This window comes from Phenylobacterium sp., from assembly GCF_036677185.1.
Taxonomy (GTDB): domain Bacteria; phylum Pseudomonadota; class Alphaproteobacteria; order Caulobacterales; family Caulobacteraceae; genus Phenylobacterium.
The window spans coordinates 1-56340 of sequence record NZ_JAKFEN010000021.1 but is presented as its reverse complement, the minus strand read 5'-3'; the positions used below and the strand labels follow the sequence as shown (position 1 = coordinate 56340).

Below are 56340 nucleotides of genomic sequence, written 5' to 3'. Positions count from 1 at the left end.
CGCTGGTGGACCTGATGGCGGCCGACGACATCCTGCTGACCCCGCACCTGGTCGATCCCAACACCACCCGCGAGTCGATCCTCGACAACGATCTCTCGGCCTCGAAGACCGGCATCTTCAACCTGGGCTTCGTGGCCGTCCGCGCCCGGGGGGAGGGGCTGCGTTTCGGCCAGTGGTGGAACGATCGCCTGCTGGAGTTCTGCTACGACGACATGCCAGCCGGCCTGTTCGTCGACCAGCGCTGGTGCGACCACGTCCCGGCCCTGTTCGACAAGGTCAAGGTGGTCCGCGATCCAGGCTACAATGTCGCCAGTTGGAACCTCAGTCAGCGAACCGTGGCCATCGGCAAGGACGGGGCGATCACCGTCAACGGCGCGCCGCTGCGGTTCTGGCACTTCACCAAGCTCGGCCCCACCGGCGACGCGATGACACGCCGCTACGCCGGAGAGAACCACGCGGTCTACGAGATTTGGCGCTGGTATAAGGAGCAGGTGGAGGCCGCCACCGAGCCTGGCATTCCAGACCGCTACTGGGCATACGAGACCTTTGATGACGGAACGCCAATCCTGCGCGATCACCGCCTGATCTGGCGCGACCGCGAGGATCTGCGCGACCGTTTCGCCGATCCCTTCGACACAGGGGGCGGGGGTTTCCGCGGTTGGCTCGAGGCCGAGGGTTTGCTGGGGCCGGCGACGGCTTGACAGCGACAGGCCCGCGCCCGACAGGACAGGGTGCGACAGGAGGGGCCGCCTACCGGCGGCGGTGTTTTTGGCCGACTCCAAATCTAGTTTGACATCTCAAGGCAGCGGAGAGCTGAGCGGCAAGGTCGCCGATCTCGCCGTCCGCTTTGCGGCTCTGCGCGAGGAGGCGCAACGCGCCGCCTTGGCCGAGGGGCTTTGGCGTGCACGCCTGGGCTCAGCCCTTGAGGCGGTCGCCGCGGCGGAGCGGGCGGCTCGGGCCTCGGCGCTGTCCGCCTATAGAACGCTCGCTCGGCGGACGATCCGACCGCGCCGCCGAAACCGCGCCGCGAAGATGATAGACTTGGTACTCGCCCGATCAGGACCGATTGGCCAGACCGTGACGATCGCCCGATCAGGCGTGTGGGGCGGCGAGATATATTCATTCTCCGGGCGATTGCGGCAAATGCTGGCCATCATCGCCTACGTCCGGCGTGGCGCCGATCCGGCGGCCAAGCCCGAAACGCTGTTCGACCAGGCTTGGTACTTGCGCCAGGCGCCGGAGGTCGCGGCTGGGCGGGTCAGCCCGCTAGTCCACTATCTGACTTCCGAGGCTGCTTGCCGGCGCAGCCCCCACCCCCTGCTTCATTCCACCTTCTACGCGCAGGCCAACGCCGAGGCCCTTGCCGCAAGCGGCCTGACACCCCTGGAGCACTTCATGCGGGTCGGAGCGGCAGAAGGGCGCGATCCGCATCCGCTCTTCAGCATCGAGCACTATGTTGGCCAGGCCTGGGACCTGGTGGGGTCGGGCGCTAACCCGGTGATGCACTATCTGCAGCGCGGCTGGCGCGACCGGCTCACGCCCCACCCCCTCTTCGCGCCCGACTACTACGAGTCACAAATGGGAGAGCCGCCAGCCGGACCGCCCCTCGTCCACTACCTGAAGCAGGAGGGTCCGAAACGACACCGGCCCCACCCCTTGTTCGATCCCGACGCCTATCTTGGCCTCTATCCCGACGTGGCCTCGGGGGGCGATGAGCCATTGACTCATTATGTGATGGCCGGCGGGACCGAAGGGCGTAGTCCGAGCGTCTGGTTCGACGCCCATGCATATATGCGCCAGAGGGGTTCGGCGCGGCCCGATGAGCGCAACCCGTTGATTGACTATCTGCAGGGCGGAGCCTGGACTCTCGGAGAGCCCTGGTTGGATCCAGCCACCATTGAGGTCTGCGGGATGACGCCCCTGGAACGCTGGGCGCGACAGGGGCTCTTACCCGCCTAGGCGCCGGCGGCCCGAAGCTGGCGCCAAACGTCCCGGTAGTAGTCAGTCACGTAGTGGAACGGGCTAAGGCCCCATCGATGGCCGACGTCGGCCACACAAAACTCTTCCGCCGCACGGACACGGACCGCCCGCGGCACGGCGCGTGCGAAGGTCGTCTGGTAGGCCTCGAGACGGGCGTTCTGGGCCTCGATGCTGCTTACTCGCCCTTCCAGGATCTCAACGTCGGCGGGGAAGGGCCGCAGCGCCGCGTCCGCGTCGCGGTACTGTGTGGCCCATTGTGTCTCGTGCAGGATGACGGTCGCATCGCGCAGCGGCGTGAGCGAGAGGAGGGCGGCCATTTCGTCGGCTCCCTGCCGCCACAGAAGGTCGCAGGCGCGAGAGGCCCGTGCAATCGTCTGGGCGGAGGCGAACGGAGGTTGATCCAGCAGCCCGCTGACGTCCATTTCCCACGTATGGGAGACCAGGCCTCCGCCGACGGAGATCAGGTCGAAGCGTTCGTCTATGAAATCAAAGATGATGTGTGTCGGTCGATGCGCCACAAGGGCGGCAAGCGCAGTCTTCCGTACATCGGCGACCAGGGCGGCATACGGCTGGGGGCGCAGATCGCCGGGCGGCGCATCGGGCGTGATCAGGCCCGACGGCGTCGGTGCGAACAGCGTGGGCAGGCTGGTGCGAGAGACATAGAGCAGGTTCTCAGGCGCTTCGCCTAGGATCGGCCACAAGTCGCGCGTTATGCAGCTGCCGATGATGGCGATCCTGGACAAGACGTTCCCCGAGACGTGCGGCGCGGCCCGCATGTGGTCTACTAGCACACGCCTCAGGAGAGTAGCGCGGCGGGTTGCGCCATTGACATCGTACGGAGCCCCAAGCATGTCTCGCGCGTTTTCGGCGCCTTGCGCCTTGGACTTGGTTCATCAGAATCGCCGAAGGTCGCGGCGTCCACCGACCGCGAGCATCCACGGAACAGTCCGGCGCGCATGAACATCCTCAACCCGTTGGCAGACCAGCCGGACAACCCGCTCACGCGTTCGATCAAGGAGGGCTACACCCCCCTATGGTTCGCGGCGGGATTCAGCGCGGTGTCCAACCTCCTCTACCTGGCCCTGCCGCTCTACACCTTTCAAATCTATGGGCGGGTGATGACGAGCTACAGCGTGCCGACCCTGGTGGTCATCACGGTCGCCGTGCTGGCCGCCTTCATCATCTCAGGTCTGATCGACGACTATCGCGCCAAGGTGTTGATCAATTTCGGCGTGGTCATGGACCAACGCGTTAGCGGCAAGGTATTTTCGGCCTTGTTCGATGGGGTGTTGCGCGGCAATCCATCCCTTCGCTCGCAGGCCCTGCGCGACCTGGACGCCTTCCGGCAGATGCTGACCGGCTCGGCCTTCGCCAGCCTCTTCGACCTGCCCTGGCTGCCAGTCTTCATCGGCGTCCTGTTCGTCATCGATCCCTTGATCGGGGTGGTGACCCTCATGGGCGCCGTCATTCTGGTCGGCATCACCATCGCCCAGGATCGCGCCACCCGTCCGGCCTTAAAGGAGGCCAACGACGCTGCCCTGCGCAGCTATGGATTCACTGACGCGGCGCTGCGCAACGGCGAAGTTGTTCGGGCCATGGGCATGGTCGAGCCGCTGGGTCAGCGCTGGGCCGGTTTCCGCTCGGTGACCATGGAACGCAGCGCTGCCGCTAGCGAACGCGCCAGCGTCCTATCCAACGTCAGCAAATTCGCGCGCCAGGCGATCCAGGTCCTGATCATCGGCATCGGCGCCTATCTGGTGGTCAAGGGCGAGATCCACTCGGGATTGCTCTTCGCCAACATGATCCTTGCGGCTCGCGCCCTGCAGCCGATCGACCGACTGGTCGGCTCGTGGGACGGCTTGAACAACGGTTACCGCGCCTATCTGCGACTGAACACGCTGTTCAAGGACTGGAAGCCTTCCACACCGTCGACCGCCCTGCCCACGCCGATGGGTCAACTCTCGGTCGAGGCTGTGAACTTCGCCCCACCCGGCGCCAACCGCTTCGTGCTGCAAGGTATCAATCTCAAGGTGGAGCCCGGCGAGATGCTGGGGATCATCGGCCCGTCCGGCGCGGGCAAGTCCTCGCTGGCGCGCCTGATCGTCGGCATCTGGCAGGCCAACAGCGGCGCGGTCCGTCTCGACGGCGCCGATGTCTACACCTGGGATCGGGCAGAGTTTGGCAAGCATGTCGGCTACCTGCCGCAGGACACCGAACTCTTCGGCGGCACCATTCGCGACAACATCGCTCGCTTCCGTTCCGACGTGGAAGACGCCGCCGTCGTGCATGCGGCCCAACTCGCGGGCGTCCATCAATTGATCCTACGACTGCCCAACGGCTACGACACCGAACTCGGCGAGGCAGGCCACGTGCTCTCCGCTGGCCAGCGCCAGCGCGTGGGTCTGGCCCGCGCCGTCATGGGCAACCCGCGCCTGTTGGTGTTGGACGAGCCTAACGCCGCCCTCGACGCCGAGGGCGAGGAGGCCCTGGTCAACGCGCTCGACGGACTCAAGGCCGGCGGCGCGACCATTGTCATTGTCTCCCACAAGCCCAGCGTGTTCCGCAGCGCCGACAAGATGCTGCTGCTGCGCGACGGTCGCGTGGAGCTTTTCGGTCCGCGTGACCAGGTCATGGCCCGGGTGGTCCAGCCGGCCGCGGTCCAGAAGATCGAGGCCAGCCGGTGAAGTTCGAACTCGGACCTGTCAAACCCTATGTGACCCCCGCCTTCAGCGGCAGCGATCTCGTACCCCTGGACCCGGAGCTGCAGCGCCGCGTGAAGCGGCCGATGATCATGGGCTCGATCGTGGTCGGGGTGTTCGTGGTGGGAGTGACCCTGTGGGCGGCGGTCTCGCCCCTGGACAGCGCCGTGGTCGCGCCCGGCGCGGTGCGGGTCGAGGACAACCGCAAGACCGTTCGCCACCTCCAGGGCGGCACCGTGCGCGCCATCCTGGCGCGCGAGGGCCAGCACGTGAAGCTGAACCAGGTGTTGCTCCGCTTCGATGACGTGCAGACCCGCGCAAGCGTCGACGTCCTGCAGAACCAGTACGATAGCCTGCTCGCCCAAATGGCGCGCCTTCAGGCCGAGGCCACAAACCAGCGGACCATCGTCTTTCCGCCGGAGCTGATGGCGCGGGCGAACGATCCGCGGGTGGCGGGTGTGATTCGCGACCAACAATTCCTGTTCGCCACCCGTCTCCAGTTCTTCGAGACCCAGGGCGATGTGCTGGGCCAGAGACTGCAGCAGGTCGAGACCCAGATCGGCGGGGTGAAGGCTCAGATCGACGCGCTCAACGAGAGCGACCGGCTGACCAAGGAAGAGCTGGCCGGCTACCAGACCCTCTACGAGAAGGGCTATGCGCCCAAGACCCTGATCCTGCGCTACCAGCGCACGCTGGCCGAGCAGGCCGGCCGGCGCGGCGCGCTGCTGGCCGAGACCACCCGGCTGCGCGAGCAGATTGGCGAGACCCGGCTGCAGATCAACACCCAGCGCGAGGAACGGATCAGCCAGGCCGCCGAAGGTCTGCGCCAGATGCAAACGGGGCTGTCTGACGCCGGACCGAAGCTGACAGCGGCGACGCAGATGTTGGAGGCGGCTACAGTGCGTTCTCCGGCCGACGGCTATGTGCTCGACCTTACCCAGTTCACGGTGGGCGGCGTGGTGGCGCCTGGCGAGCGGCTGATGAGCGTGGTTCCGGCCGATGCGCCCTTGATCGTGACGGTGCGAATCAAACCGCAGGACACGGACATCGTGAAGCCAGGGTTGAAGGCGCGCGTGCGGCTCAGCGCCTACAATTCGCAGCGCGTGTCCCCGGTGGAGGCGGTGGTCGTCAATGTGTCCGCCGACCAACTGACCGACGAGCGGAGCGGCGAAAGCTATTTCCGGGCAGATGTGCGCATTCCGCCACAGGAGCTGACCAAGCTGCCGAAAGGCGTGAAACTAACCCCCGGCATGCCTGCGGAGGCGATGATCGTGACCGGAAAACGGACGGTCCTGTCCTATATCGTAAGTCCGCTGACCGACACAATTCGCGACGCCCTTCGAGAAGATTAACGCGGGGTGAATTTCCCGCGCGCAAACCCCGTTGGTGCGACGGATTCATGCCTTTTTACCTGTTGCGCATTTTCAACGGTTCCGATACGTCTTCCTCGGGCTCGTTTAACCTTCGCCACGACCCTATTGTGGCAACGGAAAGGACCGCTGGGACCGCTCCATTTGGGAAAATGGTGGCCAGGCGTTTCAGGGTCCATGTGACACAGACTGGAGAGAACCATGGCTAACTTCTTCTTCGAGAGCATGACGCAGGCGGAAGCCACCGCGTTTGGCGCCTCGGACACGCTGCAATTTTCGACCGCGACGGCCTCCGCCTCTCAGGTGGTGGTGACTTTCACGAACACCGCCTTCCCGGATCCGGTGGTCAATACCGCCACCCTGACCTACAACGGCAAGACCTTGACGTTCAGCACGAACCTGCTGGGCGACACCGTCACCTTCACTGACGGCTCGAAGCTGCACGTCGGTGCGACCGGCGCCGACAACGTCGCTGGTTCCGCGTTCGCTGACGGCCTCTGGGGCAATCAGGGTAATGACACGTTCGGCGGCGACGCTGGCAATGACATCATCCAGGGCAACCAAGGCGATGACAGCATCGCGGGTGGTACGGGCGCCGATTCGCTGTTCGGCGGTCAAGGCGCCGACGCGATTGCCGGCGACGATGGCAACAACTTCGTCCAAGGCAATATCGGCAACGATACGCTGACGGCGGCTGGTGGCGCTGATACGCTGCTGGGTGGCCAGAACGACGATGTCATCACCTCGGGCGCCGGCGCTGACCTGGTCAGCGGCGATCTCGGCGCCGACAACCTCGACGGCGGCGCTGGCGCTGACAACCTTCAGGGCGGTGACGGCAACGACACCATCCAGAGCGGTGCGGACGCCGATACGGTCACCGGCGGCGCCGGCAACGACCAGCTGAACAACTCCGGCGGCGCCGACTCGATCGATGGCGGCGATGGCAATGACAGCGTCACCGGCTCGGCCGACGCGGAACTCGTCTTCGGCGGTGCTGGCAATGACACCGTGAGCGCCGGTAACGGCGCCAACACCGTGCAAGGCAACGCCGGCGACGACAGCATCGTTGGTGGCACGGGCAATGATACCCTCTACGGCGGTCAAGGCGTCGACACGATCAACACCGGCGACGGCACCAACTGGTCGAACGGCAACATCGGCAACGACTCGATTACCGGTGGTGCCGGCACCGACACCCTGCTGGGCGGTCAAGACTCCGACACCCTGCTGGGCGCCGCGGCCGCTGACTACCTGAGCGGCGATGCTGGGACCGACAGCCTCGACGGCGGCGCTGGCGCCGACCAACTGTTTGGCGCCGACGGCGCTGACACGATCGAGGCCGGTGCTGATGCCGATACGGTTTCCGGCGACGCCGGCGCCGACGCCATCACCAACGTCTCGGGTGCTGACGTCCTGAATGGCGGTGCGGGCAATGACACCATCACCGCCACGGCCGACAACAACACGCTGAACGGGGACGCCGACAACGACGTGCTCAACGGCGGCACCGGCAATGACACGCTGAATGGCGGCGAAGGCACCGACAGCCTCACCGGCAACGACGGCAACGATCAGCTGAACGGTGGCGCGGCCAACGACACCCTCGCGGCCGGCAATGGCAACGATGTTGGCTTCGGTGACGCGGGCGATGACTCCCTCGTTGGCGGCGACGGCAGCGACTCCATGAGCGGTGGTGACGGCGTCGACACGATCGACATCGGTACCGGTGACGACGCGGCCGACTCCAACGTCGGTGACGGTGGAGCTGGCGCCGACTCGATCACCGGCGGTCTGGGCGTCGACTTCGTCAACGGCGGAGCGGGTTCCGACACCCTCATCAGCGGTGGCGGTCTTGATACGCTCAACGGCGGTGACGACGGCGACTCCATCTCCAACGGCAGCGCCGACGCCGCCATCCTGAACGGCGATGCTGGCAACGACAGCATCACCGACGGGACGGGCGCCGACGTCGTCAACGGCGGTGACGGCAACGATACCATCACCTTTACCGGTGGTGGCGCTGGTTCCGCCAACGGCGGCGCCGGCACCGACAGCATCACCGGCGGTGCTACGGCGAACGTCATCAACGGCAACGCGGACAACGACAGCATCAATGGTGCTGCCGGGGCGGATACGATTACCGGCGGCGCCGGTGTCGATGCCCTCACGGGTGGCCTGGACGCTGACCGGTTCGTGTTCGCCAGCGGCGATACGGGCATCTCGGCCACGACCGATGGTGCTGATGTCATCTCCGACTTCCTGGTCGGAGCCGACAAGATCGCGGCCGGCGTCGCCGGCACCGGTCTGGCCGGCAACTACAACGAGCAAACCGCGCTCACCTACGCCGACGCCTACGCTGCAGCCAACGTCCTCGTTGGTAACGGCTCCAAGGACATCGTCGCGGTCGAGATCGGTGCTGACACCTACGTCTTCTTCGACGGCACCGGCAGCAACACGATTACGACTGTCGTGAAGTTGACGGGCGTGCTCAACGCGGCCCTGGCCGACGCGGGTACCGACTTCACCCTCTAAGACGACTAAGATCTAGGGATTGGGGCCGCCCTTCGGGGCGGCCCTTTTCTTTTGCGCGCGCGAGTCATGGTCTTCGCCTCGCCGCGCATGTCGATGACCTGCACCAGCCCTGCGCGCGGAGCGCACGCCGCAGCAACCAGAGCGGACGAACTACAGTTTCTGATGGGGATGCGAGAGGCCGGGCGGTAAAGCCGTGAGCTTACCGCCCGGCCAAAGCGACACAGTCCTGGAGAGCAAGACTGACGCCGGACTGTACCGCGTTCGGTCTCCGGGCGGAAGAGACTCAAGCGCTACAATAGGCTCTTAACGGATTTGTGAGGTGAAGCTGGAACGCGCTGACTTTGCTCCGAAAGTCACCGTAATTCGCCTAGAACGCGAGCTCGAAAGTCTGCCTCAGCACTGGCCTGCCGGCCCGGGTCACGACATAGGTCGCTGCATATTGCCCGCTTCGCCAACCGCCGGCCGGGGTCTTCTTCCCGACATAGAGAAGGTACTGCGCCTTGCTGCGCTCCAGAGGTTCGAGTGTGCTCTGCGCGAGCACGGAGCCGTCCGGATCCTGTACGCTCAGGCTCAGCACATCACCGGCCTGCAGGTTGATCGCCCGCACATAGGCGACCAGCGCCGGGCCGCCAGCAGAGGGCACCGTGACGTCACCAGCCTCCACCGCCTCCATGGTCGGCTGCCCGACGGCGAACCCGGCGTTCAGAACCGCGCCCGGCTGGTAGGCCACCGCCTTCGCCGCCGCAGGGTTCCAGAGGCCGACCCCGGGACTGGCGGCATTGCAGGTCCCGGGCGCCGCATCCGGTCGATACGGGTCAACGATCGTCCCGGCCTTGCGGACGCTCAGGTGCAGGTGCGGGTACTCGGTATTGCCGGACAGTCCAACCCGAGCGATCGGCTGGCCCGCCGCGACGGTGTCGCCCTGCTTCACCATCATGCCGCCCCTGGCCAGGTGGCAATACTGGGTCTCCCAGCCGCCGCCGTGATCGATGACCACCCCGTTGCCGCACTCCTGGCCCGCGACGGAGGCCGGGCCGGCGACCTTCACTGACACGTCGGCGACCCCGTCGCGCAGCCTGGTGACCCGCCCTGGGGCGGCGGCCAGGACATCGACGCCCCGGCGCTGCGCGGCCATGTCGAGCAGCCGAATGTCGACGCCGCCGTGCTTTTCATAGGTCTGCGGCCCGCAGCGATAGTCCTTCACCCCTGGTCCGGGATCGACGTCGACGTGGTTCTGCACCTCGCAGGTCTCGCCGACCACGCAGGCCAAGGGAAAAGACAGCTGGGGACCGTCGACGGGGGCCGCAGCCGTGGAGACGGAGGGAGCCGGCGGCGGCGCGGCGGCGGCAGCGTCCTGGGGTTCGCCGGCCGGTGAGCAGGCGGTCAGGACGCCCAGTAGCAAGGCAGGGAGGGCTGATCGGGTCATCGTGGCTGATCCTCGGCGCGCGTCTCGCCGGAAATGTGGCGTCACGGAAAGACGACGCCGGTCAGGGCCTCGAGCCGCGCCAGGTCGCGGGCGTAAAGGTTGCGCAGGAAAGCGGCGTCCTCGTCGGTCAGGTCGCCGCCATAGTCCATCTCCCGAGCCACATGCACGTCGCGCGGGGTCACTGGTTTGGGCGGCGGCGCGCGCAGGAAGGCGTTGACGGCGGCCAACGTGGCGTTGGGATCGCGCCGTAGATCGTCGGCCTTGGCGATCAGCACCTGATCGCGCGGGAAGAGGCTGAATAACCGCTCGACCTGCTCGCCGTAGAAGCCCCGCTCCACATAGGAGAATTCGCGATGCACGCCCCAGGGTTGGGCGTCCAGCAGCCGGCGGCGGCCCCGGCGTATGCACCAGGAGAAGGGCTCCGTCTCCGCGCCCCGGGCATATTCCATCTTCCAGTGCGACCAGGCCCGTTCGACCGGATCGCGCAGCATGACGATGATCCTGACCTTCGGATTGTAGGCGGCGATCCGCTCCAGGCTGCGCGGCCAGTAAAGGTAGATCGGCGTCGCCTCGCCGCGAATCAGCGGGCCGCCCGCATCGAACTGGGCGTGGTAGGGCCCGTAGTCGGGGGCGGCCCAGTCGATCGACTCGTCGTCGAAGAAATGGACCTCCTTGACCTTGGAGAGCCGGATATGCGGATCGTCGGCCAAGTAGTCGTAAAGCGCGGTCGTTCCGGCCTTCTGCACGCCGGCGACGATGAAATTGATCCGCCGATCGACCTCGTCCAAACCCGCCTCAGCCCCATTTTCGCGTCTTTGCGGCACGACGCCGCCATCCCCTCCTTCGATACGGCTTCATCGCGCGAAGGACACGCGATAATAGGGGATCCAATTCGTCGGCGGGGGCGGGCGATCCGCCAACCTGCCGGCAGCATTCCGAAGGCGAAGAGCTTTGATCACCATCATCGACGAAGAGCGCGGCGAAGTCGTCGTCAAGGACGGCGAGGCCGAAACCCGCCACAGCCTGGCGAGCGCCGAGGGCTTCGCCGCGGCGTCCAAGGCCTGGCTCCGCGCCACCTGGGATTCGAAATACGTCTATTCCTTCGCCTGGATGGGCCGCCCGGTCATCCAGCTACCCGAGGACATGATCCGCCTGCAGGAAGTGATCTACACACTGAAGCCCGACGTGCTGGTCGAGACCGGCGTCGCCCACGGCGGCTCGCTGATCTTCTACGCCTCGCTGTTCGAGGCCATGGGCAAGGGCCGGGTGATCGGCATCGATATCGAGATCCGGCCGCACAACCGCGCGGCCATCGAGGCCCACTCGATGAAGAAGCGTATCGAGCTGATCGAGGGCTCCTCCACCGCGCCGGAGACGCTGGACCAGGTGAAGGCGCTCATCAAGCCGGGCGAAAAGGTCCTAGTGGTGCTCGATTCGAACCACACCCGCGACCATGTGCTGGACGAACTGAAACTCTATGGCGAGCTGATCGAGGTCGGCTCCTATGTGGTGGCCACCGACGGGATCATGGCCCAGGTGAAAGGCGGCCCGCGCACCGGCGACGACTGGGACTGGAACAACCCCCAGCGCGCCGTCCACGACTTCGTGGCCCAGGACAAGCGCTTCATCGTCGAGGAGCCGGCCTTCCCGTTCAACGAGGGCACGGTGACCGAGCGGGTGACCTACTGGCCCGACGCCTTCGTCAAGCGGATCGCCTAGATGAAGGCCGTCCTGCTCTGCGGGGGTCTCGGCACCCGGATCTCCGAGGAAAGCCACCTCAAGCCCAAGCCGATGATCGAGGTCGGCGGCCGGCCGATCCTCTGGCACATCATGAAGCTGTTCTCGCACTACGGCTTCAACGAGTTCGTCGTGTGCCTCGGCTACAAGGGCTATGTGATCAAGGAGTACTTCGCCAACTACGTGCTCCATAACGCCGACCTGACCGTTGACCTGGCCAAGGGGGCGATGGAGTACCACGCCACCAATCATGAGCCCTGGAAGGTCACCCTGGTCGACACCGGGGCCGAGACCATGACCGGCGGCCGGCTGAAGCGGGTGGCCCAGTACCTCAATCCCGGCGAGCCGTTCTTCATGACCTATGGCGACGGGGTGGCGGACGTGGACCTCAAGGCCCTGGCCGAGTTCCACAAGCAGCATGGCCGCGACGCCACGGTGACGGCGGTGGCGCCTCCCGGCCGCTACGGCGCGCTGGACATCGTGGACGGCGCGGTTGAGCGCTTCATCGAGAAGCCGCCCGGCGACAACGGCCTGATCAATGGCGGCTTCTTCGTGCTGGATCCGGCGGTCATCGCCCGCATCGAGGATGACACCACCACCTGGGAAGTCGAACCCTTGCAGGGCCTGGCCGCCGACGGCCAGCTCATGGCCTACCGCCACGACGGCTTCTGGGCGGCCATGGACACCCTGCGCGACAAGAACAACCTCGAGGCGCTCTGGGCCTCGGGCCAGGCACCCTGGCAAGTCTGGAAATGAAGCGGCCCGACCCCGCCTTCTGGTCGGGCAAGCGCGTCCTGCTGACCGGGCACACCGGGTTCAAGGGCTCGTGGGCGGCGGTCTGGCTGTCTCGGATGGGGGCCAAGGTCACGGGCCTGGCCCTTGCGCCGGACCAGGAGCCCGCCCTGTTCATCCAGGCGGGCGTGGCCAGTCTCACCGACTCGCTGCTGGTCGACCTGCGCCGCCCGGCCGACGTGGAGCTGGCCCTGGTCGGACGTGAATTCGACCTGGTCCTGCACATGGCCGCCCAGCCGATCGTGCGGGCGTCCATCGAGGACCCCATCGCCACCTTCGCCTCCAACATCATGGGCACGGCGCATCTGCTGCAGACCCTGCGCGGACAGCCGGCTCTGAAGGCGGTGCTCGCGATCACGTCGGACAAGGTCTATGCCAACCACGAGACCGGCCGCGCCTTCGCCGAGGGCGACGCCCTGGGCGGCAAGGACCCCTATTCGGCTTCCAAGGCGGCCGCCGAAATCATCGTTCAAAGTTTCGCCAGGAGCTATTTCGACAAGGCCGGCGTGCCCGTGGCCACCGCGCGAGGCGGCAATGTCATCGGCGGGGGCGACTATTCCCGCGACCGGCTGGTGGCCGATATCGTCCGCGCCGGCCAAGCCCAGGGCGTCACCGTCCTGCGTCATCCCGAGGCCACGCGACCCTGGCAGCACGTGCTGGACTGCGTGGCGGGATACCTGGTCTTCCTGGAGCGCCTGGCCACCGATCCGACCGCGCCGCGCGCGCTGAACTTCGGCCCCCGCCCCGGCGGCCCAGAGGTGACCGTGGGCGACCTCGCCACCCGCGCCGTTCAGGCCCTCGGCGCAAAGCCCTGGCGCCACGAACCCGATCTCAACTCCCTGGAGGCCAAGTCCCTGGGCATCGACGCCAGCCTGGCGCGCCAGGTGCTGGGCTTCGAAAGCGCGCTCGACGCCCCGGCCGCGGTGGAGTGGACCATGGACTGGTATCGGGACCAGGCGAATGGCGGCGACGCGCTCGCCCTCGTCCAGGACCAGATCACCCGTTACGAAGGCCTTTGATGACCGTTCCCGCCTGCCGCTTCTGCCGCGCGCCCCTGACCCAGACCTTCGTGGACCTGGGCCTCCAGCCCCTGGCCAATTCCTATCTGACGAAGGCCCAGCTCGATGCGGGCGTCGAGGGGACCTATCCGCTGCGCACCCGAGTCTGCGGGACCTGTTTCCTGGTCCAGGCCGACGACCCGGTCGCCGCCGACGCCATCTTCGACGACGGCTACGCCTATTTCTCCGCCTATTCGGAAAGCTGGGTGGCCCACGCCAAGCGCTACGCCGAGGCCATGGCCGCGCGGTTCGGGCTGGGCGCGGATTCGCTGGTCATCGAGGTCGCCTCCAACGACGGTTACCTGCTGCAGCATTTCAAGGCCATGGGCGTGCCGGTCCTGGGCATCGAGCCCACCGCCAACACCGCCCAGGTGGCGATCGAGGAGCGGGGAATTCCTACCGAGGTCACGTTCTTCAACGAGGCCGCTGGCCGCGCGTTGAAGGACCGGGGCGTCGGCGCCGACCTGATGGCGGGCAACAACGTCCTGGCTCACGTTCCTGACATCGGCGACTTCGTGGCGGGTTTCCAGCATGTGCTGAAGCCCGGGGGCGTGCTGACCTTCGAGTTCCCGCATCTGCTGAACCTGATCGAGAAGGTGCAGTTCGACACCATCTATCACGAGCACTACTCCTACCTGTCCCTGCTGGCGGTGGAGCGGGTGCTGCGGGCCAACGGCCTGCGCCCGTTCGATGTCGAGCTCCTGCCCACCCACGGGGGCTCCTTGAGGCTGTTCTGCGCCCATGAGGCGTCGAGCCACGTCGAGACCCAGGCGCTGAAGGATCTGCGCGCTCGCGAGCACGCCGCAGGCCTGGACCGGCTGTCGGGCTATGAGGGCTTCACCGCCCGGGTCGAGGCGGTCCGCGAGGGTTTCCTGGCCTTCCTCGCCAAGGCCAGGTCCGAGGGCAAGGTCGTGGCGGCCTATGGCGCGGCGGCCAAGGGCAACACCTTCCTGAACTACGCCGGGGTTACGGCCGACGACATCGTCGCCTGTTTCGACGCCAACCCGCACAAGCAGGACCGCTACCTGCCGGGCAGTCATATCCCGGTCCACGCGCCGGCGCGGATCGCTGACTTCAAGCCGGACTACCTGGTCATCCTACCCTGGAACCTGAAGGACGAGATCATGGGCCAGCTTGCCTATGTGAAGGACTGGGGCGGTCGGTTCGTCACCGCCGCGCCCGACACCAAGGTCGTCGGCTGATGCGGTTCTCGGCGACCGGCATCGAGGGTGTCGTGATCGTCGACCTCGATCCCGTGTCCGATGAGCGCGGCTCGTTCGCCCGGCTGCATTGCCCGGAGGTGTTCGCCGCCGCCGGCCATCCCTTCACGCCGCTGCAGACCAGCCTGTCGCGCAACCTGAAAGCCGCCACCCTGCGCGGCCTGCACTATGAGGCGGCCCCGTACGAGGAGGCCAAGCTGGTCCGGGTGACCCGCGGCGCGATCTTCGACGTGGCGGTGGATCTGCGTCCAGGCAGCCCAACCTACCGCCAATGGACCGGAACCGAGCTTTCGGCGGAAAACGGCCGCGCCTTGCTGATCGGCCGGGGCCTGGCCCATGGCTTCGTCACGCTCGAGGACGACACCGACGTCCTCTATCAGATCGACCGCATCTTCGAGCCAGGCCACGGCCGCGGCGCGCGCTGGGACGACCCGGCCTTCGGCATCCAATGGCCGGTAACGCCGGTGATCATCTCGGATCGAGATGCGACCTATCCGGACCACGGAGAGGTTTGAAGTGGCGAGAATCCTTCTTACCGGGGCGAGCTCGTTCTCAGGTCTGTGGATCGCCGAGGCGTTGGTCGGCGCAGGTCATGATGTGACCGCGCCTCTACGCCGACGACGAGGTGACTATGAGGCTCTGCGCGCAGATCGGGTCACACGCCTGATGTCGACGTGCCGGGTCGTCTTCGAAGCCCCGTTCGCCTCCCAAGCCTTCGCAGATATCCTGGAAGAAGGCTTTGACCTGCTGGCGCACCATGCCGCGGACATCGCCGACTATCGTGCTGCAACCTACGATGTCGTCGAGGGTGTGGCTCGCAATGTCGCGGGCGCGGACGCGGCATTCTCAGCTCTGGTCCGTAGCGGCGGCGTCGGCGTCGTGGTGACGGGCACGACCTTCGAAGCTGGCGAAGGTCAATCCGCTCCTGGGGATGTGGCCGTCAGCCCCTACGGTCTGTCCAAGACCCTGACGAACGAGGCCTTGCGCAACTTCGCCAGGTGGCGAGGCCTACGGTTTGCGAAGTTTGTGATCGCCGCGCCCTTTGGTCCGTTGGAAGAAGGGCGCTTCGCCTGGTCGTTGTTTCAGCGCTGGTTTGCTGGGGAACCCGGCCTCGTCCGCACACCTCGCTACATCCGCGACAACATCCCATCGCCATGCCTTGGCGCGGCCTATGTGGCGCTTGTAGAGAGCGTCCTCAGTCCGTCCACACCGGACCAGCAGATCGCCAGGCCCTCGGGCATAATTGGGTCCCAGGAAGCATTTGCTCGCCTGCTCGCCGGGGAGATGAATCACCGGCTCGGCCTTGAGTGCGCCGTGGAGACGCTCCCGCAAACGGTCTTGGCCGAGCCGGAGGTGAGGGTCAATTCAGACCCCTGGATCAAGCCGGACTGGCCAGCGCAGCCGTTCTGGGACGCCTATGCCGCATACTACCAAAAGCTGGCCGCTAGCGGCCTTCTAGCCGCCCCCCCCTAGGTCATGAGGCGGCGTTCTCAAGAACAGCCTTTTCGATTGCAGCGTAGTAGTCGTCGGCGAACTGCTTGGTCTTGCCAAGCGGACTGGCTTTCATCCGGTCGCGCAATCCACGTCGCAACCCGCCGATCCGCGCGGGGTCGGCGGCAAGCTTCACAGCGATCTCTACGTATTCATCGATTGATCGGGCGCAGAGCTCGCCCAGTCCGATGTTCATCAGGACGGAATAGCTCAGGCGTTCAAAAACCGCGTCGCCGACCTGGCTGACGACCGGAACGCCCATCCAGAGCGATTCGCAGGTCGTCGTTCCACCCGTCTGGGGGAAGGTGTCGAGGGACACATCCATCTGATTGTAGAAGGGCAGGTGCCTGCCGCGGACGACTTCGAAAGTGATCCGATCAGCAGACACGCCCTCGGAAGCAAACACTTTGCAGATGTTGTCCCGGAACGTCGGTGATCCCCCTTCGGGGCGCACGAAGAGGAAGCGTGAGTTAGGTGTCTGGGCGACGATTCGAGCCCAAGCACTCACCACCTCGCGGCCGTACTTGTAGGGGTTGTTGGCCGTGCCGAATGTCACAAACCCGTTGCGCTCGACTGGCGCTGAGTCCTCGGGCCGCGGATCGTCGCGGAAGGCGTCCTCACCGAGTGCGTACCATCCATGGGGCAGCATCATCGGCTTCTCGATGATGAGGCCAGGCTTCTCCGGCGCCATGAATGGATCAAGGACGAGGTAGTCGATCTCCTTGAGGCCAGCCGAGTGAGGATAACCGACCCAGCTTGCCGACAGGCGCGCTGGCTTGAACCCCATGACGCCGAGCTTGTTCATGTGGGTTGATCCGCCGAGTTCGATCAGCATGTCGAGTTGATCATTGGCGATCATCTGCGCGGCGTCGCGGTCACCTATGTCCTTTTTCCACCGAAAGGCGTCGACGGCCTCGGTGATCGCCCGTTGAGCAGAATCTTCTTCTCCCTGATAAAAGGAGTAGCAGTAAACCTCAAATTTGCTGCGATCATAATGTTGGAACAGTGGGTTTGCAAAATAGGCAACGGGATGTCGCCTAAGATCTGACGACATGAAGCCGACACGTATCTTCCCGTTCGGTGTTCTTGGGGCCGGATGTGCAATTGGGTTACGCTTAACTACTTCTGTGACCTTGCGACCCCAGATTCTGTGTTGTTCAATCAACTCCAGGCGATCGTCCGGCGTCTTGACGCGGGCTAGGTGAGCCAAGAGGGCTGTATGCCGCCCGGCTTCAGCCCATATGCGGCCGACCTGCTTGAAATCTCCGAGCTTCTCAAGGTCATCGTATGCCGCCACGCGAACGAGAAGCTCGTAGGCGATTTTCAGGTTTGTGGCTGTCATAGGCAGTTGATCAAGGACGCCCTTCAGGATGCCATAAGCCTGCTCAATATTCGCAGCCTCGTCACCATGACGCGAGCGACCCAAGCTTTCTGCGAGCGCGACGTGAAACTTGGTATTGTCGGGTTCGAGTTCCACGGCGCGCTGGAAGTGAGTGTTGGCGCGGGGCTTGTCATAGTCGCTAATGTTGCTCGCGAGCTGAAAGTGCAGGCTGGCCCGCTCCGGGTGCCTTTCAAGCGCCTCAACAAGGAACTTCTCCGCGTCGCGTGTCGCCCCCGAGCCTCGGATCGTAATCGCCTTTGACTCCATCAGGCGCATGTCGTCGGGGTTCGCGGCCAGTCCACGGTCCAGCACGGCGAGGCTGTCGCTTGGCGCGGCGATTTCTCCGGTGACGGCGGCGAGATCGAGCCAAGCATCGACGTAGTTCGGCTTGAGCCGGGTGGCGAGGGCAAGGCGCATCTGGGCCTTGTCCAGTTCGGCCGAATACCAATGGGCTCGCCCAAGGCTGCGTTGGAGCTCGGACGATGTCGGCTGCTGGCGGACAAGCTTGGCGAAGACCTCGACAGCGGCTGGTCCGTTGCGCAAGTCGTTATATACGTTGCCCTTGTTCGTGAGGACGGACATGTTCTTCGGATTGAGTTTCTCGGCCTGCTTGAACGCCTTGAGCGCTTCCGCATGGCGATCCGTTCGGCGGTAAGCGACGCCTAGGACGTTCCACAGGTCCACTTCGCGAGGATAGAGTTCGAGCCCGGCGTTGGCCCATCGCTCGATCTGGTCGTAGCGCTTGTGACGAAACAGAATCCCCGTGAAGCTCCGATAGAGGGCAACTGGCGCCTTGGCGTCGGCTTCCAGCTCATCCTGGATCAGGCGAATTCCGAGTTCGGAGTTTCCCATCTTGAGCGCAGCTTCTGCTGCTGCGAATCTCTCAGTCGACATCCAGTAATCCTGTCACGCGCCGGGGCTCGGAGGTTCGAGGCGCCGGCGGCGGCGAGTTGGGGAGGCGCTTCGCCCGGGCGGGCGCGCGAATTCGCGCCAATCTAGTGGGCGAGGCGGCCGGCGCCAACCGGGGTGCGGCGAACATGCCCTAGGTCTTGGGTCCATCGCGGAACCGCCATTTCAAGGCCAGGATGACCGCCGACAGGGTCAGGCACACCGCATTGGCGCCGGCCACCGGCCAGCTGCGGGTGAGGACGCCATAGGCGGTCCACAGGATGAAGCCGGTCACCGTGACCACATACATCCGCAGCGACACCGAGCTGGCGTCGCGCTCGCGCCACATCTTGGCGATCTGCGGGGTGAAGCTGGCCATCGAGCAGACGGCGGCGGCGGTTCCGATCAGGTCGGGGGTGGAGAGGCTCATACCTGCTCAAACGGCCCCGCATGGCCCAGGTTGCGCGCATGAAAAGGGGCGCGGAGGGGGAGATCCGCGCCCCTTTTTTGTCGGGCCGACGCCGTCAGCGCGGCTTGTAGATCTTGTCGAACACGCCGCCGTCGGCGAAGTGGACCGCCTGGGCCTTCTTCCAGCCGCCGAAGCTGTCGTCGATGGTGACGAGCGGGATCTTCGGGAATTTGGAGGCGTATTTCGCCGCCGCCTCGGCGCCGCGCGGCCGGTAGTGGTTCTTGCCGATCAAGTCCTGGGCGATGGGGCTGTAGAGGAAGTTCAGATAGCCCTCGGCGACGGTGCGGGTCTTCTTGCGGTCGACCACCTTGTCGACCAGCGCCACCGGCGGTTCGGCCAGGATGGACAGCGATGGGATGACGATGTCGACCTTGCCCGGCCCCAGCTCCTCGATGGCCAGGTGCGCCTCGTTCTCCCAGGACAGCAGCACGTCGCCGATGCCCCGCTGGACGAAGGTGGTGGTGGCGCCGCGGGCGCCGGTGTCGAGCACGGGCACGTGCTTGAACAGCTCCTCGACAAAGGCCTGCGGATTGCGGCCGTTCTTCTGGGCCCAGGCCCAGGCGGCCAGGTAGTTCCACCGCGCTCCACCCGAGGTTTTCGGATTGGGAGTGACGACGTCGATGCCCGGCTTGATCAAATCGCTCCAGTCCCTGATCTTCCAGGGATTACCCTTGCGGACCAGGAACACGATGGTCGAGGTGTAGGGCGTGGAGTTGTTGGGCAGGCGCGACTGCCAGTTGGCCGGCAACAGCTTGGCCTTCTGGGCGATCTCGTCGATGTCGTAGGCGAGCGCGAGGGTCACCACATCGGCCTGCAGGCCGTCGATCACCGAGCGCGCCTGCTTGCCCGAGCCGCCATGGCTCTGGTTGATCTCCAGGTCCTGGCCGACCTTGTCCTTCCAGTACTTGGCGTAGGCGACGTTGATGTCCTTGTAGAGCTCGCGGGTCGGGTCGTAGCTGACATTCAGCAGGGTGACGGGCTTGGCCTTGCCCTGGGCGTTCGCGGCGCTCGCCAGCAGCGCCGGTCCGGCGGCGGTCGCCGCCACCGCGCCCGCGACCACGCTGCGGCGGGAGGGGAGCTTCAAGTCATGAGTCATCGAGCGAGATCCTTGTTCTGAGGCTCGGCGTGAAAGGTCGGGGCGACTGGGGGCGGCGCCGGGCGCCGCCCGTCGTCAGAACGCGTACTGGGTGCGCAGCGAGTAGATCGTCAGATCCTGACCGACCTGGGACCCCGCTGGAGGCGTGGAGCCCGTCACGAAGGCCGTCCCGCCGGGCGACAGGCGATCGACCGAGACGTCCTGATAGGCCGCCTGGAAGCGCAGCACGTTGTTGACGTACCAGTTGAGACCCAGGGTGAAGATCTCCTGTTCGCCGCCGCGGATCGCCCCCGCCACGGCGGCCGTGCCGGGGGCTCCCGCGAGGTAGTTCAGGTCCAGTTTCGAATAACGCAGACCAAGCTCCCAGGCTCCCCAGCCACCGGTCTTCAGGTCGAACGGTTTCGCCGGGCGAGGCGCGTCGAAGGTGGCGTTGCTGTAGCGGCGCGCCTCGCCGGTGAGGGTCCAGCCCGCCTGGGCGTACCAGCCGGCGAAGTCGGGGTCGCCGAGCGCGCCCTTCCGGTCCACGTCGATGTCGAAGTATTCCGACTGGAGGTAGAAATTCTTCCACTGAGCGCCGAACTCCGCGCCGATGGCGGTCAGGCCGTCGGCGTCGATATTGCCGGTGTCGACCAGGCGCGCGCCGTCGACGCGGATTTCCGGGCGGTCGCGCAGCCGGATCGCGGTGACCGCGGTTCCGGCCACGTCGGGCCCGCTGGCGGCCGGATTGATCACGATCGAGGTGTTGACCCCCAGGTGGATCAGGCTGTCGTCGCGACGGAAGGGCACGAAGGAGAGGCGGCCGACGAAGGCCGTCTGCTCGTCGAAGGTCTGGACTCCGATGATGTTGCCGGTGATGGCCGCGGTGGCCGCCCAGTTGTCGCCATTGGCCAGGAAGGCCACCGCCGTGCGGCCGTCGCCCGAGGCGATGCCGCGCACCAGTTCGGAGGGCGAGGCGCGCTCGGCGAACAGCGAGCCGTTGGTGGAGACCGCCTCCTCGAGCCCGCCGGGCGGGGAGAAGGCGCCGATGCGGATCTTGGCGTTGGCGAAGGGCAGGCCGCCATACTGCACCCAGGCGGCGCTGATCTTGCCGGCCTCTTCGTTCCCGGAGCCGCCGAAATCGTAGAGGAAGTTGTACTCGAAATCGCCGAAGGCCTTGCCCTCGATGCCGATTCGCGCGCGGCGGAAGTTGGCGCCGTCGTTCAGGTCGCGGGCGCGGTCGTTCTCGACGGCGTCTCCAAACGAGCCGCGGCGGAAATCCGTGCCCAGCGGGCCCGGCGCGCGCTGGTCGTAGTGGGCGGCGTCGAGTTGGAACACCCCGCGGAACGAGGCGGTGAACCGGCCGTCGGAGGTGGCGATGGTCGGACGGCCGTTGGCCAGCGACACCGTGGTCGTGGTCGCGTCGCTGCGCACCGCCGCGATGTTGTTGGTCGTCGACTGTTTCAGGTCGGCGATCTGGCCCTGCAGCAAGGCCAATTGCTCCTCCAGCGCCCTGATGCGCGCATCGGTCGCTTCGTCAGCGGCGGCCATGGCCGGCCAGGTGAGCGCGGCGGCCGCGACCCCCGCGATAAGCTTGGTCTTCCACGCCATGGCTCTAGCCCCCTCGGCTTGTTGGAGTTTTCTCGAAACTCGATTGGATACAGACCCGATAATTCCTATCGGGAAAATAGAGATAGATTTGAAACGCCCGCAGATTTCCTGACAAGCCGGTCTCGCGATCGTCATCCGCTTGGGTCGGTGTCATCGCGGTGACATAAGCTTGAGGCCAGGTCGGAGTTTGCTCCACGGGAGATTCGCTTGGCGCTGTTGTCGCCATCTTGGACGCCGGAGAAGCTGGTCAGATACGCGCCGTTGTGGCCGGTTCTGACCGCTGGCCTGGCCGGAATCCTCGGCGTCGTCGGACTGGCGATGGCCAGTGGGGCCGATCCGCGGCTGACCGCCTGGATGGTGCTGCTCGTCGCCGGCGCCACCGGCTTGGTGGCCTGGCATGTGGCCGAGCAGGTCCGCGCCATGGCCCCGGCGGCCGAGGCCGCCACCCGCCCGGCGCATGAGGACGCGCCGCCCTATGCGAGCCTCATCAACGCCTTGCCGGACCCGGTGCTGGTTATCGCCGCGCATGAACCCGATGACCTCACGGGTCGGCGTTTCGTCTTGGTTAACGCCGCTGCACGCGAGACCTTCAGGATACAATATGACGCAGGCCTGCTGGTCACCGCGATCCGCGACCCGGAGGTGCTTGAGGCGGTCGACGAGGCCCTGTTCGGCGGTCTGACCGCCGAGGCCGTCTACGAGATGCGCGGCGCCCAGGAGCGGGTCCTGCGGGCCATAGCCAAGCCGTTGGGGGTGGCGCCGGACGGGGCCAGGCTCGCTCTGCTGGTGCTGCGCGACGAGACCGACATCCGCCGCTCGGAGCGGATGCGGGCCGATTTCCTGGCCAACGCCAGCCATGAACTGCGGACCCCGCTCGCCTCGCTGTCGGGCTTCATCGAGACCCTGCGCGGCCATGCGCGCGCCGACGAGGGCGCGCGCGAGAAGTTCCTCGGCATCATGCAGGCCCAGGCCGAGCGCATGGCGCGGCTGATTGACGACCTGCTGTCCCTCAGCCGTATCGAGCTCAACGAACATATCGCGCCCGAAGGCGAGGCCGACCTCACCGCGGCGGTGATGGACGTGGTGGACGGGGTGGGGCCGCTGGCGCGCGAGCGGAACGTCAAGCTTGTCACGGACCTGCCCTGCCGGGGCGAGGCGATGGTCGCCGGCGACCGCGATCAGATCATCCAGGTGGTCCAGAATCTGGTCGACAACGCGATCAAGTACACACCGGCCGGCGCCACGGTGCGGATTTCCCTGCGCGCGGGCCTGTCGGCGGAGGCCGCGGCGGCGGCGCGCAACCCCTCCGCCTCCCGTATGTCGCTGCTCACCCCCGATCATGGGCCCGACATCTACGCCGCGCTGCAGGTGACCGATTCCGGAGTCGGCCTGGCGCGCGAGACCCTGCCGCGGCTCACAGAGCGCTTCTACAGGGTGGAAGGACAGAAGAGCGGCGAGCGCCAGGGCACCGGCCTGGGCCTGGCCATCGTCAAGCACATCATGAACCGCCATCGCGGCGGACTGGTCGTGGAAAGCGTGCAGGGGGAGGGGGCGACGTTCACCGCCTATTTCCCGATGCAGCGCGGCGCGCGCGGCGACGCCCGCCTGACGACCGAGGGCGCTGTTACAAAACTGTCTTGAATCCGTCGTACAGCGACAGCAATCCCCAGGCAGTTTCCGGCCGCGTGGACGGGGGATGGCTCCCGCGCGGACTCAGTGGCTGGGACTTCCGATGCTCACCTGGCTCGCCCTGGCGGCGCTGACCCTCTTCTCGATCGCCGCCTATATGGCCGCGCGGCGCCGCGCCGTGGCGACGGCCGGCGGCAAGACGGCGGGCCTGCATTCGCTTCCCGGCTACCACGGCGCCTACGCGGCCCTGTGGGCGGGCGTTCCCGCCGCCCTGCTGGTGCTGATGATCGCCATGTTCGGCGGACGGTTGGAGGCGGGCCTGCTGCGCCTCGACGCTCCGACCGCCGTCCAGGCCCTGACCGCGCCGCAGCAGGACATCTTCTATGACGACGCCCGCGCCCTGGCCCGCGGCGGCCAGCCCAGCGAGACCCCCTATGCCGGCGACCTGAAGACGGCCCTGGACACAAAGATCGCCCGTTCCAGCCAGCTCCAGCGGATGATCGACTACGGGGCCCTGTCCCTGGCGGCGGTCCTGGCGCTGGCCGGCGTCGCCCTGGCCTATCCGAGGATCGGCGTCCAGTTCCGCGCCCGCAACCGGGTCGAGGGCTGGATCGCGGCCGTGTTTATCGTCTGCTCGGTCACCGCCGTGCTCACCACGGTGGGCATCGTGGCCTCCCTGGTCTGGGAGAGCTGGCGCTTTTTCCAGGCCGTCCCCCCGCTCCAGTTCCTGTTCGGAACGGAATGGGATCCGCAAATCGCCATGCGCACGGACCAGTACGCCACGTCCGGCGCGTTCGGCGCGGTGCCGCTGTTCGTCGGCACCTTCCTGATCATGATCATCGCCATGGCGGTGGCGGCCCCCATCGGCCTCTTTTCGGCGATCTATCTTTCCGAATACGCCAGTCCCTGGACGCGCTCGGTGGTCAAGCCGATGCTCGAGATCCTCGCGGGCGTGCCGACGGTGGTCTACGGCTTCTTCGCCGCCCTGACGGTGGGACCGCTGTTCCGCGGCTTCTTCAATTGGATCGGCGGCATGCTGGTCGGCGGCCCGATGGACGGGCTCGGCCTCTACCTGATGCAGGTCCAGAACCAGATGGCCCTGGTCGCCGGCGCGGTGATGGGCATCATGCTGATCCCCTTCGTCTCCTCGCTGTCGGACGACATCATCAACGCGGTGCCGCAGTCCCTGCGCGACGGCAGCCTGGCCATGGGCGCAACACGCTCAGAGACGGTCAAGAAGGTGGTGCTGCCCGCCGCCCTGCCCGGGATCATGGCGGCCCTGCTGCTGGCGGTCTCGCGGGCCGTGGGCGAGACCATGATCGTCACCATGGCCGCCGGCCTGCAGGCCAAGACCACGCTCAATCCGCTCGACACGGTCACCACGGTCACCGTGCAGATCGTCACCCTGCTGACCGGGGACCAGGAGTTCGACAGTCCCAAGACCCTGGCGGCCTTCGGCCTGGGGCTGACGCTCTTCGTCGTGACCCTGATGCTCAACATCGTGGCCCTGCGCATCGTGCAGAAATATCGGGAACAGTATGACTGACGCGACCCTCCCGACCGCCGCGGCGACCGACCTGCGCCGGCTCGTCGAAGCCCGCCTGAAGCGACGCCACGCCCAGGAGAGGCGGTTCCGCCTCTATGGCCGCATCGCCATCATCGTGGCCTTGTCGTTCCTGGCTGTGTTGCTCGCCCGGATCGTCCACCAGGGCTACACGACCTTCATCGACAACCAGATCGCCGTCTCGGTCTATCTGGACCCGGCCAAGATCGACCGGACCGACATCGGCGGCGCCAATTACGACCAGATGGTCGCCGAATCCTTGCTGACCAAGCTTGGCGAGACCGACGACGAGTACGGCGAGAAATCCGGCAAGATCCTCGAGATCATGTCCAACGACCTGGGCTTCCAGCTCCTGAAGCAGGTCCGCGCCGACCCCTCGGTCATCGGCAAGCGGGTGACCGTCACCGGTCCCGTGAAGTCGGACGCCAGCCTCTACTACAAGGGCGAGATCAAGCGCTCGACGCCGCAGGACAGCCGCAAGCTGGACGACCAGCAGCTCGATTGGTTGGACAAGTTGAAGGCGGCCGGCGCGATCAAGTCGGGCTTCAATTTCGGCTTCCTGACCCGCTCGGACTCCACCGAGCCGGAACAGGCCGGGGTTCTTGGCGCCATCGTCGGGTCGCTGATGATGCTGTTCGTCACCGCCTTCCTGGCCGTGCCCATCGGGGTGCTGGCGGCGACCTACCTGGAAGAGTTCGCGCCGAAGAACCGCTGGACCGACATCATCGAGGTCAACATCAACAACCTCGCCGCGGTGCCCTCCATCGTCTACGGCCTGCTGGGCCTGGCGGTGTTCATCAACTGGCTGGCCGTGCCGCGCTCTTCGCCCCTGGTCGGCGGGCTGGTTCTGGCCCTGATGGCTCTGCCGACCGTGATCATCGCCACGCGCTCCGCGCTGAAGGCCGTGCCGCCCTCGATCCGCGAAGCGGCGCTGGGCGTGGGCGCCTCGCGCACCCAGACCGTCTTCCACCACGTCCTGCCGCTGGCCATGCCAGGCGTCATGACCGGCGCCATCCTCTCCCTGGCCCACGCGCTGGGCGAAACCGCGCCGCTGCTGATGATCGGCATGGTCTCCTTCGTGCCCGGCGTGCCCGAAAGTCTCACGGGCTCGGCCACCGTCCTGCCCGTCCAGGTGTTCATCTGGGAGACCGCGTCCGAGCGCGGTTTCCATGAACGCACGGCCGCGGCGATCATTGTCCTTCTGGTGTTCATGATCGTCATGAACCTCACCGCCATTCTCGTGAGGCGCCGCTTCGAGCGGCGGTGGTAGCGCCATGAACCCATCTTCGAGGTCCCCGATGCCCAGTCAGCGCGATGACGTCGCCGCCCATGCCGAAGCGCCCGTGCATATCGCCGTGGACCGCGTCCACGCCGCCGCCCCAGTCGGCGAGATCAAGATCCGCGCCCGCGACGTCAATGTCTTCTATGGCGAGAAGCAGGCCCTGTTCGACGTCGGGCTCGACGTGCCGGAAAGGGCCGTCACCGCCCTGATCGGCCCATCGGGCTGCGGGAAATCCACCTTCCTGCGCTCGATCAACCGGATGAACGACACCATCCCGGGCTGCAAGGTGAAGGGCCGGATCGAGCTGGACGGCGAAGACATCAACGACAGATCCATCGATCCGGTGGTGCTGCGCGCCCGCGTGGGCATGGTGTTCCAGAAGCCCAACCCGTTCCCCAAGACCATCTTCGAGAACGTCGCCTACGGCCCGCGCATCCACGGCACCGCCAGCGGCAAGGCCGAACTGGAGGCCATCGTCGAGAGCTCGCTGAAGCGCGCCGGCCTTTGGGCGGAGGTGGCCGACCGGCTGCACCAGCCCGGCACTGGCCTCTCCGGAGGTCAGCAGCAGCGTCTGGTTATCGCCCGCGCCATCGCCGTCTCGCCCGAGGTGATCCTGATGGACGAGCCCTGCTCGGCGCTGGACCCCATCGCCACGGCCCGGATCGAGGAACTGATCGACGAACTGCGCAACCAGTACTGCATCGTCATCGTCACCCACTCCATGGCCCAGGCCGCGCGGGTCTCGCAGAAGACCGCCTTCTTCCACCTGGGCAAGCTGGTGGAGGCCGGTCCGACCGGCGAGATCTTCACCAACCCCCGGGACAACCGCACCCAGGACTACATCACCGGCCGGTTCGGCTAGAGGGCGTCATGAACGAGCACATCGTCAAATCCTACGAAGACGAGCTGAACACCCTCACGGCCGAGTGCGCCCGCATGGGCGGCCTCTGCGAGGCTCAGGTCAGCGACGCCATCGACGCGGTGGTCAAGCGCGACCAGGCCGCCGCCGAGCTGGTGGTCGGGCGCGACGAGCGGCTGGACGTGCTGGAGGCCGATATCGAGCGAAAGGCCATCCGCCTGATCGCCCTGCGCCAGCCCATGGCCAACGATCTGCGCAAGACGGTGGCGGCGATGAAGATCGCCTCCAACCTGGAGCGCTGCGGCGACCTGGCCAAGAACATCGCCAAGCGCACCCTGGTGCTGACCGAGGCCGAGCCGATCACCCCGCTGACCCGATCCATCGAGCGCATGGGCAAGCTGGTCCTGGGCCGCCTGAAGGACGTGCTGGACGCCTATACGGGCTCCGACCTCGACCGGGCGCTCGCCGTCTGGACGCGGGACGACGAGGTGGACGAGCACTACAACAGCCTGTTCCGCGAGCTGCTGACCTACATGATGGGCGATCCGCGCACGATCACCGCCTGCGCCCACCTGCTGTTCGTGGCCAAGAACCTTGAGCGGATCGGTGACCACGCCACCAACATCGCCGAGATCATCCATTACGAGATCACCGGCGAGGAGATGATCTCCGCCGACCGGCCCAAGACCGACGCCCTGCGCGTCTAGGAGGCTTAGTTGACGCCGCATATCCTGGTGGTCGAGGACGAAGACGCCCTCTCGACCCTGCTGCAGTACAATCTCGACAAGGAAGGCTACGAGGTCGCCGTCGCCGCCGACGGCGAAGAGGCCCTGACCCTGGTCTCCGAGCGCCTGCCCGACATCATCGTCCTGGACTGGATGCTGCCGAAGGTCTCGGGCATCGAGGTCTGCCGCCGCCTGCGCCAGCGCCCGGAAAGCCGCAACGTGCCGATCATCATGCTGACGGCCCGGGGCGAGGAGAGCGACCGGATCCGCGGCCTGGACACCGGCGCCGACGATTACATCGTCAAGCCCTTCGCCATGAGTGAGCTGTCGGCCCGCATCCGTGCGGTGCTGCGCCGCATCCGGCCGGGCCTGGCAGAGGACCGCGTCCATATCGGCGACCTGGTCATCGACCGCGTCGCCCACCGGGTGAAGCGGGCCGGCAAGGAAATCCACCTGGGCCCCACCGAGTTCCGTCTGCTGGACTATCTGATGCAGCACCCCGGCCGAGTGTTCTCCCGCGAACAGCTGCTGGACGCGGTCTGGGGCTCGGACGTCTATGTCGAGGCCCGCACGGTGGATGTCCATGTGGGGCGCCTGCGCAAGGCGCTGAACCGCGAGGAAGCCGCTGATCCGATCCGCACGGTGCGCTCAGCGGGCTATTCCCTGGATATGGACGCGTAGCGCCTCTTTTCCCTCCCCTTTATGGGGAGGGCAGACCGCTTAGCGGTCGAGGGTGGGGCTTGCTGAAGCTTCCGCGCAGGCTGCCGGACTTCCCCACCCTGGTCGCTTCGCGACCGGTCCCTCCCCATAAAGAGGAGGGATGAAGGCGTGAACAATGTTACGTTTCGGCCCACCCATCAGGGAGGGCCGGATGCTGAAGCTGGACCACGTGGTGTTTCCCGTCCGCGACGCGGGCAAGAGCCTCGCCTTCTACCGCGACATCCTGGAGCTGCCGCTGGTCGACGCCCATGAGGGCGACGACTGGGGCTCCTATCCCTGGCTGATGATGATCTTCGCCCTGCCGGACGGCGGCGAGATCGTGCTGGTCGAGCTGAGGGACGCGCCGCGGCCCAGGTACAAGGACCTGCCCAAGGACGTGCGCCACTACGCCATGGCCGAGGGCTCGATCGCCGACCTGGTCAGGTGGCGCAAGAAGCTGCGCGCGGCCGATGTGCGCTATTGGGAAGAGGACCACGGCGCCCAGCAGTCGATCTATTTCGAGGATCCGGACGGCGTCGTCCTGGAAATCACCGCGCCGCCCAGCCAGCCCGGAGAGGCGGCCTCCGCGCGCGCCGCGCGCGCGGTCCAGCGGTGGCTCGGCGCCCAGCCCCAGGCTTGACCGGCGCGCTCCTGCGCGCCAAAGCGGCCCCATGAACATCCTCCTCGTCGGCTCGGGCGGGCGCGAACATGCCCTGGCCTGGAAGATCGCGGCGTCGCCGCTCACCAGCCGCCTGGTCATGGCGCCGGGCAATCCGGGCATGGCCGCGCTGGGCGAACTTCGCGCGATCAAGCCGACGGACGTTCCGGCCCTGGTCGACCTGGCCCGCGAGATCGCCGCCGACCTGGTGGTCATCGGTCCGGAGGTCACCGTGGAGGCGGGCCTCGCGGACGCGCTCAACCAGGCCGCCATCCCCTGTTTCGGCCCCGTGGCCCAGGCCGGCCAACTGGAGAGCTCCAAGGCCTTCACCAAGGCCTTCACCGATCGCCACGGCCTGCCGACCTCGGCCTATGCGGTCTGCGACACCGCCGACCAGGCCAAGGCGGCCCTGGCCGGCTTCCAGCCGCCCTATGTGATCAAGGCCGACGGCCTGGCGGCGGGCAAGGGCGTGGTGATCGCCGAGGATCTCGCCACCGCCCACGCCGCTATCGATGACGCCCTGGGCGGTCGGTTCGGCGCGGCCGGCGCGCGGGTGGTGATCGAGGAGTTCCTGCAGGGTGAGATCGGCTCGCTGTTCGCGCTCTGCGACGGCAAGGACTCCATCGTGTTCGGCGAGGCCCAGGATCACAAGCGCGCCTATGACGGCGAACTGGGCCCCAATACCGGCGGCATGGGCACCTATTCTCCAGCCCCGGTCTTCACGCCAGAGCTGATCGAGCAGACCCGCGTCCGGCTGGCCGAGCGGGCCTTCGCCGGGATCGCCGCGGAAGGCGCGCCGTACAAGGGGGTGCTGTTCGTCGAGCTGATGGCCACCGCCGATGGCCCCAAGCTGGTGGAGTTCAACACCCGGTTCGGCGATCCGGAATGCCAGGTGCTGATGCTGCGCCTGGAGAGCGACCTGGTCCCCTACCTGCGGGCCTGCGCCAATGGGACCCTCGCCACCTTGCCGGAGCCCAAATGGCGCGACGAGGCGGCGATCTGCGTGGTCCTGGCCGCCGACGGCTATCCCGACAGCCCGCTGGGCGGCTCGATCATCCGGGGGGCCGAACAGGACTTCGGCGAGCATGTCGTGGTCTTCCATGCCGGCACGTCGCGCGATCCCGACGGAACCCTGCGCGCGGCGGGCGGGCGGGTGCTCAATGTCTGCGCCCGCGGCGCGACCCTGCAGGAGGCCCGCGACAGGGCCTATGCCGCCATCGACCGGATCGACTGGCCGGGCGGCTTCCACCGCACCGACATCGGCTGGCGGGCGCTGGGGGCGCGGTAGTTGACCTGACGCCTTGCCCCGGTGCGGGGCAGGTCGATATGGTGGTTCAAACAAGCGTACGAACGATCAGGGGAGCGTCATGGCCGACACCGCGGAGCAGGAGCGCGAGGCGCTCAACAGCGGCACCAAGCCCGTGGCCGAGAGCCATCGGTTCGACGAGGCCGCCTTGCTCGGCTGGATGCAGGCCAATGTCGAAGGCTTCCAGGGTCCGCTGGAGGTGCGCCAGTTCAAGGGCGGCCAGTCCAACCCGACCTATCAGCTCATCACGCCGACCAAGAAGTACGTCATGCGGCGCAAGCCGCCGGGCAAGCTGCTGCCCTCGGCCCACGCGGTCGACCGGGAATACAAGGTGATCACCGCCCTCTATCCCACCGGCTTCCCGGTGGCGAAGTCCTACGGCCTTTGCACCGACGACAGCGTGGTCGGCACCTGGTTCTACGTCATGGACATGGTGGAGGGCCGGATCCTCTGGGATCAGCAACTCCCGCAGTACGAACCGGCCGAGCGGCACGCCATCTACATGGCCAAGATCAACACCCTCGCCGACCTGCACAACACCGACTACGAGGCTATCGGTCTCGGCGACTACGGCAAGCCCGGCAACTACATGGGCCGGCAGGTCGACCGCTGGACCAAGCAGTACAAGGCCTCGGAGACCGAGCACCTCGAGGACATGGAAAAGCTCATCGAGTGGCTGCCCAAGTCGCTCCCGGCGCAAGAGCGGACCAGCATCGTCCATGGCGATTACCGTCTCGACAACATGGTGATCCATCCCACCGAGGCCCGCGTCATCGCCGTGCTCGACTGGGAGCTGGGCACGCTGGGCGAGCCCCTGGCCGACTTCACCTATCTGCTGATGAACTGGGTGAACGGTACGATCGCCACCCTGCCGGACCTGAAGGCTCACGGCATCCCGACCCTCGACGAGGCCGTCGCCGCCTATTGCGAACGCACCAACCGGACCGGCCTGCACGATCTCGACTGGTTCTTCGCCTACAACATGTTCCGCCTGGCCGGGATCTGCCAGGGGATCGTCGGTCGGGTTCGCGACGGCACAGCCAACAGCCCGCAGGCGACCGCCATGGCCGCCCGTGTGCCGCTGCTGGCCGAGTCGGCCTGGAAATACGCCCAGAAAGCAGGGGCTTGAGGCGAAGGCGGGAACCGTCCATGAAGCGCGCCTGACCCCCGCGTTCTCGAACGAGCTTCCCCCCGCATGAGCGATCAGACCGGCTCCCTGGAATCCGTGCGTGCGCCCGAGGCCGAGGCGTCCGCACCGGCTCCGGCCCGCCCGCCATTCTGGCGTCGCCGTTCCTGGCAGATCGCCGGTGGGGCCTTGCTCGCGGTCCTGGCCTTTGTGGTCTTCCTGGTCTGGTCGCTGCCGCTGGGCCGGGCCCTGGAGCCGCTGAAGAGCCCGACGCTGATCCTGGTCACCGCCGACGGCAAGGACTTCGCCCGGCGCGGCTCCTACAAGGAGGCGCCGGTCGACGTGACCAAGCTGCCGCACCATGTGGGCGCGGCCTTTGTCGCCATCGAGGACCGACGGTTCTACAACCACTTCGGTATCGATCTGCGGGCCATCGCCCGGGCGGTGCAGCGCAATTCCGAGGCCGGCGGCGTGCGCGAGGGCGCCTCGACCATCACCCAGCAGCTCGCCAAGAACGCCTTCCTGACCAACCAGCGCAGCTTCCGCCGAAAGGCCCAGGAGGCGCTGATCGCGCTCTATCTGGAGGCGCGGCTCTCCAAGGACGAGATCCTGTCGCGCTATCTCTCGGCGGTCTATTTCGGCGATGGGGTCTATGGCTTGCGCGCCGCGGCCCGGCACTATTTCGACAAGACCCCCGAAACCCTCAGCCTCGGCGAGTCGGCCATGCTGGCCGGGATGGTGAAGGCGCCGTCCAAGCTGGCGCCCACCGAGGACCTGCCCGCCGCCAGGGCGCGGGCGCGGATCGTGCTGGCCTCCATGGTCGAGGTGGGCGAGATCACGCCGGCCCAGGCCCGCCGGGCCCACGGCGTGCGGGTCCGTGAGGGCCGGGTGAAGCTGCCGGTGGGGTCCTATTTCGCAGACTGGGTCACCGCTCAGGCCCGGCGCGCCAACGAACGGGCCTTCGGCGAGGTGCGGGTGCAGACCACCCTCGATTCAGTCCTGCAGGATCGGGCGGAGAAGCTCCTGCGCCGAGCCATCGAGCGCAATGGCTGGGCGAACGTCACCCAGGGCGCGATCATCGCCATGCGGCCCGACGGCCGGGTGGTGGTGATGGTCGGGGGCCGCGATTATCAGCAGAGCCAGTTCAATCGCGCCGTCGACGCCATGCGCCAGCCAGGCTCAGCCTTCAAGCTGTTCGTCTACCAGGCGGCGATGCGCAGCGGCCTGACCCCCGACAGCATGATCCTCGACGCTCCGGTAGAGATCGGCGACTGGAAGCCGGAGAACCATGAGGGCCGCTACGCCGGTCACGAGGTGCGCCTGCGCAACGCCTTCGCCTCTTCATCGAACGTGGCGGCCGTCCGCCTGGCCCAGCAGGTCGGCCGCGGCGCGATCATCAAGGCGGCCCGCGACATGGGCGTCACGGCCAAGTTCCCCGACGACCTGACCCTGGCGCTGGGCACCGCGCCCATGAGCCTGATGGAGCTGACCGCCGGCTATGCGGCGGTCGCCAACGGATCCATGCCGGTGACGCCCTATGGCGTGATCCAGGCCGCCGAACCGGCCAGGACGCCGCTGCCCAAGAAAGAACGCGACGAACTGCTCGACCTGTTGCGCAACAGCGTGGTGTTCGGCACCGGAAACACGGCCAACATCTCGCAGTACGCCCACGGCAAGACCGGCACGACCCAGGACTATCGCGACGCCGTGTTCATCGGCTTCGTCGGCGACATGGTCGTGGCGGTGTGGTTCGGCAACGACGACAACAGCCCTATGAAGGGCGTCGCCGGCGGCGGCCTGCCGGCCCAGGTCTGGCGCGAGTTCATGGGCGAGGCCATGCGGCTGAAGACCGTGCGCGTGGCCGGCAAGGTGGTCGGCGGCTCGCCGGTTCGCGTGGTGGCGCCGGTCGACCTGGAGGCCCTGCCGGAGCTCGATGTGCCCAGCGTGGATGGTGAGCCTGGGATTGTCCCCGAAGCGCCAGCCGCGCCCGCGCAACCGGCGACCCCGGAACCGCCGACGCCCGAACAGCCGCCGTTCTAGAACCGGGCCAGAAGCGCGCTCAGCGCGGCCTCGTCCTCGAACACCGCCTTCACCGGCCAGGCGACCACGCGCTCACGCCAGGCCGGCGGCAGGCGCACCCAGTCCTTCTCGGTGGTGACCAGGCCGGCGCCGAACAGCGCTGCGCGGTCGGCCAGCATCTTCAGGCTGGCGGCGTCATAGGCGAAGTGATCGGGGAAGGGCACAAAGTCGGCCAGGTCGCAGCCGGCGGCCTTGAGCGCGGTCTCCACCTTCCACGGCATGCCGATGCCCGCGAAGCCGAGCTGCGGCCCGGGCGGGGGCGGGGCGGCGGGCTCCAGCCGGGCGATGAGCACCGGCTTGTTCCTGAACACGGCCAGCAGCTCCGGATCGGGCTCGGCCAGGTCGGAAGGCAGCATCAGCACCACGGCGTCGGCGCGGGCGAGGCCCTTGGCTAGGGGCTCGCGCAGGGGGCCGGACGGGAAGATCGAGCCGTCGCCCAGGGGCCAGGCGTCGTTCCGGGTCTCGCCGTCCACGACCACGATGGACAGCGTCTTCCTGAGGCTGGGGTTCTGGTGGCCGTCGTCCATCACCACCAAGCGGGCGCCGGCCGATCCGGCCGCCTTGGCTCCCTCGACCCGGTCGCGGGAAGTCCAGACCGGTGCGTCGCCCGCCAGCATCAGGGGCTCGTCCCCGACCTCGCGGGCGGTGTGGACGGCCGGATCGACCCGCACCGGGCCACTCAGCGAACCGCCATGGCCGCGCGACAGGGCGTGGGCGCCGGGCAGGCGGGCCAGCAGGGCGCGGACTACGGGGGTCTTGCCGGCCCCGCCGAGGGTCAGGTTGCCGACGCAGATCACCGGAACGCCCGGATCGACCGGGACCGTCCGCGCGATCCGCCGGGCGGTGACATAGGCCCAGATCCAGGAGACCGGCTTCAGCAGCAGGCGGCTGACCGGCGCCGGGGCGCCTCGGCGCACATACCACCAGCGGGGCGTGGCGAGCTTCATGCGGGCAGCAGGGGTTCGAGCAAGGCCAGGGCCTGGTCCAGGGCGCCCTGCTGGCGTTCGGCGTAGGCCAGGGCCGCCTCGCCGATTCGCGTGGCGATCAGGGGCTCGGTGAGCAGGCCGCGCAGGTGGCGGGCCAGGACGGCGCCGTCGGCGGCCTCGATGGCGGCCACTTCGTCGACCATCTCGCCATAGACCGTGGCGGCGTTGAAGGCGTGCGGGCCGGTGACGATGGGGCGTCCCAGCCGGGCCGGCTCCAGCGGATTATGGCCGCCGATCCCGGGCACGAAGCTGCCGCCCATCACCACCACGTCGGCCAGCCGGAAGAACAGGCCCATCTCGAACATGGTGTCGGCCACATAGGCGGTGGCGCCAGGGCCGATGGCCTCGCCCGCGCTGCGCCGGCTGACCGAGAGGCCCGCCGCGCTTAGGACCTCGGCGACCGCCGGCCCGCGCTCTACATGGCGCGGAGCGACGATCAGCAGGGCGCCGGCGGCGGCGTCGACCACCGCCCTGGCGATGATCTCGTCCTCACCGGGATGGGTGCTGGCGGCCAGGATGACCTTCCGCGCGCCGACTGCGGCGCGCAGCTCGGAGAGCCTGGCGGCGTCGACGGGCAGGGGTTCGCCGACCTGTTTGAGATTGAGCTGCGGACCCAGCCGCGCGCCCAGCCGGGCCAGTCGCGCGGCGGTTTCCGGCTCCTGCGGCAGGACCAGGTGGAAGGCGGTGAGCAAGGCCCTGGCCGCGCCGGGAAACCGGGCCCAGCCGTCGGCGCTGGCCTGGGTCATCCGGGCCGAGACCAGGGCGAGCCTGGCGCCGGACGCCTTAGCCCTGAGGATCAGGTTGGGCCAGAGTTCGCTCTCGACCGTCACCACCAGGGCGGGCCGCCAGTGGCGCAGGAACCGGCCCACGGCGCCGGGGGTGTCCACCGGGGCGTACTGGTGGATGACGCCCCCCGGCAGCCGTTCGGCCAGCAGCCGGGCGGCGGTGACGGTGCCCGAGGTGACCAACAGGACTAGGTCGGGCCTTCGCCGATGCAGGGCCTCGACCAGGGGCAGCAGCGAGACGCTCTCGCCGACGCTGACCCCGTGCAGCCAGACCAGCGGGCCGTCAGGACGGGCCAGGTCGGCATGACCGAGGCGTTCGGGGAGGCGGGCGGGGTCTTCCTTGCCGCTGGCCGCGCGCTGCTTGAGCACGACGCTCGCGAGCGGGCTCAAGACCCGGGTGAGCGCGCCGTAGAGCGCGAGCGAGAGGGGGGGCAAGGTGGGTCTAGACCGCGTGGGCGGCGGCGAGGCGGCAGGGCTCGGCGCAGCCGATCTCCACCTGCAGGGTGCAGTGGCCGATGCCAAACCTGTGGGCCAGGGCGTCGCAGGTGGCGTGCAGGAAGTCGTCGCCGTCGTCGTTCAACGGCCGGGTGAGGTGGGCGGTGAGCGCCGTCTCGGTGGTGCTCATGGCCCAGATGTGCAGGTCGTGGACCTCGGTCACGCCCGGCCGTGCGGTCAGCCAGAGGCGCACCGCCTCCACGTCGACGCCCTTGGGCGCGGCGTCCAGGGCCAGGTCGACGGAGTCGCGCAGCAGGCCCCAGGTGCCCAGCACGATCACCGCGGCGATCAGCAGGCTGAGCGCCGGGTCGATCCAGAGCAGGCCGGTGACCGCGATCAGGCCGGCGCCCACCACCACGGCCAGAGACACCCCGGCGTCGGCGGCCATGTGCAGGAAGGCGCCGCGGACGTTCAGGTCGTCGTGGCCCTTCATGAACATCAGGGCGGTGGCGGTGTTGATGACCACTCCGATGGCCGCGACGATCATCACGGGGGTTGCGGCGATGTCGGCGGGCTCGGCGAAGCGGCGCACGGCCTCCGAGGCGATGACCCCCACGGCCACGAGCAGCAGCACGGCGTTGGCCAGGGAGGCGAGGATGGTGGCCTTGCGCAGGCCGTAGGTGCGCCGCGCGGTGGGGGCGCTCTTGGCCAGCACCGTCGCGCCCCAGGCCAGCAGCAGGCTGAGCACGTCGGAGAGATTATGGCCGGCGTCGGCCAGCAGGGCGAGCGAGCCGGACCAGAGGCCCGCGCCGACCTCGGCCAGGACGAAGGCGAAGTTCAGGCCCACCCCGATGGCGAAGGCGCGACCGAAGTCCTTGGGCGCGTGGCTGTGGCCTCCATGGCCGTGGGCGTGACCGTGCGCGCCATGACTGTGGTCATGGCGATGGTGGTCGTGACCGTGGTGATGGCCTTGGCCCATGTCCCTATGTGTCACCGCGCGGCTTGCGGATCAACGTAGCCGACCAGGGCCTCGGCCCGGCGGGTGAGCTGCGAGAGCCTGGTGGACCAGTCGATCATCAGGGCGTCGATGGCGCCGTCGTCGGCGTCCGGCGGGACGTGGAGCGGCCCGTCCCAGACCACCGCGCCCCTGCCGAAAGGCCGGCCGATCATCGCCCGGTCCCAGCTTCCCGCCCTGGCGGCGGGCGAGACGGCGATGCCCATCATGAACACCGGGGCGCCGGTGCGCTTGGCGATCTGGGCCGCGCCGGGCGCCATGATCTCGTTGGGACCGCGCGGGCCGTCGGGGGTGACGATCAGCACCCCGCCGTCACCCACCAGCTTCATGGCTTCGCGGAAGGCCGCCACCACGGCGCGGGCCTTGGCGCTGTCGCCCTTCTTGGCCGAGGAGGCGCGGATGGACGGGAACCTGGCGTGGGCCATGGCCTGGGCGAAGAACTCGCCGTCGCCGGAGGGCGAGACCAGGCAGGCGCGGGGCTTCTTCCACCAGACCTTGGCCACGGCCAGGGCCACCGGGATGCGGCCGTGCCAGCACAGGGCCAGCGCCCCCTCGCCGGAGGCCAGCACCCCGTCGACACATTCGATGTTCTCGTGGCGCCAGCGCACCGTGCGGCGGACCAGCACCATGTAGGCATGCAGGATCCAGCCCAGCGCCACCTGGGTCGCCGGGTGGCGCAGCAGCTTCTTCACGCCGCGCTCTCCGCCTCGAGATCCTGGCTCTGGGCGAGGCGGGCATAGAGGCCGCGATCCTTGATCAGGCTGTCGTGGTCGCCTGTCTCCACCACCTTGCCCTTGTCGATGACATAGATGCGGTCGGCGCCGCGCACGGTCGACAGGCGGTGGGCGATCAGGATGGTGGTGCGGCCGGCCATCAGGCGGGCCAGAGCGACCTGCACCTGGGCCTCGCTCTCGGTGTCGAGCGCGCTGGTGGCCTCGTCCAGCAGCAGGATTGGGGCGTCCTTCAGGAAGGCCCGGGCGATGGCGATGCGCTGGCGCTGGCCGCCGGAAAGTCGCGCCCCGGCCTCGCCCACCAGGGTGTCGTAACCGTCCGGCAGGTCGCTGATGAAGTCATGGGCCGCCGCCGCCGAGGCGGCCGCCTCGATTTCGGCCTGCGTCGCGTCGGGGCGGGCGTAGGCGATATTGGCGCGGACGGTGTCGTCGAACAGGAAGGGCTCCTGGGTCACAAGGGCGATCTGGTCCCGCAGCGAGGCGAGCGTCACGTCGCGCACGTCGATCCCATCGATGCTCACCCGGCCCGCGGTGGCGTCGTAGAAGCGCGGGATGAGGTTGAGGATGGTGCTCTTGCCGCCACCGGAGGGGCCGACCAGGGCCACGGTTTCGCCCCGGCGGACCTCCAGGGTCACGTCGCGCAGGGCCGGCGGGCCGTCGACCGCGTAACTGAAGCCGACATCCGCGAAGCCGATGGTGGCCGCGCCGCGCGGAAGCGGCCGGGCGCCGGCCTGTTCGCGCACCTCGGGCTGGACGTCGAGAGCGGTGAACAGCCGCCGGGCGGCGGCCAGGCCCTCGGCCATAACGGTCTGCAGGTTGGCGAGTTGGCGCAGGGACTGGCTCGCGAGGCCCAGCGCCATGATGAAGGCCACGAAGGCCCCGACGTTCATCGCCCCGGTCTGCGAGCGCCAGCCGGCATAGGCGATGACCGCCGCCGTGATCAGGGTCATCAGGAGTTCGGTGGCCGGCGCGGCGCGGGCGCGGGCGTTGGCGCCCTTCACCAGATGCTTCTGGCGGCGCTGGACCACCTCGGCGACCCGGCCCTCCTCATAGTCCTCGCGGTTCTCGATCTTCACCACCCGCACGCCGTCGAGACTTTCCATGATGGCGGTGGACAGGGCCGAGGTCTCGGCCATGGCGCCCTTTGTGGCCTTGACCGTGCGCCGGGAGAACCGGCGCATGATGGTGCTGGCCAGGGGCGCGGCGACGATCAGCACGATGGAGAGCGCCGGGTCGTTGCTGGTCATGACGATAAAGGCGCCGACCAGGGTCAAGGCGTGCTGGGTGTAGTTGATCACGCCGGACGTGGCCGCTTCGCGGATCAGCCCGGCGTCGTAGAGCACAGAGGAGACGAAGGAGCCGGAATGCTCGCTGCGCAGCCGCGCCAGGTCGGCGCGCACCAGCTTGCCGAACAGCTGCACCTGGACCTGGCCCACCACCTCGTTGCCGATGCGGTTGACCTGGGTGGCCTGGATCACCTGGGCCAGGGCCCGGCCGATGGCCAGGGCGGCTATGGTCAGGGGGATGGTGACCAGGGCGCCAGGCTTGTGATTGACCAGCAGATCGTTGATCGCCGGCTCCATCATCTGGATCAGGGTGGCGCTGAGGTAGGCCACGGCCACGGCCGCCAGCATCGCCACGGTCCAGCCCTTCCAGCGCGGCGTCATGTAGACGCGCGCGATCCGGCCGATCACGGCGCGGGTGGGCAGCTCGGCGGCGGGCTCGCTCATCGCCCTTGGGGTCGGCTGTCGGGGCTCCGAAGTCAAGGGAGCCGAACGCCGCCGCGGGCGGCTCAGCGCGCCCGCTTGTCGCACTTGGGCAGAGTTTATCGGGCGTTAATAGCGCCGCGTGCAGCTTCGCCAACAGGCAAGGGACGCTCCGATGCAGACTCAACGGCAGGTCGACGGCGGACTGGCGGCCAGCGCGGCCACGACGTTCGACGCCCTGGCCTGGGAGATCGAACTGGCCGGCGCCCGCTGCATCTTCCTCGACAAGCTCATCGGCGACCTGATGCAGACCATGCCCGTCGAGGAGCGCACGCGACTCATGGAGGGCATGCATGCGGTCGACCTGCTGAGTCAGCACCTGACCGGCCTGTCGGCCTTCGCCCGCAAGGTCAGCGAGAACGTCTCGGAAGAGGTTCTGGTGCCGGTGCAGGCGGCGCTCGACGACATCACGCTGGGCGTCCTGGCCGACCGGATGTCAACGGCGTTCGGCGGCGAGGAAATGGGGATCAATCAAGGGGATGACGCCGGGGATCTCGACCTCTTCTAGGGTCCGAGAGCCTGGTCCACCCGTTCAGGAGGGGTGTCGCCGATGCAATTCGATACCCGCGGACTGAACATCATGATCGTCGACAACGATCGGACGGTTCTTGAGATGCTGCAGATCCGCCTCGAGGTCGCCGGCTACAACACCAGCACGGCCCGCACCGGGCGCGCCGCCCTGGAAACCATGCGCCATGCCCGGCCGGCGGCGCTGATTCTGGATATCAATGTCCCGGACGTCTCGGGTCTGGAGGTGCTTGCCGCCCTGACGCCGCCTGGATGCAAGCCGCCATTCCCGATCCTGGTGATGGGCCGCAAGCTGAGCGCCGAGGACGTGCAACGGGCGATCAACCGCGGCGCTCGCGATTGCATGGCCAAGCCGTTCAGCGGCGCTGACATCCTGGAGCGGGTGGCCCGCCTGCTTCGCCGGACAGGCGCGCCCCCCACCCCCGCCGCCCAGCCGGCCGCCTACATCTAGCCGGCGCGTTTGGCCGCGCTTTCGCTCGCGCCCTCCAACGCCTAGTTAGGGGCCATGAGCCAGGACATCGCCGCGCCCGGATTCGACCTCAGCACGCCCGCCGGGCGGCGGTCGGCCTATCTCGACTACCTCTGGAACGACCACGCCTATCTGCGGCTGAAATTCCAGAACGCCCATTGGATCAGCGACGAGCTGGTGCGCACCAACCAGCCCTGGCCCCACCAGCTGGCCGAGTGGAAGCGGCGCGGAATCAAGACCATCATCAACCTGCGCGGCGGGTTCGACGCCAGCTTCCACGCCCTGGAGAAGGACGCCTGCGAGCGCCTGGGTCTGACGATGGTCGACTTCACCATCACCTCGCGCGAGGTCCCGAGCCGCGCCAGGGTGTTGGGCGCCAAGGCGCTGTTCGAGAGCATCGAGTACCCGGCCCTGATGCACTGCAAGTCCGGCGCGGACCGGGCCGGCATCATGAGCGTCTTCTACAAGCACTTCCGCCAGGGCTTGCCGATCCGCCAGGCCCTGGAACAGCTCTCGCTCAAGTACCTGCACGTGAAGCAGGGCAAGACCGGCGTGCTGGACTACACCTTCGAGCGCTATCTCGCCGAGGGCGAGCCCAAGGGGCAGAGCTTCCTCGACTGGGTGGCGAGCGACGCCTACGACGAGGCTGGCATCAAGGCCGACTTCCGCAGCCAGATGTGGGGTCGCCTACTGACCGAGGGCCTGCTGAAGCGGGAGTAGGGCGCGGATCAGCGGAGCGCCGTTCAATGTCGGCGCTGAGAATTTCAGTATTCGTCGCCCTGATATTGGGTCGATGATGTCAATTCAAACGCGACGATCAGTCGGGGCCTTTGGATCGACCGGCGTCCCGACGCCCGACACGATATGCACGTCGGCAGCCTCCGTCCGTCGCTCCGTTACCCTCGCCACACCGGCGGCAGCCGGCAAACTTACGGTTATGGCCCCAATATTCCATTGGAAAGCCCCTACCGGACGCCATTGGACCCTGAACATCGAACCCCCGTCGGACGAGCGCTATATGTTCGATCATCTTATGGGTGTGTCGCTGCGCAATTCTTAACAAACGCTTGGACGCGATGCGATACTCTGACGCATCTAAGACGGCGCCGGAATTAGCTACCGAGGTGGGTCGGAATTCTACGAGTCTTCTATGGTGAAGGTTGAGACAACTGGTAGGCCGAGCGGCGCGCGAGCGCCGCTCGGCCCGCGCTGGTTTCGCCCGACGCTAGTGCCCGTGCGGCTCGTCGTCGTGCGGGTCGAGCAGCTTGTGGGCGTGGATGATGAAGTAGCGTATCAGGGCGTTGTCGACGGTGGACTGCGCCTTGGCGCGCCAGGCGGCGAGCGCCTCGGCGTGGCTGGCGTAGGCGCCCACCAGGTCGATCTTCGAGAGGTCGCGGAATTTTACGCCTTCGACCTCTTCGAGTTCGCCGCCGATGACGAGATGCAGGAGCTGTCTGTCGGGCATGGCCGGCTCATTTCCCAAAACGATTCAATTGCGGAGGGCGATATGCGAGACGCGCTCCAGGATCAATGGGGCGAGACGCGGCGCCGCGCAGACGAGGCTCGGCTGCGCCGGTTTCAGGCCATTATAGCTGAAGGGGCGGCCGTGATGGTCGCCGACGAAGGCGCCGGCCTCCCGGGCGATCAGGTCGGCGGCGGCCAGGTCCCAGTCGAATTTGGGAACCATGGCGATCGTGGAATCGAAGGCCCCTGAAGCGACAGCGCACATCCGGTAGGCGGTGGAGTTGCGCGCCTCGATGCGCATGTCGGGCCAGGGCGTGGGCCAGGCGGGGTGGGCGAACATCCGTGCGTCGCCGACCATGCCGCACCCCTCGACCTTGTCGCAGCTCGAGGCGTGGATCGAAAAGCCGTCGAGCCGCGCGCCGCGTCCGGCCATGGCCGTGTAGGTCTCGTCGAGTTGGGGGGCGTACACCACCCCGGCCAGGGGCAGGCGGTCCTCGACCACGGCGATGGAGACCACCCACCAGGGCCGGTCCTTGAGGAAAGAGCGGGTGCCGTCAATGGGATCGACCACGAACAGCCGGCGTTTGGAGAGACGGGCGGGGTCGTCGGCGGTCTCTTCCGACAGCCAGCCATAGTCCGGCCGGGCGGCCGAGAGGCGTTCCTTCAGCAGGGCGTCGCAGGCCAGGTCGGCGTTGGTGACCGGGGAATCGCCGGCCTTGTACTCGGTGACCAGGCCCTCGGCCCGTAGCCTGAGCGCCAGGGCGCCGGCCTCGTGCGCCGCCTCGGTGATCAGCGCCAGGTCGGCGGCGGCGACGGGCATCAGCGGCCGGCGATCGCCAGGCCGTCGACCAGGATCGAGGGCGAATTGGCCGAGCCGCGGATCTCCAGGTCGGAGCCGGGGATCAGGCGGGCATAGATGTCGATCAGGTTGCCCGCCACGGTGATCTCGGTGACCGGATAGGCCAGTTCCCCGTTCTCGAACCAGAAGCCCGCGCAGCCCACCGACCAGTCGCCGGTGTTGCCGTTCAGCGAGGGGCCGAACATCGAGGTGATGACCAGTCCGGTCTTGGCGTCGGCCATCAGGGCGGCCTGGTCCTTGGCGCCCGGACGCACCGTCAGGTTGGTGGTCGAGACGCCGGGCGGTCCGGCCAGGCCGCGCGAGGCGTGGCCCGTAGTCTCGAGGCCGAGCTGGCGGGCGGAGGACGAATTCATCAGCCAGGTGGTCAGCACCCCGTCGTCGATCAGGCTGCGGGCCTGGTTGGCCACGCCCTCGTCGTCGAAGGGCGAGGAGCCGAGACCGCGGCGGACATGCGGGTCGTCGACGATGTTGACGCCCTTGGCGAACACCGCCTGGCCCAGCCTGTCCTTGAGGAACGAGGTGCCGCGGGCGATGGACGGCCCGGAGATCGCGCCGATCAGCGGGCCGATGAGCGAAGTGGCCAGGCGGTTCTCGAAGATCACCGGGGCGGTGGTCGAATCGATCTTGCGCGCGCCCAGCCGGGCGACGGCGCGGCGGGCGGCCTCGGCTCCGATGGTCGCGGGGGCCGGCAGGTCGGCGCGCCAGCGCGTGGAGCGGCCGTCATAGCCGCTCTCCATGGTCTCGCCCTCACCGGCGACCACGGAGGCCCCGACGGAGAAGGTCGAGGCGCTGTAGAGGCCGGAAAAGCCGCCGGAAGTCACAAGCCGCCACTGGCTGGAGGAGGTGGAGGCCGAGCCGCCTTCGGAATTGGTCACACCAGGATTGGCGCGGGCGGCGTCCTCGGCGGCGCGGGCGATGTCCTCAAGCGACTCCGGGCTGGGTTCCTCGCTGTCATAGAGGTCGAGGTCCAGGAAAGGGCCCTGGGCTAAGCGATCCCTCGGCGCGAGGCCGGCATAGGGGTCCTCCGGGGCGAGCCGCGCCATGGCCACGGCGCGCTCCACCAGCTTGGCGCGGGCGTCCTTGGAGATGTCGGAGCCGGAGACCGTGGCCTGCCGCTGTCCGACGAAGACCCTCAGGCCAAGGTCGCGGGATTCCTCACGCTCCACCTCTTCAAGTTCGCCGAGGCGCACATTGATGCCCAGGGCGCGGCGCTCGGCGCCCACGGCTTCGGCTGCATCGGCCCCGGCTTTGCGCGCGGCGGCCACGACATCGGCTAACAGGCTCTCATCCATTCCGGCCATATGGCGGGATGCGGCGCCTTGGGCAAGCTGAAGCGGGTGCTAGATGATCGCGTTGAACAGCAGGGCGACGCTGGCGAACACGTAGGCCAGCCAGGTCATGGTCATGCCGATGGTCCGGGCGAAGGAGGCGCCGCCGCTGCGCGACAGGCCGATGGCGTGCAGCACCCGCCCCACGAACAGCACGAAGCCGGTCACATGGATGGCCAGGGGCGCGGCGTCGACGATGGCCAGGACCGCGATCCCGATCAGGGCCGGCGGGATGTATTCCGTGGCGTTGCCGAAGGCGCGGATGGCCTGGGCCAGCTCCGGCACGCCTTCATCTCCGAGAGCGACCTTGTGACGCTGGCGCTGGCGCACGACCAGCAGCGAAAGCACCAGCAGCAGGATGAGATGCAGCCCGGTCCACAGCGCTGCCGCATGGCCCGAAGAGACGGCGTCCATGTGTGATGTTCCTCTATCGCCCCACGCGATGGCGCGCAGTTGTGCGCGTAACGACGCCAAGGGCAAGAGGTCGGGTAGCCGACCTTAGTCCGGCAGGCCCAGCCGCGCCCATTTCGCGGTCACCGCCGCGACGGTGGCCTCGTCCATGCCCAGCTTCTCGCCCCACTCGCGCTTGGTCTCGGGCGGCCATTTGTTGGTGGCGTCCAGGCCGATCTTCGAGCCCAGCCCGCTCTCCGGGGAGGCGAAGTCGAGATAGTCGATGGGGGTGCCTTCCACGAGGGTGATGTCGCGGGCCGGGTCCATGCGGGTGGAGAGCGCCCACATGACGTCCTTCCAGTCGCGGGCGTCGATGTCGTCGTCCACGACGATCACCCACTTGGTGTACATGAACTGTCGCAGATAGCTCCAGACGCCCATCATCACGCGCTTGGCGTGGCCCGGATAGGCCTTCTTCATGGAGACCACGGCGATCCGGTAGGAGCAGCCCTCGGGCGGCAGCCAGAAATCGACGATCTCCGGGAACTGCTGGCGCAGCAGGGGAATGAACACCTCGTTCAGGGCCTCGCCCAGAACGCTGGGCTCGTCCGGCGGCCGGCCGGTGAAGGTGGTGAGGTAGATCGGGTCCTTGCGCATGGTGATGGCGCTGACCTTGAACACCGGGAACTGTTCGACCGAGTTGTAGTAGCCCGTGTGGTCGCCGTAGGGGCCCTCGTCGGCGTACTCGTCCAGCATGACGTGGCCCTCGATGACGATCTCGGCCTGGGCCGGGACCATCAGCGGCACCGTCTTGGCGGCGACCAGGTCCACCTTGGCCCCGCGCATCAGCCCGGCGAACTGGTACTCCGACAGGGTTTCCGGCACCGGGGTCACGGCGGCTAGGATGGTCCCCGGATCGGCGCCGATCACCGCGCAGGCGGGCAGGGCGTCGGGTTTGCCGGCCGCTTTCCAGCGGCGATGGTGCTGGGCGCCCCCACGATGGGCCAGCCAGCGCATGATGGTCTTGTCCTTGCCGATCACCTGCATGCGGTAGATGCCGAGGTTGTAGTCGTCCTCGCGCTCGTCCGACGGGCCCTTGGTCACCACCAGCGGCCAGGTGATCAGCGGGGCGGGCTCGCCTGGCCAGCAGGTCTGGATCGGCAGCTTGGAGAGGTCGATCTGGTCGCCCATCCAGACCACCTCTTGCACGGGGGCCTTCTTCACCGTCGCCGGCCGCATGGACATCACGGTCTTGGCGAGCGGCAGCATGTCCCAGGCGTCCTTCAGGCCACGGGGCGGCTCCGGCGCGCGCAGGAAGGCCAGCAGTTCGCCGACCTCGCGCAGGTCGGCGGCCGTGGTCCGTTCGCGGCCGTCCAGGGTCACGCCCATGGCCACCCGCTTCACGGTCCCGAACAGGTTCACCAGGCAGGGCATGGAGGAGCGTTCGCCATCGGCGCGGATGACGTTCTCGAAAATCACCGCCGGACCACCCTTAGCCAGCAGCCGGCGGTGGATCTCGGTCATTTCTAGAACAGAGGAGACGGGCTCGGAGACGCGCACCAGCTCCCCGGCCGCCTCCAGCTTGGCGATGAACTCCCGCAAGGACCGATAGGCCATGTCGTCTCCTGAACTCGGGCCGGAAGCTAGGGCGCGGGCGGGCTGGTGTCACGCCCGAGGGTTCCGTAACATCGCCGGGCCATGAAGCGCATCGATCTCGACGACCTGCCGCCCAAGCTCGCCCAGCTCCTTGCGAGCGTCGAGGAGGGCGAGGAACTGCTGTTGGTCCAGAACGGCGGCGTCGCCGGCCGCCTCACCGGCGGGACCCCCGTCGCTGAGACGCCGGCCGATCCGGAAGAACCCACGAACGAGCGCGCGGCGGAAGTGTTCGAGAATTTCCGCGCGGCCATGGAAGATGAGTTTTAGGGGCGGCTCAAACAGTACCCGGGGTCTTGAGCTGGCCGATCAGTCCGCCTGGGCCGCGTCGAACGCCTTCACCGCCTTCTTCGGCGCGAGCCTGCGCCAGCGGCGGTCGAGGAAGTTGCGGAACGATCCCGGGTGCAGGCTCTCGATGCGGGCCAGCACGCTGGGATAGTCCTTGTAGTGGGGCGTGATGTGGAAGGTGGCGGGCTCGGCCTCCATCAGCATCTCGCGTTCGTCATAGCTGACGTCCAGTAGGACCACGCTCTGGTCCTCCCGCCGCAGCCGGGTGAAGAACTTGCCGTAGACCTTGAACGAAGGCTGACCGTAGGAAGAGCCTTCCTCCGCGCCGGGGAAAGACAGGGCGATCTCACGCACGTCGTCTGGAGTCATGGTCGCACGCCTACTTGGTCGGTGAATCCACCTTGCGCCCCTCGGCAGAGGCGTCAATCAGGATCGCAACGCCGCGGTCTTCAACCAGGATCGCAGGCGCGGAAGGGGACCCCGCCTTGCCGGGAACCGCGCGTCTCCGTATGATTGGGGCAGGGGATAGACATGCGCAGGATGGACATCTTGGCGGCTTCGGCCGGGCTGATCGCCTGCCTGGCCATCGGCAGGCCGACCCTGCCGTCGGCTGACGAGCTGGCGGCGGAGACCTGGCTGCTGGAACTGGGCATGGAGGGCGCCCTCACCGAATTGAGCGGCTCCTTCGAGGCCTGCTACGCCGCGGCCCTGCCCAAGGCGGGTGAGGCCGATGCGCGCGCGCGTATGGTGCTGGCCTCCACCTGTTACGGCGACGCCTCTACCCTCGTTGCATAGGTCGGCAGGATAACGGACGGGGCGATCGAGGTCTCGGAGCCGGTGTGGCTGCGCGCCGAGGCGGCGGGCGGCGCATGGCCGGGGGCTCTCCATCGGCCCGCTCACCACCAAGCTCACCTATCAGCCCGAGGGCCGCGAGATGCTGGCGATGGCCGGCGGCTGGGCGTTGGGCGGGCCGGCCCGCATTTAAATGCTCAACCGTTGCGTTTGCGTGTGCGACATGCATTGAGCGATCCGGTCGATTTGGACGCGCGAAATCAAAGAAGGTGCGCCTTCAGTCAATGCGGCGCTGCTCGACTGTTAGGTAGCTGGGACTTTCAACGGCGACGATCGGCGGACCTCAAGCGGCTCCCCGAAGGCATAAGGCGCAGCTACTCAAACACGCCTTGAAGGCCAGTGACCAAGACAAGATTGCCCGGGCGCGAAAGGCTTTTGACGGTTAGCCTTCCGACCAGACCGCCAGCTCATTGCCGCTGGGATCGCGGAAGTGGAACCGCCGCCCGCCGGGGAAGCTGAAGATCGGTTTGACGATCACGCCGCCGGCTGCGATCACCTTGGCTTCCATGGCTTCCAGATCGTGGGCGAACAGCACCACCAGGGGCTTGGTGAGCTGGGACGCCGCGTCGGCGTCGAAGCCGCCGTCCAGGCCCTCGCTATAGGCCGCGTAGGACGGGCCATAGTCGGTGAAGCTCCAGCCGAAAGCCTGGGCGTAGAAGGCCTTGGTGGCCACGAGGTCTCCGCCGTGCATCTCCACATAGTCGATCTTGCCGTCTTCGCGCATTCCGGTCTCCATATGGATGTTCTGTATTTGTTCCAGGCTAGCGGCTCAGGCCGGGAGAGTCCAGACGGCGGTTTTCTTGATCTCGAAGTCCTCCAGTTCGCGGGTGGTCTCGACCTGGTATTCGGCCAGCTTCTCCAGCCCGACCTTGGGGAAATAACTGCGCCCGGGATCGCCGATCAGCACCCGCACCCCGCGTACGTGGGCGGCGGCCAGCCAGTCCATGACCTTGGCGGCCAAGGGCTTCTCGTAGCAGATGTCGCCGGCCAGGATGACGTCGGCCTGGGGCGCCGGGGCGTCCAGCAGGTCGAGGCCGGTATAGCCGACCACGACCCCGTTGGCCTTGGCGTTCAGGTCCAGGGCCGCGCCGCAGAAGTCGTCGATATCGGCGGCCAGCACCTCGAACGCCCCAGCCTTCATGGCGGCGATGGCGACGATCCCCGAGCCCGAGGCGAAGTCGATCACCCGCTTGCCGGCCACCTCTTCCGGGTTGTCGAGGATGTAGCGCGCCAGGGCCTGGCCGCCCGCCCAGGCGAAGGCCCAGAACGGTGGCGGCAGGCCGATCTCGGCCAGGGCCTCCTCGGTCATCTTCCAGATCGGGGTGATCTCGTCGGCCAGGTGCAGGATGATCTCCGGCGTATGCGGAGGCTGCTGCAGCCGGGTGTTCTGCAGGATGAAGGCCTGGCGGCCCTCGATGGAGGGATCGATCATCCCGCCATCTAGCATGGCGGCCGCTGGACTCTAGGCCGGCTTCGACGACGCCAGACTAAGCACCTTCAGATAGCCGCCCGGCTCGACCAGCATGCGCTGCGTCACGCCCTTGCGCGCCAGGATCCTGTGGGCGCGGGGCAGGCTGTAGCAGGGCAGGTGCATGAACATGTGATGTTCGCAGTGGTAGTTCACGTAGTAGGGCGCGATCAGCAGGCGCTCGATCAGGCCGGCCTTGGTGGTCCGGGCCTGGCGCATGGGGTCGGGCTCGTTCTCGTCGATGCAGGCGTGCTCGGCGATGTTCCGCAGGCGGGTGACCAGCGGATACCAGGTGGCTTGGGGCAGCACCCACAGGACCGGCCACACCCACCACAGGCCGAAGGGCGCGGCGACCGCGGTGACGATGGCGCCGGAGGCCAGCCAGCGGCCATGGCGGGGAATCTCCGCGGCGAGGATCGGCAGCAGGGGATCGCCGGCCTTGCGAGCCTTGAGCTTCTTCACGAAGCCGCCGAACCGGGCCTTGAAGAACGTCTGGCCGGTGAGGTCGCGGACGATCTTGCGCCGCAGGGACTGCCGGGTGATCGGGAACGGCGCCGAGAGCGTCAGGTCGGGGTCTTCCGACTGCTGGGCGAAGCGGTGGTGGGTCAGGTGGTAGGGCCGATAGGTGCGCACCCCGCCGCCGGTGAGCCACTCGCTGAGCCAGTCATTGACCTTGAGGTTCTTGTGCAGGGCGCCGTGGGCGGCGTCGTGCATGAGTATGGCCAGGCCCAACTGCCGCGCCCCGATGATCATCACCGCCAGGGGCAGGGTGAAGGGCCAGACCACGACCATGACCCCGGCCGCGAATATGGTCGCCCAGGCGTGGGCGATCATGGCCAGGCCCTTCCACGACGAACGGTGCGACATCGGCGCCCATTCCTCGGCGGTGAAGAAGTCCTTCGGGTCGAGGCGGGCGGCGGCGGCCATCAGGCGTGTGCTCCGGCAATGTGGGAGTGGCCCAGCAGGGCCAGCATCTCGTCGACGGCGGCAGGCCCGGTGACATCGGTCGCGCCGTCGCGCAGGGCCACGCCCAGGGCCAGGGTCCAGAAGCGCCGCGCGGTAGTCGCCGGGTCGTCCCGACCCGACCAGCCGCGCTGCTGGCGCACCTCGGCATAGGCGCGGTCGCCCTGGCCGTGCAGGCGATCGAAGGTGCGCTCGATCAGCGGGGCCAGATCCTGCCGCCGCCGGGTGAGCGACAGGGCGTCCACGAAGAGGGCCAGTCCCGGCGATCCGATCACGGTCTCGACCAGGCTGCGATTGTAGTCCGAACCGGTGACGGCGGACGCTGCGGCTAGCTCGGCCTGGCGCGCCACATAGAGCACCTCGCGGCAGGCGGCCTCGACGAACAGCGCCTCCTTGGTCCGGAAGTAATAGGTGACCTGACTGGGGAAGGCTCCGGCCGCGGCGGCGATCTCGGCCACCGACACCCCGGCCAGACCCCGCGCCTTGAACAACTCCACCGCCGCGTCGAGCAGCCTAGAGCGCATGCGCTTGCCAGGCTCGCGGAGGCCACGCTGTTCGGCCAGGGACAGGACGTTCGGCATGGCTTATTTGTATGCCATACAAGTTCTTTCGTCAAGGCGGGGCCTAGGCGTTGCGGGCCGTCAGTCCGCCGTCCACGGGGATCACCGCGCCGGTGATGTAGGAGGCGGCGGGCAGGCAGAGGCTGACGGTGACGTGGGCCACCTCCTCGGGCTCGCCGTAGCGGCCCATGGCGGTGCGGCGCTTGGCGAAGGTGTCCTTGGCCTCGTCGGCTATGGCGGCGGTCATGCCGGTGCGGATCGGACCGGGGCAGACGCAGTTGACGGTGATCCCCTCGCGGCCCAGCTCCACGGCGAGCGCGCGGGTCAGGCCCACCACCCCGGCCTTGGCCGCGGCATAGGGACTGTCGCGGGACGTGGCGCCCAGGGCCTCGGTGGAGGCGATGTTGACGATGCGCGGCGCCGTCGACTTGCGAAGGTGGGGCAGGGCCGCGCGCACCACCCGCTGGTGGGCGGTGAGCAGGATCGAGAGCGAGCGGGCCCAGACGGCCTCGTAGTCGTCGCTGTCGATGGGCGAGAAGCCCGAGACCCCGGCGTTGTTCACCACCACGTCCAGCCCGCCCAGGCGCTGGGCGATCTGCTCGACGACGGCGGCGATCTCGGTGGCGTCGGAGACGTCCAGCTTCCACGGATGGACGGCGAGGCCTTCGCCGGCCAGGGCGTCGGCCGCCGCCTCGGCCAAGGCGGCGGTATAGTCGGTGAGCGCCACCTCCGCCCCCTCCTGGGCGAAGATCCGGGCGGTGGCCAGGCCCATGCCGCCGGCCGCGCCGGTGACGAGGACGCGGGAGCCCCGCAGCGAACGTCCGGGCGCGCTCACAGGCTGAGCCCCCCGTCGACGATCAGGGTCTGGCCGACCACGTAGCTCGCCAGCGGCGAGGCCAGGAACAGGGCCGCCCCGGCCATGTCGCTGGGTTCTCCCATTCGGCCCATGGGGATGCGGTTCAGAGCTCCACGCAATCGGTCGGGATGCTCGGTGGTGACCTTGGTCAGCTTGGTGTCGACCAGGCCCGGCGCCAGGCCGTTCACCCGGACGCCGTCGCCGGCCCAGGCCTGGCCGAGGGTCTTGGTCAGGCTGACGGCGCCGGCCTTGGAGGCGGCGTAAGCCGGGTTGCCGCGGTTGGCCTGGTAACCGGAGACGGAGCTGACGATGATGATCGAGCCGCGCGCCTTGGCCAGCGTGTCGTGGAACTTCATGGCGCAGGCCATCAGGCTGTCGAGATTCACCGCCATGACCTTGTCCCAGCCCTCCGGCCCGAACTCGCCGCGCTTGTAGACGACCGTCCCCTGGCAGAGGACCAGGATGTCGAGGGGGTCGATGGGGGCGGCGGCCTCGATCTCCGCGCGGTTCCCCACATCGACCTTGGCGTAGGCCAGGCCGCCCAGGTCCGAGCCGTCCGCGGGATCATAGTCCGCCGCAGCGGCCCGCGTGCCCCAGACATGGACCTTGGCGCCACGCTCTCGGAAGCCGTGGGCGATCCCGTTGCCGATGCCGCTGGACCCGCCGACCACAAGCGCCGTCTTGCCGCCAAAATCGAGGTCGCTCATGCGCCTGGCCTCCCGTTTGCGCGATCCTCCCTCGCGTGGAAAAGGCCGACAAGCGTGACCCCACGGCAGGTCCGGATGTTGACGTAACTGATTGACGTTCACGTAAGGGGAAGGGCAGACTTCACTCTCGACGGGCGAGACAGCCCGCGAGATCCCAGGGAGGACAGAATGACCGCCAAGCTTCGCCGCCCGGCGATGACCTTCACCATCACCCAGCTCTGCCGCGAGTTCGGCGCCACCGCGCGCGCCCTGCGATACTACGAGGACCAGGGCCTGCTCGCCCCTGCCCGCCAGGGCATGGCGCGGGTCTACTCGTACCGCGACCGCGCCCGCCTGCAGATCATTCTCAACGGCAAGCGGGTCGGCCTGTCGCTGGCCGAGATCCGCGACATCCTGAGCCTCTACGGCCAGGGGGACGGGGAGGTGGCCCAGAACGCGCTGGCCCTGCGCAAATTCCGCGAGCGGATCGTGGCCTTCGAGCGCCAGCGCCAGGAGATCGACGACGCCATCGACGAACTGCGCCGCGCCAGCGCCCGGATGGAGCAGCGCCTGGCCGAGCAGCACGGAGATCGCCAGGTCGCCTAGAGCTTCTCTCAGATCCTCCCCCAGCGCGCAGCGCGATTTGGGGGGGTGGCTCGTCGCCTCTTGGCGGCGAGACGGAGGGGGTTGAAGCGCGCGAAAGCGAGTCAAAGTCCCCCTCAGTCACCTGCGGTGACAGCTCCCCCAGGAGGGGAGCATTTGGTGAGGATGGCCTAGAGGCCGAGCGGCCCCCGCCACACTCCGGCGACCAGGGCCAGGAACAGCAACAGCCCGGCCAGGCTGTTGGACTTGAATAGCGAGAGCGCCAGCGCCGGATCGGCCACGTCCAGCCGGGCGGCCTGGCGCGACAGGTGCATGCCGAAGAGCGCCAGCGGCGGCAGGGCGAGCGGGCCGAGGCCCGCGATCCAGCCAGCCGCGAGCGCCAGGGCGAAACTCGCCACATAGAAGCCCAGCACCGCCTTGGGCGCGGCGCCGCCCAGCCGCAGGGCGGAGGACTTCACCCCGGCCAGGGCGTCGTCCTCCAGGTCCTGGACGGCGTAGATGGTGTCGTAGCCCAGGGTCCAGAACACGCCCGAGACGTAGAGCAGGGCGGCCGGCCAGCCGAGCGCTCCGGTCACCGCTGCGTACCCCATCAGGGCGCCCCAGTTGAAGGTCAGGCCCAGCCAGGCCTGCGGCCACCAGGTGATCCGCTTCATGAACGGATAGGCCGCCACCAGGGCCAGAGATCCGACGCCCAGGGCCACGGCCAGCGGTGGGAGGGTAAGCAGGATAGCCAGGGACACCAGGCCGCAGGCCGCCACGAAGCTCCAGGCCTGCCTGACGCTGATCTGGCCCGAGGGGATCGGCCGGCCGGCGGTGCGCGCCACCTTGGCGTCGATGTCGCGGTCGACCATGTCGTTATAGGCGCAGCCCGCCGCCCGCATGAGGGCTGCGCCGATCAGGAACTTCATCAACAGCCACGGATCGGGCCAATGACCGGCCTGGGCGGTCGCCAGGGCGATCCCCTGCCAGCCCGGCAGCATCAGCAGCCAGATCCCGGTCGGCCGATCGAACCGCCCGAGCTTCAGCCAGGGCTGCAGGCGCCGCGGCGCGTGGCGGTCGACCCAGTTGCTGGGCGCGGCGTCGGGGAGGGGGGCGGCCATGCGCTCAGCCTCTACCAGAACCACGTCGGCCTTCCAGTCGCTGTTGCAGCCCGGCCACGAGGATCAGCGACCTGCCGGCGACACCAAAGAACGCGGGTCGGTCGGATTGACAGCGGGAATCGAGGCGCGCAGGGTCAGCATCGTCGTCCAGCCCCGCAGCGCCTGAAACAGGGAGGTGATCAGCGTGACAGCATTCAATCATCGCCCGCAGACGCCGTTCGTCGCTGTGTCCGCCCTTAAGCGGAACCGCGATTAACTCGCGACCGGGCCCCCAGCCGGGGCCGCTCTGCACCGCATCGCCAGCCTTCCGCGCGTAGACAAACGCGTTCGCCGGCGCTCCTCGATTCCACGGATTCCCTGGCCCAGATTTGGCGCGGAGTCCGTCCGACTCAAGAGACGACATGCCTATCACCGAACCCATCTCGGTCCGTCCCAACGCCCCCGTTCCCAACCGCTACGGGGCGATGTGCACGGAGATCTACGACCTGGACAAACCGCCCGGCTCCCTGCCCGACGTGCCCTTCTATCTCGACCGCCTGGCCGGGACGCAGGGACCGATCCTGGAGGCCGCGGTCGGAACCGGACGCCTGCTGATCCCGCTGCTCGAGGCGGGTCTGGAGGTGAAGGGCTTCGACCAGTCGCCGGACATGCTGGAGAGCTGCCGCCGCCACTGCGCGGCGCGCGGCCTCTCGGCCGACCTGCGGCAGGCCCGTTTCCAGGACTTCGCCTACGACCACGCCTTCTCCGCGGTCCTCGTGCCGGTTGGGACCTTCACTCTGATCGACGACTTCGCCGAGGGCCTGGCCGTGCTGAAGCGGTTCCACGACCACCTGGCGCCCGGAGGCCGGCTGCTCATCGACCTCATGCCGATGGGCTACCTGACCAACGAGAAGCCCGACATCCGCACCTGGACCGCCGCCAACGGCGACATGCTGCGGATCGAGGGCCGGGCCGTGGAGATCGACCTGGTCCGTCAGCGGCGCGTCACCCACGACCGCTACGAGCGGTGGCGGAACGGGCGGCTGGTGGAGTCGGAGCTGGAGGTCATGGCCTTCCGCATCTGGGGGCTCGCCGAGTTCCAGTTGGCGCTCGCGGCCGCGGGCTTCGACCAGATCACGGTCGGCGCCGACCATCAGCCCGGACGGCCGCCAGGACGCTCGAGCCGAATACTCAACTTCGAGGCCCGCCGACCCGCTGCCTAGCGGGGCGCGGCAAGCGGCGCCGGGGTCCGTGCTCCCCCACGGATCCCGGCGCCCAGCCTCGGACTTTCAAATCACCCCGGCCCGGCCGGGAAATTCAGAAGTGCGTCATGACCGATTTTCTCGACGACGATGAGGACGCCAACCGTCCCCGAGTCCTGACCAACACCCAGGTGTTGGGCTTCATCGTCCGCCACTGGCTGGCCGAGCCTGGCAAGTTCGCCCTGATCGTCGGCTTCATGCTGGCGGCCACCGCCGCCGACCTGGCGATCCCCTGGGCCACCCGGGCCTTGATCAACGCCGTCTCCGCGCCGGAGAAGGTGACGCAGGCCGCTTGGGCGGCCTGGGCCTCGCTGTCAGGCCTCTATCTGCTGTTCTACCTGATGCGCTCGTCGCTGTTCCGCGCGGCCAACGGCTTCTACGCGCGGATCATGGCCCGCATCGTCAATGACGGCTTCAAGCGGGTGCAGGCCTTCTCCGCCGACTGGCACGCCTCGAACTTCGCCGGCGCCACCGTGCGGCGGGTCAGCCGGGCCATGTGGGGCTATGACAGCGCCTCGGACGCCCTGCTGATGATGCTGTTCCCGACCCTGATCGTCCTGGGTGGGTTGGCCATCTCGCTCGGCCTGCAGTGGCCCTGGGCTGGCGCCTTCGTGGCGGTGATGGTCGTGGCCTTCGGGGCCTACAACATCCTGATGTCGGTGCACTACATCCGGCCGGTAAACCTGGTGTCGACGGCGCTGGACTCCAGGATCGGCGCGACCTTGGCCGACGCCGTGGGCGCCAATCCGGTGGTCAAGAGCTTCGGCGCCGAGGACCGCGAGGAGGCCCGCTTCGGCCGCACGGTCGAGGCCTGGCGCGCGGCGGTGAACAAGACCTGGGACCGGTTCAACAATGTGGGCCTGGGCCAGAACCTGTTCCTGATCGTGCTGCAGGCGGGCCTGACGGCCTTCCTGGTCGACGCCTGGGCCAAGGGAAACGCGACCCCCGGGGACGTGGCCTTCGCCATCACCTCGTTCATCGTCATGGCCGGCTACATGCGCAACTTCAGCGAGATCACCCGCATGCTGCAGAAGGGCCTGGACGACACCCTGGACGTGGCCACCTACATGGTCACCGAGCCGCAGCTGGCCGACGCGCCGGACGCCATGACCTTCCGCGGCGAGCTGGGGGAGATGGTCTTCGACCGCGTCACCTTCGGCTACGCCAACCAGCCGCGTCCGCTCTATGACGGCTTCACCCTGGTGGTGGCGCCCGGCGAGCGGGTGGCCCTGGTGGGTCCGACGGGGGCCGGCAAGTCGACCTTCGTCAAGCTGATCCAGCGGCTCTACGACGTGCAGGGCGGTCGGATCCTGATCGACGGCCAGGACATAGCCAAGGTCAGCCAGGGTTCCCTGCGGCGCGCCATCGCCGTGGTGCCGCAGGACCCGGCCCTGTTCCACCGCTCGATCGCCGAGAACATCGGCTACGCCCGACCCGACGCCACCCACGAGGAGATCGTGCTGGCCGCAAAACGGGCCCGCGCCCACGAGTTCATCGCCCGCCTACCGGGCGGCTACGAGACGCCGGTGGGCGAACGCGGGGTGAAGCTGTCGGGCGGCGAGCGCCAGCGGGTGGCCATCGCCCGGGCCTTCCTGGCTGATGCTCCGATCCTGGTTCTGGACGAGGCCACATCCTCGCTGGACGTGGAGACCGAGCGCCAG

At 67.8% G+C, this 56340-nt stretch carries 54 protein-coding genes (1 of these 54 only partly in view); 29 read left to right on the top strand and 25 right to left on the bottom strand.

Features of this window, described 5'->3' with window-relative positions:
• On the top strand, positions 1-701 hold the 3' portion of the coding sequence (locus V6M51_RS12270; protein ID WP_332767529.1) for a hypothetical protein. 343 nt of this gene lie to the left of the window's left edge; 701 of the gene's 1044 nt are visible here — the last part of the coding sequence; its start codon lies beyond the left edge, outside the window; its stop codon occupies positions 699-701.
• A gap of 442 nt (positions 702-1143) precedes the next feature.
• Complete coding sequence (locus tag V6M51_RS12265) at positions 1144-1959, top strand: hypothetical protein (protein WP_332767528.1); 816 nt, start codon at positions 1144-1146, stop codon at positions 1957-1959.
• Here the strand turns inward: V6M51_RS12265 and V6M51_RS12260 are convergent.
• On the bottom strand, positions 1956-2723 hold the full coding sequence (locus V6M51_RS12260) for a DUF6270 domain-containing protein (RefSeq protein WP_332767526.1): 768 nt from the start codon (positions 2721-2723) through the stop codon (positions 1956-1958). The genes V6M51_RS12265 and V6M51_RS12260 overlap by 4 nt on opposite strands.
• Positions 2724-2936: 213 nt before the next feature.
• Between V6M51_RS12260 and V6M51_RS12255 the strand changes: the two genes are divergently transcribed.
• The 3 genes from V6M51_RS12255 to V6M51_RS12245 all read left to right on the top strand — a co-directional run bounded on the left by V6M51_RS12255 (position 2937) and on the right by V6M51_RS12245 (position 8581).
• Complete coding sequence (locus V6M51_RS12255; RefSeq protein WP_332767524.1) at positions 2937-4664, top strand: type I secretion system permease/ATPase; 1728 nt, start codon at positions 2937-2939, stop codon at positions 4662-4664.
• On the top strand, positions 4661-6031 hold the full coding sequence (locus tag V6M51_RS12250) for an HlyD family type I secretion periplasmic adaptor subunit (RefSeq protein WP_332767523.1): 1371 nt from the start codon (positions 4661-4663) through the stop codon (positions 6029-6031). The genes V6M51_RS12255 and V6M51_RS12250 overlap by 4 nt, the downstream gene beginning before the upstream one ends.
• 219 nt (positions 6032-6250) lie before the next feature.
• Entirely contained in the window at positions 6251-8581 is a 2331-nt protein-coding gene (locus V6M51_RS12245) for a beta strand repeat-containing protein (protein ID WP_332767521.1), read from the top strand.
• Between the two features lie 367 nt (positions 8582-8948).
• Here V6M51_RS12245 and V6M51_RS12240 read toward each other — a convergent pair whose 3' ends face one another.
• Both V6M51_RS12240 and V6M51_RS12235 read right to left on the bottom strand, forming a co-directional pair.
• Positions 8949-10007, bottom strand: a complete 1059-nt coding sequence (locus V6M51_RS12240; RefSeq protein WP_332767520.1) for a M23 family metallopeptidase — start codon at positions 10005-10007, stop codon at positions 8949-8951.
• A 41-nt stretch (positions 10008-10048) separates the two neighbouring features.
• Positions 10049-10795 carry a sulfotransferase domain-containing protein gene (locus tag V6M51_RS12235; RefSeq protein ID WP_332767518.1) on the bottom strand — a complete coding sequence of 249 codons (747 nt, stop codon included), beginning with the start codon at positions 10793-10795 and terminating at the stop codon, positions 10049-10051.
• 163 nt (positions 10796-10958) lie between these two features.
• Between V6M51_RS12235 and V6M51_RS12230 the strand changes: the two genes are divergently transcribed.
• The 6 genes from V6M51_RS12230 to V6M51_RS12205 are packed head-to-tail and all read left to right on the top strand — an operon-like array spanning position 10959 to position 16287.
• Entirely contained in the window at positions 10959-11726 is a 768-nt protein-coding gene (locus V6M51_RS12230) for a cephalosporin hydroxylase family protein (RefSeq protein WP_332767517.1), read from the top strand.
• The gene (rfbF, locus tag V6M51_RS12225; protein ID WP_332767515.1) at positions 11727-12500 is read left to right on the top strand and encodes a glucose-1-phosphate cytidylyltransferase; all 774 of its coding nucleotides are present in this window, start codon (positions 11727-11729) and stop codon (positions 12498-12500) included.
• A complete protein-coding gene (rfbG, locus tag V6M51_RS12220) occupies positions 12497-13555 on the top strand; it encodes a CDP-glucose 4,6-dehydratase (protein ID WP_332767514.1) in 1059 nt (352 codons plus the stop codon). The genes rfbF and rfbG overlap by 4 nt, the downstream gene beginning before the upstream one ends.
• The gene (locus V6M51_RS12215) at positions 13555-14796 is read left to right on the top strand and encodes a class I SAM-dependent methyltransferase (RefSeq protein WP_332767513.1); all 1242 of its coding nucleotides are present in this window, start codon (positions 13555-13557) and stop codon (positions 14794-14796) included. Before rfbG ends, V6M51_RS12215 begins: the two co-directional genes overlap by 1 nt.
• A complete protein-coding gene (gene rfbC, locus V6M51_RS12210) occupies positions 14796-15329 on the top strand; it encodes a dTDP-4-dehydrorhamnose 3,5-epimerase (RefSeq protein WP_332767511.1) in 534 nt (177 codons plus the stop codon). Before V6M51_RS12215 ends, rfbC begins: the two co-directional genes overlap by 1 nt.
• A gap of 1 nt (position 15330) precedes the next feature.
• On the top strand, positions 15331-16287 hold the full coding sequence (locus V6M51_RS12205; RefSeq protein ID WP_332767509.1) for an NAD(P)-dependent oxidoreductase: 957 nt from the start codon (positions 15331-15333) through the stop codon (positions 16285-16287).
• A gap of 1 nt (position 16288) precedes the next feature.
• Here V6M51_RS12205 and V6M51_RS12200 read toward each other — a convergent pair whose 3' ends face one another.
• From V6M51_RS12200 to V6M51_RS12185, 4 genes are all read right to left on the bottom strand, one after another.
• Entirely contained in the window at positions 16289-18580 is a 2292-nt protein-coding gene (locus V6M51_RS12200; protein WP_332767507.1) for a tetratricopeptide repeat protein, read from the bottom strand.
• 148 nt (positions 18581-18728) lie between these two features.
• The gene (locus V6M51_RS12195; protein ID WP_332767505.1) at positions 18729-19004 is read right to left on the bottom strand and encodes a SemiSWEET family sugar transporter; all 276 of its coding nucleotides are present in this window, start codon (positions 19002-19004) and stop codon (positions 18729-18731) included.
• Positions 19005-19098: 94 nt separating this feature from the next.
• Entirely contained in the window at positions 19099-20139 is a 1041-nt protein-coding gene (locus V6M51_RS12190; RefSeq protein WP_332767503.1) for a sulfate ABC transporter substrate-binding protein, read from the bottom strand.
• A gap of 75 nt (positions 20140-20214) precedes the next feature.
• Positions 20215-21726: an OprO/OprP family phosphate-selective porin gene (locus V6M51_RS12185; protein WP_332767502.1), complete on the bottom strand. Its 1512-nt coding sequence runs from the start codon at positions 21724-21726 to the stop codon at positions 20215-20217.
• Positions 21727-21942: 216 nt separating this feature from the next.
• Here V6M51_RS12185 and V6M51_RS12180 point away from each other — a divergent pair, with 216 nt between their 5' ends.
• From V6M51_RS12180 to V6M51_RS12135, 10 genes are all read left to right on the top strand, one after another.
• On the top strand, positions 21943-23367 hold the full coding sequence (locus V6M51_RS12180; protein WP_442957858.1) for an ATP-binding protein: 1425 nt from the start codon (positions 21943-21945) through the stop codon (positions 23365-23367).
• 91 nt (positions 23368-23458) lie between these two features.
• Entirely contained in the window at positions 23459-24901 is a 1443-nt protein-coding gene (gene pstC / locus V6M51_RS12175; RefSeq protein ID WP_332767500.1) for a phosphate ABC transporter permease subunit PstC, read from the top strand.
• Positions 24894-26189 carry a phosphate ABC transporter permease PstA gene (pstA, locus tag V6M51_RS12170; RefSeq protein WP_332767498.1) on the top strand — a complete coding sequence of 432 codons (1296 nt, stop codon included), beginning with the start codon at positions 24894-24896 and terminating at the stop codon, positions 26187-26189. Before pstC ends, pstA begins: the two co-directional genes overlap by 8 nt.
• A 28-nt stretch (positions 26190-26217) precedes the next feature.
• Positions 26218-27063, top strand: a complete 846-nt coding sequence (gene pstB / locus V6M51_RS12165) for a phosphate ABC transporter ATP-binding protein PstB (protein WP_332767496.1) — start codon at positions 26218-26220, stop codon at positions 27061-27063.
• Between the two features lie 8 nt (positions 27064-27071).
• Entirely contained in the window at positions 27072-27767 is a 696-nt protein-coding gene (gene phoU, locus V6M51_RS12160) for a phosphate signaling complex protein PhoU (RefSeq protein ID WP_305677511.1), read from the top strand.
• A gap of 9 nt (positions 27768-27776) precedes the next feature.
• A complete protein-coding gene (phoB, locus tag V6M51_RS12155) occupies positions 27777-28466 on the top strand; it encodes a phosphate regulon transcriptional regulator PhoB (RefSeq protein ID WP_305677512.1) in 690 nt (229 codons plus the stop codon).
• A 190-nt stretch (positions 28467-28656) separates the two neighbouring features.
• Positions 28657-29124 carry a VOC family protein gene (locus tag V6M51_RS12150; protein WP_332767495.1) on the top strand — a complete coding sequence of 156 codons (468 nt, stop codon included), beginning with the start codon at positions 28657-28659 and terminating at the stop codon, positions 29122-29124.
• A gap of 31 nt (positions 29125-29155) precedes the next feature.
• On the top strand, positions 29156-30430 hold the full coding sequence (gene purD, locus V6M51_RS12145) for a phosphoribosylamine--glycine ligase (protein WP_332767494.1): 1275 nt from the start codon (positions 29156-29158) through the stop codon (positions 30428-30430).
• Positions 30431-30509: 79 nt separating this feature from the next.
• Entirely contained in the window at positions 30510-31577 is a 1068-nt protein-coding gene (locus tag V6M51_RS12140) for a phosphotransferase (protein WP_332767492.1), read from the top strand.
• A gap of 66 nt (positions 31578-31643) precedes the next feature.
• Positions 31644-33614: a transglycosylase domain-containing protein gene (locus tag V6M51_RS12135; protein WP_332767490.1), complete on the top strand. Its 1971-nt coding sequence runs from the start codon at positions 31644-31646 to the stop codon at positions 33612-33614.
• On the opposite strand, the gene lpxK is transcribed toward V6M51_RS12135, so the two are convergent.
• From lpxK to V6M51_RS12110, 5 genes are read right to left on the bottom strand one after another with little or no spacing between them, the layout of a single operon-like run.
• The gene (gene lpxK, locus V6M51_RS12130; RefSeq protein WP_332767489.1) at positions 33611-34600 is read right to left on the bottom strand and encodes a tetraacyldisaccharide 4'-kinase; all 990 of its coding nucleotides are present in this window, start codon (positions 34598-34600) and stop codon (positions 33611-33613) included. The genes V6M51_RS12135 and lpxK overlap by 4 nt on opposite strands.
• Positions 34597-35859 (bottom strand): 3-deoxy-D-manno-octulosonic acid transferase, encoded by a 1263-nt coding sequence (locus V6M51_RS12125; protein WP_332767488.1) that lies wholly within the window; start codon positions 35857-35859, stop codon positions 34597-34599. The genes lpxK and V6M51_RS12125 overlap by 4 nt, the downstream gene beginning before the upstream one ends.
• Positions 35860-35866: 7 nt before the next feature.
• Positions 35867-36838: a cation diffusion facilitator family transporter gene (locus V6M51_RS12120; protein WP_332767486.1), complete on the bottom strand. Its 972-nt coding sequence runs from the start codon at positions 36836-36838 to the stop codon at positions 35867-35869.
• 11 nt (positions 36839-36849) lie between these two features.
• On the bottom strand, positions 36850-37566 hold the full coding sequence (locus tag V6M51_RS12115) for a lysophospholipid acyltransferase family protein (protein WP_332767484.1): 717 nt from the start codon (positions 37564-37566) through the stop codon (positions 36850-36852).
• Positions 37563-39335 (bottom strand): ABC transporter ATP-binding protein, encoded by a 1773-nt coding sequence (locus V6M51_RS12110; RefSeq protein WP_332767482.1) that lies wholly within the window; start codon positions 39333-39335, stop codon positions 37563-37565. Before V6M51_RS12110 ends, V6M51_RS12115 begins: the two co-directional genes overlap by 4 nt.
• Positions 39336-39486: 151 nt before the next feature.
• On the opposite strand from V6M51_RS12110, the gene V6M51_RS12105 reads away from it, so the two are divergent.
• From V6M51_RS12105 to V6M51_RS12095, 3 genes are read left to right on the top strand one after another with little or no spacing between them, the layout of a single operon-like run.
• Entirely contained in the window at positions 39487-39879 is a 393-nt protein-coding gene (locus V6M51_RS12105; protein ID WP_332767480.1) for a hypothetical protein, read from the top strand.
• A 42-nt stretch (positions 39880-39921) separates the two neighbouring features.
• Positions 39922-40350, top strand: a complete 429-nt coding sequence (locus tag V6M51_RS12100; protein WP_332767478.1) for a response regulator transcription factor — start codon at positions 39922-39924, stop codon at positions 40348-40350.
• 54 nt (positions 40351-40404) lie between these two features.
• Positions 40405-41088 carry a fused DSP-PTPase phosphatase/NAD kinase-like protein gene (locus V6M51_RS12095; RefSeq protein ID WP_332767476.1) on the top strand — a complete coding sequence of 228 codons (684 nt, stop codon included), beginning with the start codon at positions 40405-40407 and terminating at the stop codon, positions 41086-41088.
• Between the two features lie 505 nt (positions 41089-41593).
• Here V6M51_RS12095 and V6M51_RS12090 read toward each other — a convergent pair.
• The 5 genes from V6M51_RS12090 to V6M51_RS12070 all read right to left on the bottom strand — a co-directional run bounded on the left by V6M51_RS12090 (position 41594) and on the right by V6M51_RS12070 (position 46026).
• Positions 41594-41833, bottom strand: a complete 240-nt coding sequence (locus V6M51_RS12090) for a DUF4170 domain-containing protein (RefSeq protein ID WP_332767475.1) — start codon at positions 41831-41833, stop codon at positions 41594-41596.
• A 24-nt stretch (positions 41834-41857) separates the two neighbouring features.
• Complete coding sequence (locus V6M51_RS12085) at positions 41858-42652, bottom strand: 3'(2'),5'-bisphosphate nucleotidase CysQ (protein ID WP_332767473.1); 795 nt, start codon at positions 42650-42652, stop codon at positions 41858-41860.
• The gene (locus tag V6M51_RS12080; protein WP_332767893.1) at positions 42652-43983 is read right to left on the bottom strand and encodes a TldD/PmbA family protein; all 1332 of its coding nucleotides are present in this window, start codon (positions 43981-43983) and stop codon (positions 42652-42654) included. Before V6M51_RS12080 ends, V6M51_RS12085 begins: the two co-directional genes overlap by 1 nt.
• A 48-nt stretch (positions 43984-44031) precedes the next feature.
• Positions 44032-44433: an MAPEG family protein gene (locus tag V6M51_RS12075; RefSeq protein WP_332767471.1), complete on the bottom strand. Its 402-nt coding sequence runs from the start codon at positions 44431-44433 to the stop codon at positions 44032-44034.
• Positions 44434-44517: 84 nt separating this feature from the next.
• Complete coding sequence (locus tag V6M51_RS12070; RefSeq protein WP_332767469.1) at positions 44518-46026, bottom strand: UbiD family decarboxylase; 1509 nt, start codon at positions 46024-46026, stop codon at positions 44518-44520.
• Positions 46027-46107: 81 nt separating this feature from the next.
• Between V6M51_RS12070 and V6M51_RS12065 the strand changes: the two genes are divergently transcribed.
• Entirely contained in the window at positions 46108-46332 is a 225-nt protein-coding gene (locus V6M51_RS12065) for a hypothetical protein (protein WP_332767467.1), read from the top strand.
• A 39-nt stretch (positions 46333-46371) separates the two neighbouring features.
• Here V6M51_RS12065 and V6M51_RS12060 read toward each other — a convergent pair whose 3' ends face one another.
• Entirely contained in the window at positions 46372-46719 is a 348-nt protein-coding gene (locus tag V6M51_RS12060) for an MmcQ/YjbR family DNA-binding protein (protein ID WP_332767465.1), read from the bottom strand.
• A gap of 162 nt (positions 46720-46881) precedes the next feature.
• Here V6M51_RS12060 and V6M51_RS12055 point away from each other — a divergent pair, with 162 nt between their 5' ends.
• A complete protein-coding gene (locus V6M51_RS12055; RefSeq protein WP_332767463.1) occupies positions 46882-47145 on the top strand; it encodes a hypothetical protein in 264 nt (87 codons plus the stop codon).
• A gap of 439 nt (positions 47146-47584) precedes the next feature.
• Here the strand turns inward: V6M51_RS12055 and V6M51_RS12050 are convergent, their stop codons facing one another.
• The 6 genes from V6M51_RS12050 to V6M51_RS12025 are packed head-to-tail and all read right to left on the bottom strand — an operon-like array spanning position 47585 to position 51756.
• The gene (locus tag V6M51_RS12050; RefSeq protein WP_332767461.1) at positions 47585-47926 is read right to left on the bottom strand and encodes a VOC family protein; all 342 of its coding nucleotides are present in this window, start codon (positions 47924-47926) and stop codon (positions 47585-47587) included.
• A 45-nt stretch (positions 47927-47971) separates the two neighbouring features.
• Positions 47972-48634, bottom strand: a complete 663-nt coding sequence (locus V6M51_RS12045) for a class I SAM-dependent methyltransferase (RefSeq protein ID WP_332767460.1) — start codon at positions 48632-48634, stop codon at positions 47972-47974.
• Between the two features lie 30 nt (positions 48635-48664).
• Positions 48665-49597 carry a fatty acid desaturase family protein gene (locus tag V6M51_RS12040; protein ID WP_332767459.1) on the bottom strand — a complete coding sequence of 311 codons (933 nt, stop codon included), beginning with the start codon at positions 49595-49597 and terminating at the stop codon, positions 48665-48667.
• On the bottom strand, positions 49597-50214 hold the full coding sequence (locus V6M51_RS12035; protein WP_332767458.1) for a TetR/AcrR family transcriptional regulator C-terminal domain-containing protein: 618 nt from the start codon (positions 50212-50214) through the stop codon (positions 49597-49599). Before V6M51_RS12035 ends, V6M51_RS12040 begins: the two co-directional genes overlap by 1 nt.
• 43 nt (positions 50215-50257) lie before the next feature.
• Positions 50258-51028 (bottom strand): SDR family NAD(P)-dependent oxidoreductase, encoded by a 771-nt coding sequence (locus V6M51_RS12030; protein ID WP_332767456.1) that lies wholly within the window; start codon positions 51026-51028, stop codon positions 50258-50260.
• Positions 51025-51756, bottom strand: a complete 732-nt coding sequence (locus tag V6M51_RS12025) for an SDR family NAD(P)-dependent oxidoreductase (RefSeq protein ID WP_332767454.1) — start codon at positions 51754-51756, stop codon at positions 51025-51027. Before V6M51_RS12025 ends, V6M51_RS12030 begins: the two co-directional genes overlap by 4 nt.
• 168 nt (positions 51757-51924) lie before the next feature.
• On the opposite strand from V6M51_RS12025, the gene V6M51_RS12020 reads away from it, so the two are divergent.
• Positions 51925-52341, top strand: a complete 417-nt coding sequence (locus V6M51_RS12020; protein ID WP_332767452.1) for a MerR family transcriptional regulator — start codon at positions 51925-51927, stop codon at positions 52339-52341.
• Positions 52342-52508: 167 nt separating this feature from the next.
• On the opposite strand, the gene ubiA is transcribed toward V6M51_RS12020, so the two are convergent.
• Positions 52509-53438, bottom strand: coding sequence for a 4-hydroxybenzoate octaprenyltransferase (gene ubiA / locus V6M51_RS12015; protein WP_332767450.1), 930 nt, complete (start codon positions 53436-53438; stop codon positions 52509-52511).
• A 401-nt stretch (positions 53439-53839) separates the two neighbouring features.
• On the opposite strand from ubiA, the gene V6M51_RS12010 reads away from it, so the two are divergent.
• Positions 53840-54640, top strand: a complete 801-nt coding sequence (locus V6M51_RS12010; protein WP_332767448.1) for a class I SAM-dependent methyltransferase — start codon at positions 53840-53842, stop codon at positions 54638-54640.
• A gap of 107 nt (positions 54641-54747) precedes the next feature.
• Positions 54748-56340 (top strand): ABC transporter ATP-binding protein (locus tag V6M51_RS12005; protein ID WP_332767446.1); only part of this gene is annotated, 1593 nt, incomplete at its 3' end.

Coding starts and splice junctions, on each gene's coding strand:
- V6M51_RS12045 (WP_332767460.1), bottom strand. CDS start 48,634: ATGATCGATCCCTCCATCGAGGGCCGCCAGGCCTTCATCCTGCAGAAC.
- phoU (WP_305677511.1), top strand. CDS start 27,072: ATGAACGAGCACATCGTCAAATCCTACGAAGACGAGCTGAACACCCTC.
- V6M51_RS12020 (WP_332767452.1), top strand. CDS start 51,925: ATGACCGCCAAGCTTCGCCGCCCGGCGATGACCTTCACCATCACCCAG.
- V6M51_RS12110 (WP_332767482.1), bottom strand. CDS start 39,335: ATGAGCGAGCCCGCCGCCGAGCTGCCCACCCGCGCCGTGATCGGCCGG.
- V6M51_RS12105 (WP_332767480.1), top strand. CDS start 39,487: ATGCAGACTCAACGGCAGGTCGACGGCGGACTGGCGGCCAGCGCGGCC.
- V6M51_RS12085 (WP_332767473.1), bottom strand. CDS start 42,652: ATGCCCGTCGCCGCCGCCGACCTGGCGCTGATCACCGAGGCGGCGCAC.
- rfbG (WP_332767514.1), top strand. CDS start 12,497: ATGAAGCGGCCCGACCCCGCCTTCTGGTCGGGCAAGCGCGTCCTGCTG.
- V6M51_RS12245 (WP_332767521.1), top strand. CDS start 6,251: ATGGCTAACTTCTTCTTCGAGAGCATGACGCAGGCGGAAGCCACCGCG.
- V6M51_RS12215 (WP_332767513.1), top strand. CDS start 13,555: ATGACCGTTCCCGCCTGCCGCTTCTGCCGCGCGCCCCTGACCCAGACC.
- V6M51_RS12240 (WP_332767520.1), bottom strand. CDS start 10,007: ATGACCCGATCAGCCCTCCCTGCCTTGCTACTGGGCGTCCTGACCGCC.
- V6M51_RS12010 (WP_332767448.1), top strand. CDS start 53,840: ATGCCTATCACCGAACCCATCTCGGTCCGTCCCAACGCCCCCGTTCCC.
- V6M51_RS12070 (WP_332767469.1), bottom strand. CDS start 46,026: ATGGCCTATCGGTCCTTGCGGGAGTTCATCGCCAAGCTGGAGGCGGCC.
- V6M51_RS12090 (WP_332767475.1), bottom strand. CDS start 41,833: ATGCCCGACAGACAGCTCCTGCATCTCGTCATCGGCGGCGAACTCGAA.
- rfbC (WP_332767511.1), top strand. CDS start 14,796: ATGCGGTTCTCGGCGACCGGCATCGAGGGTGTCGTGATCGTCGACCTC.
- V6M51_RS12095 (WP_332767476.1), top strand. CDS start 40,405: ATGAGCCAGGACATCGCCGCGCCCGGATTCGACCTCAGCACGCCCGCC.
- V6M51_RS12185 (WP_332767502.1), bottom strand. CDS start 21,726: ATGGCGTGGAAGACCAAGCTTATCGCGGGGGTCGCGGCCGCCGCGCTC.
- V6M51_RS12065 (WP_332767467.1), top strand. CDS start 46,108: ATGAAGCGCATCGATCTCGACGACCTGCCGCCCAAGCTCGCCCAGCTC.
- pstA (WP_332767498.1), top strand. CDS start 24,894: ATGACTGACGCGACCCTCCCGACCGCCGCGGCGACCGACCTGCGCCGG.
- rfbF (WP_332767515.1), top strand. CDS start 11,727: ATGAAGGCCGTCCTGCTCTGCGGGGGTCTCGGCACCCGGATCTCCGAG.
- V6M51_RS12150 (WP_332767495.1), top strand. CDS start 28,657: ATGCTGAAGCTGGACCACGTGGTGTTTCCCGTCCGCGACGCGGGCAAG.
- purD (WP_332767494.1), top strand. CDS start 29,156: ATGAACATCCTCCTCGTCGGCTCGGGCGGGCGCGAACATGCCCTGGCC.
- V6M51_RS12040 (WP_332767459.1), bottom strand. CDS start 49,597: ATGGCCGCCGCCGCCCGCCTCGACCCGAAGGACTTCTTCACCGCCGAG.
- V6M51_RS12035 (WP_332767458.1), bottom strand. CDS start 50,214: ATGCCGAACGTCCTGTCCCTGGCCGAACAGCGTGGCCTCCGCGAGCCT.
- V6M51_RS12135 (WP_332767490.1), top strand. CDS start 31,644: ATGAGCGATCAGACCGGCTCCCTGGAATCCGTGCGTGCGCCCGAGGCC.
- V6M51_RS12140 (WP_332767492.1), top strand. CDS start 30,510: ATGGCCGACACCGCGGAGCAGGAGCGCGAGGCGCTCAACAGCGGCACC.
- V6M51_RS12190 (WP_332767503.1), bottom strand. CDS start 20,139: ATGACTCATGACTTGAAGCTCCCCTCCCGCCGCAGCGTGGTCGCGGGC.
- V6M51_RS12055 (WP_332767463.1), top strand. CDS start 46,882: ATGCGCAGGATGGACATCTTGGCGGCTTCGGCCGGGCTGATCGCCTGC.
- V6M51_RS12265 (WP_332767528.1), top strand. CDS start 1,144: ATGCTGGCCATCATCGCCTACGTCCGGCGTGGCGCCGATCCGGCGGCC.
- pstC (WP_332767500.1), top strand. CDS start 23,459: ATGCTCACCTGGCTCGCCCTGGCGGCGCTGACCCTCTTCTCGATCGCC.
- V6M51_RS12025 (WP_332767454.1), bottom strand. CDS start 51,756: ATGAGCGACCTCGATTTTGGCGGCAAGACGGCGCTTGTGGTCGGCGGG.
- V6M51_RS12200 (WP_332767507.1), bottom strand. CDS start 18,580: ATGTCGACTGAGAGATTCGCAGCAGCAGAAGCTGCGCTCAAGATGGGA.
- V6M51_RS12195 (WP_332767505.1), bottom strand. CDS start 19,004: ATGAGCCTCTCCACCCCCGACCTGATCGGAACCGCCGCCGCCGTCTGC.
- V6M51_RS12080 (WP_332767893.1), bottom strand. CDS start 43,983: ATGGATGAGAGCCTGTTAGCCGATGTCGTGGCCGCCGCGCGCAAAGCC.
- V6M51_RS12060 (WP_332767465.1), bottom strand. CDS start 46,719: ATGACTCCAGACGACGTGCGTGAGATCGCCCTGTCTTTCCCCGGCGCG.
- lpxK (WP_332767489.1), bottom strand. CDS start 34,600: ATGAAGCTCGCCACGCCCCGCTGGTGGTATGTGCGCCGAGGCGCCCCG.
- V6M51_RS12255 (WP_332767524.1), top strand. CDS start 2,937: ATGAACATCCTCAACCCGTTGGCAGACCAGCCGGACAACCCGCTCACG.
- ubiA (WP_332767450.1), bottom strand. CDS start 53,438: ATGGCCGCCCCCCTCCCCGACGCCGCGCCCAGCAACTGGGTCGACCGC.
- V6M51_RS12100 (WP_332767478.1), top strand. CDS start 39,922: ATGCAATTCGATACCCGCGGACTGAACATCATGATCGTCGACAACGAT.
- pstB (WP_332767496.1), top strand. CDS start 26,218: ATGCCCAGTCAGCGCGATGACGTCGCCGCCCATGCCGAAGCGCCCGTG.
- V6M51_RS12120 (WP_332767486.1), bottom strand. CDS start 36,838: ATGGGCCAAGGCCATCACCACGGTCACGACCACCATCGCCATGACCAC.
- V6M51_RS12050 (WP_332767461.1), bottom strand. CDS start 47,926: ATGCGCGAAGACGGCAAGATCGACTATGTGGAGATGCACGGCGGAGAC.
- V6M51_RS12075 (WP_332767471.1), bottom strand. CDS start 44,433: ATGGACGCCGTCTCTTCGGGCCATGCGGCAGCGCTGTGGACCGGGCTG.